Raw genomic sequence first — 55954 nt, 5'->3', positions numbered from 1 at the left:
CTCCAGTTGCCGACCGTGTTGAAACCCCAGGCTTGCAGACGATCCAGGGTATGGCTGGCCCAGCGTTGTTCATCAACCACGGCATTGCAGGGCTCAGCAGGTTTTTGCTCGACGGCTTTGGCGACAGTAGCTTCGTCTGCGCCGGTCTTGGCAGCTTCGGCGACGCCGGATTCGGCAGTCGTAGACGCGGCAGGTTGCTCGGCGGCCTTGTCGGCCGTGGCCTCGACCGCATCGGCCTTGGCCGCTTCGGCGACACCGGCCTTGGTGTCGCTGCCCAGCGCACACGGTTCGCCGTAAAGGCGCTGCAAGTTAGCGCCATAGAAATCGTACCAGCGACCGGCGTTATAGCCACGGCCCTGATCGGCGCCGTTGCCGCCACGGTTGTCGCCTTCGCCATAATGGCTGGCCAGGGGTTCTTCCGGTTTCGGCAGGGATTCAAACATCCACTCGCGGCCAGCGATGTAGGTCTGGTTGACGTCCGGGGTAACGGTGTTGACCCCGAGTGAATAGAATGGATGCCCTTCCGGGGTCACCAGGTACCAGCGACCGTCGCGCTTTTCAGTACGGAAAAAGCCGCTGGCCTTGAACGCCGGGCCTTTGTTCCAGCCGCCGAACTTGTCCAGGGACAGCTTCTCGCGCTCGGCGAGCCAGGTTTTCGTTTGTTGCTGTTCCTTGGAAGCGGCGCTTTTCAATTGCTCATCGCTGCTGACCTTTTCCGGCCATTTTGCCCGGGTCGATTGACCAAAGGCGTCCACCAGACCGCCATAAGCCGCCTTGGTCACCGCTTCACCGTCCTGCACGCCGAAGCGCTCAAGCAAGATGCTTTGGGCCGCTTTCGGCTGATCCATCGACAACGTGACCGACACCACCTGGCTGCGATCCAGCTCACCGGCGCTGCTGGCCAGCAATACCCGTTGACCGTCAAACGTCATCGGCATCGGTGGCCCGGCCTTCATGCCCTGGCTCAGCGGCGAACTCGGTTGCAGCGGCACCAGCAGGGTCTGCGCCGGTCCGGCGGGCAAATCGACACGACTGATCAACGTCTTGCCATCGTTGCTCTGGATTTTCACGTACAGGGTCACGGCCCAGTCCATCGCGCTCTGGATGCGCAAGCTCATGACACCCGACTGCGACCAGTCCCAGGCCCCGGTTTGCGGGGTCAGACGCAAGGTCGGTTGCGCCACCGGGTTGAACGTCACCCGACGCAACACTTCGCCTTCGGCCGTTTGCTCCGCATTGGATTGCGGCAGGCTGGCATCCTGAGTCGCCACCTGGACCACATCGGCGGGGCGCACAAAGTTGAACAGCGTCTGTTGGCCGGCAGGGGCTGCCAGCAAAGGGGCTGAGAAGATCAAGGCGAAAACAGCAGGCAACGAACGGCGAATCATAGGAACGTGGTTCTCCCTGACGACCCTCAACGGGCCAATGGAAAAGCGATGGCTGAACGATAGACAACGCGGCGGGCTAAAAAGCCCACCGGTGTTTCAGGAAATTTCGCGACGGAATGGCGGCAATGCGTTGAGGATCGCTTTGCCATAACGCTGGGTGACCAGACGTCGATCGAGCAGGGTGATGGTGCCGCGGTCTTCTTCGGTACGCAGCAAGCGACCGCAGGCCTGGACCAGTTTCAGCGAGGCGTCGGGCACGGAGATTTCCATGAACGGATTGCCGCCACGGGCTTCGATCCATTCGGCCAGGGCTGCTTCGACCGGGTCGTCGGGCACCGAGAACGGAATCTTCGCGATCACCACGTGCTCGCAATACGCACCGGGCAAGTCGACACCTTCGGCAAAACTCGCCAGGCCGAACAGCACGCTGGAGTCTCCGCCATCAACACGCGCCTTGTGCTTGTTCAGGGTTTCCTGTTTCGACAGGTTGCCTTGAATGAACACTTGCTTGCGCCAGTCGCGGTCCAGGCCGTCGAACACGTCCTGCATCTGCTTGCGCGAGGAGAACAACACCAGGGTACCGCGCGAACCTTCCACCAGTTGCGGCAGATCGCGGATGATCGCCGCGGTGTGGGCCGGCGCATCACGCGGATCAGCCTTCAGGTCCGGCACCCGCAGCACACCGGCGTCGGCGTGATGGAACGGGCTCGGGACCACGGCGGTCACGGCTTTTTTCGGCAGGCCGGCGCGCATGCGGAAGCGGTCGAAGGTGCCGAGCGCGGTCAGGGTGGCCGAGGTCACCAGCGCGCCATAGGCCACGTTCCACAGATTGCGACGGAGCATTTCCGCCGCCAGGATCGGGCTGGCATTGACCTCGATATCGAACAGCGAACCGCTTTCGGCCAGGGTCAGCCAACGGGCCATGGGCGGGTTGTCTTCCGGGTCTTCAGCGGTGAATGCGACCCACAACTCCCAGTTGCCCGAAGAACGCGACAACAGGCTGCCAAACAGCGGATACCACTCTTCTGCCTGGTTGCTGGCGATGCCGATGTTGACCTCGCCGTCCATGCCTTCCTTGAGCAGTTCGGTGAGCCGGGTGAACAGGTCGGTCAGACGGGCAAAGCCCTTCTTCAATTCGATGCCCATTTCACGCATGTGCTCGGGAATCACACCGCCGACGAAGCGGTGACGCGGCCGCTCGCGGCCTTCAACGTCTTCGCCGGGTTTGAAATCGGCGACCTGCTCGCACGCGGTGAACATGAACTGCTGCTGGGTCTTGATCTCGCGGGCCAGTTCCGGCACCTGCTCGATCAACTTGCCCAGGTCACCCGGCAGCGGATGCTGGGCCAGCAGTTTGGTGAGGTTCTTGGCGGTGGTTTCCAGCCAGTCGGCGGTGGAACGCAGGCGCGTGTAGTGGGCGAAATGGCCGATGGCCTTGTCCGGCAGGTGATGGCCTTCGTCGAACACGTAGATGGTGTCGCGCGGGTCCGGCAGCACGGCGCCGCCGCCCAACGCGAGGTCGGCCAGGACCATGTCGTGGTTGGTGACAATCACGTCAACCTTGCCCATGCCTTCGCGGGCCTTGTAGAAGGCGCACTGGCCGAAGTTCGGGCAATGACGGTTGGTGCACTGGCTGTGATCGGTGGTCAGGCGCGCCCAGTCGGCGTCTTCGAGGGCGGTGGACCAACTGTCGCGGTCGCCGTCCCATTTATTGCCGGCGAGTTTCTCGATCATGCTGGTAAACAGCTTCTGGCTGGCCTCATCGACCTCGATCTTGAAACCTTCTTCTTCGAACAGCTGAGCCGTGGCGGTTTGCGCGTGACCTTCCTGAAGCAACATGTCGAGCTTGGACAGGCACATGTAGCGCCCACGGCCCTTGGCCAGGGCGAAGCTGAAATTCAGCCCGCTGTTGCGCATCAGGTCAGGCAAATCCTTGTAGACGATCTGCTCTTGCAGGGCAACGGTGGCCGTGGCGATGACCAGGCGTTTGCCGGCGGCCTTGGCGGTGGGGATCGCCGCCAGGCTGTAGGCCACGGTTTTACCGGTACCGGTGCCGGCTTCCACCGCGACAATCGCGGGGTCGCCACTGCGCCGGCCTTCGTCGTCGGTGTCGATGTCACCGAGGACTTTGGCAATTTCGGCGATCATCAGGCGTTGGCCGTAGCGCGGCTTGAGGCTCTTGGCTTCAAGAAAACGCGAGTAGGCGCCCTGGATCGTGGTTTTGAGTTCGGTGCTGATCATGGATTGTCGGGCGCAAAAAACGCTGGATAAATTTTCAGTGGTTCGTATGGGCCGCTATCATACCCCGCTAATTAATCCCGCGCAGAACGGAGTACCTCAATGACACCTTTTGGCATCGTTTACACCCTGCATGTCCTGTCCGCCTTGGTGTGGGTGGGCGGCATGTTTTTCGCCTGGATGGTCTTGCGGCCCGCCGCGATGAAGGCGCTGGAGGGCCCTGCCCGTTTGAAGCTGTGGGTGGAAGTGTTTCAAGGTTTTTTCCGCTGGGTCTGGGTGGCGGTGGTGCTTTTGCCGATCAGCGGGGTGGGGATGATTCATCTGCAATACGCCGGGTTTGAGGCCGCGCCGCGGTACGTGCAGGTGATGATGGGGTTGTACGTGGTGATGACCGCGCTGTTTATCCGGATTCAGGCGTTGTTGTTGCCGGAGTTGCGCACGGCAGTGACGGCACAGGATTGGCCGACCGGGGCAACGACGCTTGGGAAGATTCGCAAATTGGTGGGGATCAATTTGATCGTCGGGCTGGTGCTGGTGGCGATTGCTGCGGCCAGACCGATGTTCTGACTCTTCACAGCTTTTGTGGCGAGGGGACTTGGCGAAACGTCGCACCGCCCCGTTCGGCTGCGGAGCAGTCGTAAACCTGTGAGTGCGGTGTATGTGGAAGAGTGCAGGGGACCGCTGCGCGGTCCAACGGGGACAAGTCCCCTCGCCACAAAGTCCCCTCAACCAAGCTCCCTCGCCACAGGGGTTCTCGGTCGTTATTACAATCGCTGTACGGTCACCGAACCCGCCGCCCCGGCTGGCCCCGGCTGGCCATCTACGCCAGGGCGCCCGCTTTTGCCGCCATCGGCCTCGTAAACGAAACAGCCCTTGGCCTTGCCGCCCGCGCCCGGCTTGCCACCAGGACCCGCGAGGCCACCGGCACCACCCGCCACCTGAACCTTGATCTGTTCAACCGGATAATCACGAGGCACTTCCAGCCTGACCAGCGCCCCCGGCGCACCCGGCTGACCATCACTGCCATTGCTGCCGTCGGCACCACGACCGGCCTGGCCCCAGGTGCAACCCGGTGCCTGACCGTTGGCCCCGTCGAGGCCCACAAAACCCGGCGCGCCCGCGCCACCGCGAGCGTCTACCGACAACTGCGGCGCATTCAGTGCCTTGATCTGCACATTCAGGTTGCGTCCCGAGCGGGCGGCCTTGAGGTAAGTCCCCGGCGCCCCCCTAGCCGTGATCTGGCTGCCTTCGGACAACTCGGCACGGCTGACTTTCAATTCCAGTGCCTGTTCACTTGGCACGATGGCGATCCGCGCCTCACGCCCTAGATGCAATTCGCCGACGATGACTTCGGTCACGTTCGAAGGAATCAACAAGGTGCCGTAATCGGCGACCTCCAGGCGTTCAAGCTGCAAGGTGCTGGCGGTGTTGGGCAGGCGCATCAACGAATTGGTTTCGACACTGACCACCTGAGCGCAGGCCAATGGGCTGATGAGTGCGGCGAGCAGACAGAGTTTACGCATGGGAAGCCTTCGATACGGTCGGAGCCGGGAGGGTTTGCAGGTGGAATACGCCGAAAAACAGGATCTTCAAGCGATCACGCCAAGGGTGGGCGCGACCCCGGAGGCTGCGGAAACAGAACACCGCCTCAAGCAGATGAAGAGACGCCAACAAGCCGCCAGCCAGATTGACCAGCAGGTGCAGCGGATTGACAAACGGCATCAGCAGATTGACCAGCACCACCAGCCAGAACAGCAGGGTCAACAACTTCCCCAGCCCCCAAAACACCTTCATACGCCCCCCCGTTGAGAATTATTCTTTGCGCGCACAGTAACGGCATCCGCGAGGGATAAGCCAGAGGGCAACGGAAAATTCTTCATGAAGGCCGCCGAATGGCCGTCGGATCAACTGCAATTGCTGCCCGACGGCTCTATTTCGCGGTTTAGCGATTGATGTGCAACTCCACGCGACGGTTTTTCGCGCGTCCTTCATCCGTTTCGTTGTCGGCCACCGGCTGGCTTTCGCCTTTGCCTTCGCTGGTGAGTTTGCTCGGCGCAATGCCCTGGCTCAACAGATAAGCCGCCACACTGCTGGCGCGACGCTCCGAAAGTGCCTGGTTGTATTCATCCGAACCGACGCTGTCGGTATGACCGATCACCTTGATGCTCACCACATCGGCGAGTTGCAGTTTGAACATCAGCGCATCCAGCTGACTCTGCGCTGCGGGACTGAGGTCAGACTTGTTGAAGGCAAACAGCACGTCGCTGGGCAGAGTGATGACTTCGGGCTCCACAACTTCGACAGGTTTCACGCTGGCCGGGTACTGCGGCAGCGGACAACCATGGTGTTCAACAGGTGTGTTGGCGGGTGTATCGGGGCAGCGATCACGCCGATCGAAAACCCCGTCGTCGTCCTCATCGCCATCCTGGGCGTAACAGATCAAGCCGCCGGTCAAAATACCGAGCGCCGCACCACCGCCTGCCCAACCGGCACTTTCAATCGCGCCCAGGCCTCCACCGACCAGTCCGCCGATGAGGCTGCAGATCGGCCATGTACGTTGATTGAGAGGGGCGGTGCCATCGCTGTGAGTGGCGCAACCGGTCAACAGGCTGCCAAGCAGCAGAACCGGCAAGACGGTCCTTGTGAGAACGCTCATTGTGAAAGCTCCTGTGTTACCGGCCCATACCGGTTACACAGGAGTAAAGACCCGCATCCGCGACTGCACAAGCCGCGGAGCGGATGGGACTTAGCGGTTGATTTTGATTTCCGTGCGACGGTTCTGTGCACGGCCGTCAGCGGTTTTGTTATCGGCCACCGGCTGGCTTTCACCGGCACCGGTCACAGACACGAAGCTGCTGCGTGGTACGCCTTGCTGGATGAGGTATTCAACCACCGAATGAGCACGCTTATCCGACAGTTTCTGGTTATAGGTATCACTGCCCACGCTGTCGGTGTGGCCGGTCACGGTCAATTGAGCGGAGGAGGCTTCCTGTTTCAGGCGCGTGGCGATTGTGTTGAGTACATCTTTATCGGAAGGCGTGAGTGTGGCTTTGTCGAACTGGAAGTGGACATCTCGGATGACAATGACTTCTTCCTTGACCACCACGACCTCTTCGACCACTGGCGCAGGCACTGGTGGAGGGCAACCGTCGGCATCGACCTTCACGCCTCGAGGCGTACCCGGGCACTTGTCGCGACTGTCCGGCACGCCGTCGCCGTCTTCGTCGCCATCACCGTGAACCCAGCAATAGGCCGCTGCCGTGCCGCCAACGAGCAGCGCGCCATAGCCCGCCCACGCCGAGCTCTCGGTCGCGCCGAGACCTGCACCGATGACACCACCGACCGCCGCACAGGTCGGCCAGTCGGTTTTCTGCAAACCTGCGCAACCAGTCAACACACTGGTTAGCAGAACCAAGGGTAATGCTGTCCGAACTATGCTCATCTAGTTTTCTCCTGAGGGATCGGCTTAGAACCGATTCAGGGAGTAAAGACCCGAGTTTTAATCTCCGCCAGCAATAGGCCATTGCTGTTTTGCCCCGTGTTCACGGCAGTTCGCCGATTTTGGCGCAAACCCGCTCTAGGCCCGGACGTTTGGGCAGGCTAGTCTTGGTGCTCTGATTGAGGAACTCTGATGATTGCAGGTATTTCTTCGCGCACGCCCCAGCAGGCGTTGGCCTCTTTGCTTGATCGATACGCCCCCGCGCGCCTGTTGTTGATCGGCGCCAGCGAGTTCCCCGCACTTGAGGCGTTCAAGCTCGCGCACCCGGACAGCTGCGTGGCGCATGCGGCACCGGGTGCGTTGCCGGCCGAACTGGCGGCGCGCCGCTTTGACCTGGCGCTGGTGGTCGATTGCCTTGAACACCTGCCAAAGCGTGACGGTCTGAATTTGTTAGGCGGGATCCGTAATCTCAACGCCAGTCGCATTGCGGTGCTGGCGGATTTGCCGGCCAGCGGCTGGCAGGAGACGGATTTCTTTTCCCTGGCCTTGCAAGCCAGTGAACGTTTCCAACGCGACGATCAAGTGCTGACGCTGTTCACCTACGATCTGCTTGACTATAAACAGGTGCCCGATTGGCTCAACTCACGGTTCTGGGCCAATCCGGAAAACTTCGGGAAATATTGGTGGTAACGCAATGAGTACATCCATTTGCCCTTGCGGCAGCGGCACCCTGCTCGACGCCTGCTGCGGCCATTACCATGCCGGGCATCCGGCGCCGTGTGCAGAAGCCTTGATGCGCTCGCGTTACAGCGCCTATGTGCTGGGGCTGATCGACTATCTGGTGGCAACCACCCTGCCCGCGCAACAGGCTGGCCTGGATCGGCAGTCCATCAGCGACTGGAGCGCAAAAAGCACCTGGCTGGGACTTGAGGTGGAAAGCTCCGAGGTATTGGGCGGTCAACCGGAACACGCATTCGTCACGTTCACCGCACGCTGGCATGACGGTGGCGGTGAACACAGCCACCGCGAGCGCTCCTCGTTCGTGCAGAACGCCGGGCACTGGTACTTCATCGACCCCACCGTGCCACTCAACGCCGGACGCAACGATGCCTGCCCCTGCGCCAGCGGGCAGAAATTCAAGAAGTGTTGCGCGGGGTATTTCGGCAGTTGAGGTGAACCCTGTTGTAGCAGTTGGCGAAGCCTGCCCGACCCGTAGGAGGGAGGCTTGCCCGCGAAGAACGATCACGCGATGCCCCTGAAGGATCGGGGGGGCCTTCTTCGCGGGCAAGCCTCGCTCCTACAAGGAGACGTCACCATGACCACCCAGCGACGCGTGTTACAGATGCTTACCCTGCTCCTGTTTCTCGGGCTCGGCGGCTGCGCGTCCTGGTTCGGTGAGGAACTGCCGGATCCGCAAGTGCATCTGGTCAAGGTCGAAGTGGTTCGGGCCAAGTTGATGGAGCAGAAATTCATCCTGCACTTTCGCGTCGACAACCCCAACGACAGCGACCTGACGGTGCGCGGCCTTGAATACCGCATTCACCTGGGCGACATGCTGCTGGCCGAAGGCGAGCATGAACACTGGTTCACCGTCGGCCCAAAGCGAAGTGCCTATTTCAAGGTGCCGATCCGTACCAATCTGTGGCCCAAGGTACGGGACTTGGTGAAAATGCTGAAAAAACCCGATCAGCCCATCCCCTATCGTCTGGAAGGTGAAATGGAAACCGGTTTATTCATCGCGCACTACGTGCACCTTGCGCGCAATGGCGTGATAATCCCCGCCGATTTAATTCCGGAGCAGAACCGATGACCCAGCAACCCCATGTCCATGGCCCTGACTGCAACCACGATCATGACCATCACGATCACCATGATCACGACCATGGCCATGTCCACGGCCCGAACTGCGGCCACGCCCACCAGGAACCGGTGCGAAACGCCCTGAAAGACGTCGGCCGCAACGACCCTTGCCCATGCGGCAACGGCAAGAAATTCAAGAAGTGCCACGGCGCTTGATGCTTCGGGCGAGTTTATTCTTCGCCAGTTGAATCGCCTTCGCGGGCAAGCCCGCTCCCACATTAGAACTGCGCCCGACACATGTTTTGTATCCGCAGCAGATTTAATGTGGGAGCGGGCTTGCTCGCGAAGGGGCCCTCAAACTCGCCGTCCATTCAAGATCTGCGCGGTACTCACAACCGTGGCATATTCCCCCTGCAAATTCCCCAGCGACATCGCATGCACCTCTTCCGCTGAATGCGCATTGCCAAAATAATCCGCCTTGTCGAACGTAAAGCACGCATCCTCCGCCACCCACGCGTCAAACCCCAGGTTCCCGGCCGTGCGCGCCGTGGATTCCACCGAGTTGTTGGTTGCAACGCCAACGATGATCAACTGCTCGATGCCTGTCTCGCGCAAACTCGCCTCCAGCCCCGTCGCACAAAACGCATCCGGTACCTGTTTCTGAATTAGTTGCTCGCCAGTCTGTGGCATGAAGCGTTCCTGAAACTCAACACCTGATTGCTGCGGCCAGAACACCGATTCCGGTGAACGGGACAGGTGCTGCACATGAATCACCGGCCGCCCGGTTCGACGCCAATAACCCAGCAAATCGAGAATCCGTTCCTCGGCCTGAGGATTATTTCGACGACCTAACTTGGGGTGCAGGATGCCTTTTTGTTGGTCGATGATGATCAGTGCTGCGTTGGTCTTAAGCTCAATGCCGACTTTTCTCACAACAGGTCATTGAATTTCACGCACTTCAACATCACCTCCTCTTACAGGCAAGCCATCAAATGCAAACAGGACGACCTGGTGCCCGCGGTCGCTGTCCGACCTATCGACGTCTCTTGATTGGAGTACTTCATGATCGACCTGTATTACTGGACCACCCCCAACGGCCACAAAATTTCGATATTCCTGGAAGAAGCCGGCCTGCCGTATAACGTGCACCCGATCAACATCAGCCAGAACGAACAGTTCCAGCCTCACTTCCTGAAAATCTCCCCGAACAACAGAATCCCGGCCATCGTCGATCACGAGCCCGTCGACGGTGGAGAACCGTTGTCGGTGTTCGAGTCGGGGGCAATTTTGTTGTACCTGGCGGAAAAAACCGGCAAGTTCCTGCCCACAGACCTGCGCGGTCGCCAACAAGCGCTGCAGTGGCTGTTCTGGCAGATGGGCGGCCTGGGGCCGATGGCGGGGCAAAATCATCACTTCAGCCAGTTTGCACCGGAGAAAATTCCTTACGCGATCAAGCGCTATATCGATGAGACCGCCCGTCTCTACGGGGTGCTCGACAAACAACTGGCCGACAAAGCGTTTGTCGCCGGTAGCGAATACAGCATTGCCGACATGGCGATCTACCCGTGGATCGTTTCCCACAAATGGCAGAGCCAGAACCTGGAAGACTTCCCTAACGTGCTGCGCTGGTTCAACCACATCCAGAACCGTCCGGCGACGGTGAAGGCCTATGCCCTGGCGGCCAAGGTCAACCCACCAAAACCCTGACCCCGACGCAGACGCAGCCCCTATGGTGATGTACTAAATGTGGCGAGGGGACTTGTCCCCGTTGGACCACGTAGCGGTCCCCTGCATTCCTCCAGATACACCGCATTCACAGGTTTACGACTGCTACGCAGCCGAACGGGGGCAAGCCCCCTCGCCACAGGTAATGCATCGCCCGGGAGATTGTGTTTATCGGACAAATCCTGAAATAACCTGAAGCCCCGCTTGCGCGCCCTCCTCCTGCTCACTAACGTAGCGCCTTTAATGACGCTACCCCCCGCAGGAGCTTTGCCATGGCCTCGCCAGCCCTTACACATTTTCTTCCCCGGTTCGGCGTTGCCGCAGCAGTGGCCGGTGTTTTGAGCCTGACCGGTTGTCAGACCTGGAACACCCAGGACACCCTCCCGCCGACCACCGGCGTGCAGCCGCTCAAGGGCCTGGCGCAGAACGTTTCGGTGCGCCGCAATGCCATGGGCATGCCGCTGATCGAAAGCAACAGCTTCCACGACGCCCTGTTCGCCCTCGGCTACGTCCACGCCAGCGACCGCATCACGCAAATGGTCACTCTGCGCCTGCTGGCCCAGGGCCGTTTGTCGGAGTTGTCCGGTTCGGACCTGCTGGACGCCGACCGCTACATGCGCGCCGTCAATCTGAAGAAAAGCGCGGGCGAGTTGTACAAGGCTTCATCGCCGCGCCTCAAACGCTTCTTCGAAGTCTATGCCCGCGGCGTCAACGCCTACCTGTTCCGCTTCCGCGACAAGTTGCCGGTCGACCTCACGGCCAGCGGTTACAAGCCTGAATACTGGCAACCGGAAGACTCCGCGCTGATTTTCTGCCTGCTGAACTTCAGTCAGTCCGCCAATCTGCCGGAAGAAATCAACGCACTGATGCTGGCCCAGACCGTCACCACGGACAAACTCGGGTGGCTGACGCCGTCCGCTCCCGACGAAAAACTGCCGCTGGGCGAAGCCGAAAAACTGCAGGGCTTTAAGCTCAATGGTGCTATCCCGGGCCTGACGGAAATCAGCAAAGCCACCGGACAACTGTCCGACCTGAATCTGCTGGGCGCCACCTCGTCGAACAACTGGGCCATCGGCCCGCAACGCAGCCGCAGTGGCAAAAGCCTGCTGGCCAGCGACAGCCACGGCCCACTGGGCGTGCCGTCGTTGTTCAGCTACGTGCAGATTCGCGCACCGAAATACCAGGCCTCTGGCGTGACGATCGCCGGTTTGCCCATGGTGCTCGGTGGTTTCAACGGCAAAGTGGCGTGGAGCATGACCTCGGTCATGGGCGACAACCAGGACCTGTTCCTGGAAAAAATCAAACGCCAGGGCAACGGCCTCACGTATGAAGTCGGCGGTAAATGGCAGCCGGCGATCGTGCGCAACGAAACCTACTTCGTCAAAGGCCAGCGGCCGATTCGCGAAGTGGTGTACGAAACCCGCCACGGTCCTTTGCTCAACAGCGCCCAAGGTACGGCGCTGGCCAACGGTTACGGCTTGGCCTTGCAGACACCAAACTTCACGGACGACAAAACCCTGGACGCGTTTTTCGACCTGTCCCGGGCGCAGAACGTCGAGAAAGCCTCGGACGCCAGCCGTGAAATCCGCGCCATCGCCTTGAACCTGGTGTTCGCCGATGCCAGCAACATCGGCTGGCAAGTCACCGGGCGTTACCCGAACCGTCGCGAAGGCGAAGGCCTGCTGCCGTCGCCGGGCTGGGAAGGTCGCTACGATTGGGACGGTTACGCCGACCCGATGCTCCATCCGTATGACCAGGACCCGGCCCAAGGCTGGCTCGGCACCGCCAACCAGCGGGTCATTCCCCATGGCTATGGCATGCAGTTGTCCAATTCCTGGTCGGCACCGGAACGTGGCGAACGCCTGGCCGAACTGGCGGGTGTGGGCAAACACGACACTCGCAGCGTGATCGCAATGCAATACGACCAGACCACGACGTTCGCCGCCAAACTGAAGAAAATGTTTGAAGCACCGGGCATGTCCCAGCCGCTCAAACAGGCCATCGAAGCCCTGCCGGTTGCCGATCGCGGCAAGGCTCGCGAGGCGTACACCCGTTTGATGGCGTTTGACGGCAAACTCAGCCCGACTTCCGCGGATGCGGCGATCTACGAGCTGTTCCTGCAGGAAAGCACCAAACAGATCTTCCTCGACGAACTGGGCCCGGAAAACAGCCCGGCGTGGAAAGCCTTTATCGCCAACGGCAAGTTGTCCTACGCAGCTCAGGCCGATCACCTGCTGGGCCGTGAAGACAGTCCGTTCTGGGATGACGCGCGCACGCCGCAGAAAGAAGACAAGCCGGCGATCCTCGCCCGCAGTCTGGCGGCGGCGATCAGCGCTGGTGACAGCCAATTGGGTAGTGATCACAAAGCCTGGCAGTGGGGCAAATTGCACCGCTATGAGTGGAAGAATGCCAGCGGCCAGACCGTGCGCGGTCCGCTCGCGGCCGGCGGCGATCACACGACGCTGAACACGGCGGCCTTCACTTGGGGCCAGGACTTCAACACCACGCTGGCGCCGGCCATGCGCTTTATCGTGGACTTCAGCCAGGCAGAACCGCTGATGGGGCAGAACAGCACCGGTCAGTCCGGCAACCCGGCGAGCCCGCACTACCTCGACAGCATTGATCCATGGCTGAAAGGGCAATACATGAGCCTGCCGATGCAACCGCAGAACTTTGACAAGGTATACGGCAAGACGCGATTGACCCTGACTCCCGGCAAATAAGGTCAAGCCGACCCAATGTGGGTTAACCAATGTGGGAGCGAGCCTGCTCGCGATAACGGTGTGTCAGTCACTAAAAGCGGTGGCTGACATGGCCTCATCGCGAGCGGGCTCGCTCCCACAGGGGAATATCTCTCTGCCATGAACATTTGATAGAACTTCTGGCTTCGCGCAAACCTCATAGCTAACAAGTCCCCCCATTTTGGTAACAACATGGATCTTGTTATCGCGCGTCCTGAAGGTCTCTACTGCCCCGCCGGCGATTTCTATATCGACCCGTGGCGGCCGGTCGAGCGTTCGGTCATCACGCACGCCCACGGCGACCATGCCCGCACCGGCAACCAGCATTACCTGGCAGCCGCGCCCGGCGAAGGGATTTTGCGTGCGCGATTGGGCCAGGACATCAACCTGCAAACGCTGCCCTACGGCGAGCGTTTGCGGCACCACGGCGTTACCCTGAGTTTTCACCCCGCCGGCCATGTCCTCGGCTCCGCGCAGGTGCGCCTGGAATACGGCGGCGAAGTCTGGGTGGCCTCGGGGGATTACAAGATCGAACCCGACGGCACCTGCGCACCCTTCGAACCAGTGCAGTGCCATACATTCATCACTGAGTCGACCTTCGGCCTGCCGATCTATCGCTGGCAACCCCAGGCGCAGGTCTTCGACGAGATCAATCAGTGGTGGCAGGCCAATGCCGCCGCCGACAAAACCAGCGTGTTGTTCTGCTATTCCTTCGGCAAGGCCCAGCGGATTCTCCATGGCATTGATGCCAGTCCAGGCCCCATTTTGGTGCATGGCGCGGTGGAACCGCTGAACCGGGTGTATCGCGAGAGCGGCGTTTATATACCGCCGACGATCTATGCCGGCGACGTGCAAAAGAGCGATCCGATGATGCGCAAGGCGCTGGTCATCGCCCCGCCATCGGCTGGCGCGAGCACCTGGATGCGCCGGTTTGGCGATTACAGCGATGGCTTTGCCAGCGGCTGGATGCGATTGCGCGGCACGCGGCGCAGACGCGGCGTGGACCGTGGCTTTGTATTGTCCGACCACGCCGACTGGCCCGGCCTGCTATGGGCCATCGAACAGAGCGGGGCCGAACGGGTCATTGTCACCCACGGTTCGGCGGGGGTGCTGGTGCGGCATCTGCGCGAACAGGGCCTTGATGCCATGGCCTTCAGCACCGAATACGGCGGCGACGATGAGGAAGAAAGCGCAGAGGTCGAGCCCGAGAGCGCCGAGGTGCCGGCATGAAAGCCTTCGCCGAGCTGTATGCCGAACTCGACGCCACCACATCAAACAATGCCAAATTGGCCGCCATGCAAACCTACTTTGCTCAGGCCGCCCCCGAAGACGCCGCGTGGGCGGTGTACTTTTTGTCCGGCGGGCGATTTCGGCAGTTGGTGCCAGTGCGCATGCTGCGTGAGCTGGCCGTCGAGTTTTCCGGCCTTGAGCCCTGGCTGTTCGAAGAAAGTTACCAGGCGGTCGGCGATCTGGCGGAAACCATTTCGCTGGTCCTGCCCGAAACCCAGCACAGCTCCACCGACGGGCTGGCGGTGTGGATTGAAGACAAACTGCTGTCACTGCGCGGTGAGTCCCCGGAAGTTCTCGCAGAGCGACTGCCCGCGCTCTGGGCGCAACTGGACCGTCACAGCCTGATGCTCTCCATCAAACTCATTACCGGCAGTTTCCGAGTCGGCGTCTCCAAGCTGCTGGTGACGCGAGCCTTGGCGGCCATGGCGGGGCTCGACAGCAAACGCGTGGCCCAGCGGTTGGTCGGGTACACCGACTTGTCCAATCGTCCGAGCGCTGCCAGTTACCTGAAATTGATCGCCGCCGAATCGTCCGACGAACATGCCCAACGCGGTGGCCAGCCCTACCCGTTTTTCCTGGCCCACGCCCTGTCACAACCGGTCGAACAGTTCGAAACCGTGCTCGGCCCGGCAAGCCAGTGGCAAGTGGAGTGGAAGTGGGACGGCATCCGCGCCCAAGTGGTCAAGCGTGAGGGGCGCCTGTGGATCTGGTCACGCGGCGAAGAACTGGTGACCGAGCGCTTTCCCGAACTCGACAGCCTGTTGCACGGACTGCCTGACGGTACGGTGATCGACGGTGAAATCGTCGCCTGGAAAGCCCCTCGACCCAACACTGACGATGCTTTCAATCCACAATCGCCATCCGCTCCTGCGGTACTGCCGTTCGCGCTGTTGCAGCAGCGAATCGGCCGCAAAACCCTGGACAAGAAAATTCTCGAAGACGTGCCGGTGGTGGTCCTCGCCTACGATTTGCTGGAATGGCAAGGCGAGGACTGGCGCCGTCAGCCTCAGGCCAAGCGCCGCACGCAATTGGATCAGCTCATCACCACCTGCAACAACCCGGTGTTACTCACCTCGCCGGTGCTTACCGGCGAAGACTGGTTCGACCTCGCCAGGCAACGCGAGGCCTCCCGCAGCCTCGGTGTCGAAGGCATGATGCTCAAGGCCCGGGATGCTTTGTATGGCGTCGGCCGGACCAAGGACATGGGCGTCTGGTGGAAATGGAAAGTCGACCCCTTCAGCGTCGATGCGGTGCTGATTTATGCGCAGCGCGGCCATGGTCGCCGGGCGAGTCTTTACAGTGACTACACCTTCGCAGTGTGGGACGGCCCGCCGGACGCCAGCGAACGCACCCTGGTGCCGTTCGCCAAAGCTTATTCAGGGTTGACCGACGAGGAAATGCGCCAGGTCGACAGCATAGTGCGCAAGACCACGGTGGAGAAATTCGGGCCGGTGAGCAGTGTGAAACCGAGCCTGGTGTTTGAGCTGGGGTTTGAGGGTATTGCCCTGTCGAAACGCCACAAGAGCGGGATTGCCGTGCGGTTTCCACGGATGTTGAGGTGGCGACAGGATAAGTCGGTTGAGGAGGCTGACAATCTCGGAACATTGCAGGATTTGCTGGGCTGAAATAAGCCTTTGTGGCGAGGGAGCTTGCTCCCGTTTCGGCTGCGAAGCAGTCGCAAATTTTCAACAGCGGGACCGCTTCGCGCTCCGGCGGGAGCAAGCTCCCTCGCCACAGGATTTGAATCCGTTTGACCTTATTTGGTGCAGCTATTTTCCGACGCCCGTTTTCGTGCACAAATCCCCTATTGCCACTTCTTGTATCACCTTTTAAAACGCTTGTTCGGGACTCTGGTTCGGAAATTGCTACTTTCAATGGGTCTTACGCTTTCCAGTAACAATAATTCTGCGCCACAAGCGCTCATATTGGTTCTTAGGGATTGAATAATGAAAAAAGCATTGCTGACCCTTTCTGCACTGGCGTTGTGCATGGCTGCTGGTTCCGCCATGGCAAAGGAATACAAAGAACTGCGTTTTGGCGTTGACCCTTCCTATGCGCCATTCGAGTCGAAAGCGGCAGACGGCAGCCTGGTGGGCTTTGACATCGATCTGGGGAACGCGATCTGCGCCGAGCTGAAGGTCAAGTGCAAATGGGTCGAAAGCGATTTCGACGGCATGATTCCGGGCCTCAAGGCCAATAAATTCGACGGTGTGATCTCTTCGATGACCGTCACCCCGGCCCGCGAAAAAGTCATCGACTTCTCTGAAGAGCTGTTCTCCGGCCCAACCGCTTATGTATTCAAGAAAGGTTCCGGCCTGAGCGAAGACGTTGCTTCCCTGAAGGGTAAGACCGTCGGCTACGAGCAAGGCACCATCCAGGAAGCCTACGCCAAGGCCGTGTTGGACAAGGCTGGCGTGAAAACCCAGGCCTATCAGAACCAGGATCAGGTGTATTCCGACCTGATGTCGGGTCGTCTCGACGCTGCGATCCAGGACATGCTGCAAGCCGAACTGGGCTTCTTGAAGTCGCCAAAGGGCGAAGGTTACGAAGTCAGCAAGCCGGTTGACAGCGAATTGCTGCCGGCCAAAACAGCTATCGGTATCTCTAAAGGTAACAAAGACCTCAAAGCACTTTTGGATAAAGGTATCAAAGCGTTACACGACGATGGCACCTACGCCACCATTCAGAAGAAACACTTTGGCGATCTGAATCTGTACAGCGGCAAATAATGCCCGGCGCCCATCTCGCGATGGGCGCTTTTTTCACCCGATCAGGTTGCTGATTTATGTTCGAAAACCTATTACAAAACCTGGGGCTCTCAGCCTTCAGCCTCAAGGGCTTCGGTCCGTTGCTGATGGAAGGCACCTGGATGACCATCAAATTATCAGCGTTGTCGCTGCTGGTGGCCGTATTGCTCGGCCTGCTCGGCGCCACTGCCAAATTGTCAAAAGTCAAACTGGTGCGGGTTCCAGCACAGATCTACACCACTCTGATTCGCGGCGTACCGGACCTGGTGCTGATGCTGCTGATTTTCTACAGCCTGCAAACCTGGTTGACGTCGTTCACCGATTTCATGGAATGGGAATACATCGAGATCAACCCGTTCAGTGCCGGGGTCATTACCCTGGGATTCATTTACGGCGCGTACTTCACCGAAACCTTTCGCGGGGCGATTCTCTCCGTGCCTCGGGGCCAGGTCGAAGCGGCTACCGCGTATGGCCTCAAACGTGGTCAGCGCTTTCGAATCGTGGTGTTCCCGCAAATGATGCGTTTCGCCCTGCCGGGTATCGGTAATAACTGGATGGTGATGCTCAAGGCCACCGCGCTGGTCTCGATCATCGGCCTCGCCGATCTGGTCAAGGCGGCACAGGATGCCGGCAAAAGCACCTATCAGCTGTTTTACTTCCTGGTGCTCGCAGCGCTGATTTACCTGGTGATCACCAGCGCCTCGAACTTTGTCCTGCGCTGGCTCGAACGCCGCTACGCCGCCGGTTCCCGGGAGGCCGTACGATGATCGAACTCTTGCAGGAGTACTGGAAACCTTTCCTTTATACCGACGGCTACAACATCACCGGCCTGGCCATGACCCTGTGGCTGCTCAGTGCCTCGATCTTCATCGGTTTCCTGGTGTCGATCCCGCTGTCCATCGCCCGGGTCTCGCCGCATTTCTACATTCGCTGGCCGGTGCAGTTCTACACGTACCTGTTCCGCGGCACACCGCTGTATATACAGTTGCTGATTTGCTACACCGGCATCTACAGCCTGGCCGCCGTGCGCGCCCAGCCGGTGCTGGATGCGTTCTTTCGCGATGCGATGAACTGCACGATCCTGGCGTTTGCCCTGAACACCTGTGCCTACACCACTGAGATTTTCGCCGGGGCGATCCGCAGCATGGCCCACGGTGAAGTCGAAGCGGCCAAGGCTTACGGCCTGACAGGCTGGAAGCTGTATGCCTACGTGATCATGCCGTCAGCCCTGCGTCGCTCGTTGCCTTATTACAGCAACGAAGTGATTCTGATGCTGCACTCGACCACCGTAGCGTTCACCGCGACCATCCCGGATGTTTTGAAAGTCGCACGGGACGCCAACTCGGCGACCTTCTTGACGTTCCAGTCGTTCGGCATCGCCGCGCTGATCTACCTGACCGTTACCTTCGTGCTGGTCGGCCTGTTCCGCCTCGCCGAACGCCGATGGCTGGCGTTCCTCGGGCCGACCCACTAGGACCCGCTTTCAGGAATAAAGAGACGAACATGCGCCACCAGATACATGACTTGCTGGCCCCACTGCCGGGGACCGCACGACAGATTCACAGCTTCCACTTCGGCCCAACGTCGGCCAAAGGCAAGATCTACATCCAGTCGTCCCTGCACGCCGATGAAATGCCCGGCATGCTGGTGGCCTGGCACCTCAAGCAGCGTCTGGCGGAGCTGGAAGCCGCCGGTCGCCTGCGCAGCGAAATCGTGCTGGTGCCGGTGGCCAACCCGGTCGGCCTGGAACAGGTGCTGATGGATGTGCCACTGGGCCGCTACGAGCTGGAAAGCGGGCAAAACTTCAATCGCTGGTTCGTCGACTTGAGCGAAGCGGTCGGCAACGAGATCGAAGGCCAGCTCGGCGAAGATCCGCAGCGCAACCTCGAGTTGATCCGCGAAAATCTACGCAACGCCCTCGCCAGGCAGACCGCTAGCACGCAACTGCAATCCCAACGCCTGACCCTGCAACGGCTGGCCTGCGATGCGGACATGGTGCTGGACCTGCATTGTGATTTCGAAGCGGTCGCCCACCTTTACACCACACCCGACGCCTGGCCCCAGGTCGAGCCGCTAGCCCGTTACATCGGTGCCGAAGCGAGCCTGCTGGCCACCGATTCCGGCGGTCAGTCGTTCGATGAATGCTTCACCCTGCTCTGGTGGCAGTTGAAAGAACGCTTCGGCGAACAGTTCAACATCCCGCTGGGCAGTTTCTCGGTCACCGTCGAGTTGCGCGGCCAGGGCGACGTCAATCATCCTCTGGCCAGTCTCGACTGCCAGGCGCTGATTGATTACCTGATTCACTTCGGCGCCATTGCCGGCGAAGCGGCGCCATTGCCCGAGCTGCCCTACCCCGCCACCCCGTTGGCCGGCGTCGAGCCGGTGTCGACACCGGTGGGTGGCCTGCTGGTGTTCACCGCGCTGCCGGGGGAATACCTCGAAGCCGGGCAACTGATCGCCGAAATCATCGACCCGATCAACGATCGCGTCACTCCCGTTCATTGCACTGCCGCCGGCCTGATGTACGCCCGCTCGCTGCGGCGCATGGCCACTGCCGGCATGGTGATCGCGCACGTCGCGGGCACCGAGGCCTATCGCAGCGGCTACCTACTTTCGCCTTGAGGATGCATGCCCCATGTACAAACTGACCATCGAAGGCCTGCATAAAAGCTATGGCGATCATCATGTGCTCAAAGGCGTTTCACTCAAGGCCAACACCGGCGACGTCATCAGCCTGATCGGCGCCAGCGGCTCGGGCAAAAGTACCTTTCTGCGCTGCATCAACTTTCTCGAACAACCGAATGACGGCGCCATGAGCCTGGATGGCCAGAACATCCGCATGATCAAGGACCGCCACGGCATGCACGTGGCCGACCCCGATGAACTGCAAAAAATCCGCACCCGCCTGGCCATGGTGTTCCAGCACTTCAACCTGTGGAGCCACATGACGGTGCTGGAAAACGTCACCATGGCGCCGCGCCGGGTGCTGGGTTGCAGCAAAGAGGAAGCCGAAGACCGCGCGCGGCGTTACCTCGACAAGGTCGGGCTGGCGGCACGGGTGGCGGATCAATACCCAGCGTTTCTTTCCGGTGGCCAGCAGCAACGCGTGGCGATTGCGCGGGCATTGGCCATGGAACCGGAAGTCATGCTGTTCGACGAACCGACCTCGGCACTCGACCCGGAGCTGGTGGGTGAGGTGCTGCGAGTGATTCAAGGCCTGGCTGAAGAAGGCCGGACCATGATCATGGTGACTCACGAAATGAGCTTCGCCCGCAAAGTGTCGAGCCAGGTGTTGTTTCTGCATCAGGGCCTGGTCGAGGAAGAAGGCGCGCCGGAAGACGTACTGGGCAATCCGAAGAGCGAGCGGCTGAAGCAGTTCCTGAGCGGCAACCTCAAGTAACACAGCAAAACCTGTAGGAGCGAAGCTTGCTCGCGAAGGCGGTGTGTCAGACAACGATGATGTCGGCTGACACACCGCCTTCACGCGAGCAAGCTTCGCTCCAACAGGGTTCAGGTGTCGATCGGCAGTACTGCGATTAAACTTGTTCACCCGCGCCGCGGTCACTGAAAGAAGACTTTCAGAGCGCACACCGCCGGCATGGGATCTTCCACCGACTACGCATCACAATGGTTCAGCGCCCGCGACTGGAAGCCATTCGCCTTTCAGAAGCAAGTGTGGACGGCCGTCAAGCGCGGTGAGTCTGGCTTACTGCACGCCAGCACCGGTGCCGGTAAAACCTATGCAGTCTGGTTTGCTGCGCTCAATCGCTACGCCACGTCCACCGCCCCTGTTGAAAACCCTCGCAAACGGAAACCGCCGGCCGAACCGCTGACGGTGCTGTGGATAACCCCCATGCGCGCCTTGGCCGCCGACACCGCTCGCGCCCTGGAAGCACCGCTACACGACCTGCAGATCCCCTGGAGCGTCGGCCTGCGCACCGGCGACACGAGCGGCAGCGAACGTGCGCGACAGAGCCGACGCCTGCCCACCACGCTGATCACCACCCCCGAAAGCCTGACCCTGATGCTCGCACGTGCCGATGCGCAAACCGCGCTAGCGACCTTGCGCATGGTGGTGGTCGACGAATGGCACGAACTGCTCGGCAACAAGCGCGGCGTGCAGCTGCAACTGGCCCTCGCCCGTTTGCGCCGGTGGAAGACGGACCTGATCGTGTGGGGCGTTTCCGCGACGCTGGGTAATCAGGCCCACGCCGAACAGGTATTGATCCCACAGGGTGACGGCATCAGCGTGCAAGGCCAGACGTCCAAGGAACTGCGGGTCGACACGCTGCTGCCGCCCGCCATCGAGCGCTTTCCTTGGGCCGGGCACATTGGCTTGAAGATGTTGCCGCAAGTCGTCGCTGAAATAGACTCCAGCCCCAGCAGCCTGGTGTTCACCAATACTCGCGCGCAATCCGAGATCTGGTATCAGGCCTTGCGGGGCGCGCGCCCCGATTGGGCCGGGCTGATCGCCTTGCACCACAGCTCACTGTCGCGCGACACCCGCGACTGGGTCGAGCGAGCGCTGAAGGAAGGCCAGCTCAAAGCGGTGGTCTGCACCTCAAGCCTCGACTTGGGAGTGGATTTCCTGCCGGTGGAACGGGTGCTGCAAATCGGCTCGGCCAAAGGCGTGGCGCGCCTGATGCAGCGGGCCGGGCGTTCCGGTCATGCGCCGGGGAGAGTGTCACGGGTGACGCTGGTGCCGACCCACAGCCTGGAGCTGATCGAAGCGGCCGCGGCTCAAGACGCCCTGGCGCAACGCCGTATCGAGCCCCGGGAGTCGCCGCACAAACCGTTGGATGTGCTGGTTCAACACCTGGTCAGCATGGCGCTGGGCGGTGGGTTTCTTCCCGATGAGTTGTATGAAGAAGTCCGTGGAGCCTGGGCCTATCGAGACCTTACCGTGGAGGATTGGACCTGGGCATTGGCTTTCGTACGCCACGGAGGTCTTTCTCTGACAGCCTATCCGGATTATCGCCGGGTCGAGCCTGACGAGCTTGGCGTCTGGCGTGTACCGGATGCTCGGCTGGCGCGGCGACATCGCATGAGCATCGGCACCATCGTCAGCGATGCGAGCATTCAGCTGAAGTTCTGGAGCAAGGGCGGCGGCGGCAAGCAGTTGGGCAGTGTCGAGGAAGGTTTTATTGCGCGACTCAAACCGGGCGACGGTTTCCTGTTCGCGGGGCGCTTGCTGGAGTTGGTACGCGTGGAAAACATGACCGCTTATGTCAAACGCAGCACCGCGAAAAAAGCCGCGGTGCCGCGCTGGAATGGCGGGCGGATGCCGCTATCCAACGAACTGGCACAGGCGGTGGTCGCGCGTTTCAGTGCGGCGGAGCAAGGCGAGTTCATCGGCCCGGAGATGCGGGCGCTACGGCAGCTGCTGGAGGTGCAGCAACGCTGGTCCGGGCTGCCGACCTCGAATTCGTTGCTGGCCGAAGCGCTGAAATCCCGCGAAGGCTGGCACCTGTTTCTATACCCCTTTGCCGGGCGCCAGGTGCATCTGGGCCTGGCGAGTTTGCTGGCGTGGCGGGTCAGCCAGCAGCAGGCGGTGACGTTTTCCATCGCGGTCAACGATTACGGGCTGGAGTTGCTCAGCGCCACCCCTGTGGATTGGTCGCAGGTGTTGAACCCTGGCCTGTTGAGCCCCGAGCACTTGTTGAACGATGTCCTCGCCAGCTTGAATGCCGGCGAACTCGCGCTCCGCCGCTTTCGGGAAATCGCGCGAATTGCCGGACTGGTGTTTGCCGGCTACCCCGGCGCACCGAAAAGTACACGGCAGGTCCAAGCCTCCAGCGGACTGTTCTTCGAGGTGTTCAAGCAGTACGACGCGGGGAATCTGTTGCTGGCGCAGGCTGGGGAAGAAGTCCTACGGGAAGAACTGGATATTGATCGTCTGGAACAGACGTTGGCGCGTATCAATCGACTGAAACTGGACCTGCATCAGATCAAACGTCCTACGCCGCTGGGGTTTCCCCTGTTAGTTGAGCGCATGCGGGAAAGCATGAGTTCGGAAAAACTCGCGGACCGTATCCGACGCATGGTCACCGACCTTGAGAAAACCGCCGAAACCGGGAAAACCTGATGAGTACGCCCTATCCCGTGCGACTGGCCGGTGAGGAACTGTGGCTGCTGCCGGAAAAAGCCATTTACTGGCCGGCACAACAAGCCCTGCTGATCGCCGATGTGCATTTTGGCAAAGCGGCGGCGTATCGCAGCCTTGGCCAGCCGGTGCCCCATGGCACCACCGCCAGCAATGTCGCGGTGCTGGACGGGTTGTTGGCCGCTTTGCCCTGCCGTCAGCTGATTTTCCTCGGGGATTTTCTGCACGGGCCTGGCTCCCATGCTTGCGGCACGTTAAGCGCCCTGGCTGAGTGGCGAGCGCGACACCCGGATCTGCCGATGACGCTGATCCGCGGCAACCACGACAAACGTGCAGGGGACCCGCCGGCGTCGTTAAACATACGCGTGGTGCCTGAGCCGTTGTTACTCGGGCCGTTCGCCTTGCAGCATGAGCCCGATCCGCATCCGCACCGGCATGTACTCGCCGGACATGTGCATCCGGTTTATCGGCTGAACGGCAGAGGTCGGCAGCGATTGCGCTTGGCATGTTTCAGATTGGGCGAGCAGATCAGCCTGCTTCCGGCTTTGGGCGCGTTTACCGGCGGGTATCAGGTTGAGCGCGACGACAGCTGCAGGATCTTTGTCATCGGCGACAACGAAATATGGCCAGTCAGCTGAAGTCTTCAAGGACTACAGCTGACTGACCATTCATTGTCGACGGCAGATCAGGCTACAGGCGCGGGAGGCGGCTCATCCGGCAGGGTGGGTTCACCGGGCTCGGTAGGCTGTTCGTTCGGGGTATCAGGATCAGGCTGGCCGGGGATGCCCCCTGCCATGCTGATGGCTGGATGTGCCAACAAGGACCAGGCCAGGACGCCAATCTGATTGGGCTCAAGCCTTGCCAGTTCGGCACTTATTCGCGGATCGATCTTCATAAAGCACTCCTGAGCGATGGCCCCGTCCGCTGTACGCGAACCGGGCAGTACACCCAATAGAGTGTCTACCCGCTCAAGAATTCCCGCGACCTGCCAGATGAATGGCTCAGGTGCGTGGCAGGGTCACGCCGCGTTGGCCCTGATACTTGCCGCCACGGTCCTTATAAGACACTTCGCACTCTTCGTCGGATTCAAGGAACAGCATCTGCGCCACGCCTTCGTTGGCATAGATTTTCGCCGGCAGGTTGGTTGTGTTCGAGAATTCCAGGGTCACATGCCCCTCCCACTCAGGCTCAAGCGGGGTGACGTTGACGATGATGCCGCAGCGGGCGTAGGTGCTTTTACCCAGGCAAATGGTCAATACGTTGCGCGGAATACGGAAGTATTCGACGGTGCTGGCCAGGGCGAAAGAGTTCGGCGGGATGATGCAGACATCGCTGTGGATATCGACGAAGCTGCCGGCATCAAAATTTTTCGGGTCGACAATGGCCGAATTAATGTTGGTGAACACCTTGAAATGACTAGTGCAACGAACGTCGTAGCCGTAACTCGACACGCCGTAGGAGATCACACGGTTATCGTCGCTGCCGCGCACCTGGCGCTCGACGAACGGCTCGATCATGCCGTGTTCCTGCGCCATGCGGCGAATCCACTTGTCCGATTTGATGCTCATGGCGGGTGTCCTGAATAGCGAGGTGGAAAAATTCTGTCCGGCATCTTACCGGGCGCGCGCTCCGGGTTCAAAGTCCGGGGGTGTAATTCTCGCCAATCCCCCGTGATATCTGGGTCTTCGCCGTAATCCGGTGCACCGTCAGTCATGAAAATAGAGAAACCTTCGCAGGAAGCATTGGCACGTTCCGGAAAAAGGGTTAAGGTGGCGCCACTGTGCTGCTTGTGTCACTGAGAATCTCTACACGATATGTTGAATTTCGATCCAACCATCTACAAGAATTTTTCCTGCTCTTTGCACTCAGTCTCGGCCAGGGTTCTTCCTGCGTCGCAGTTATCTTTGTTCAAGGAGTTACACCATGTCTAATCGCCAAACTGGTACCGTTAAGTGGTTCAACGATGAAAAAGGCTTCGGCTTCATCACTCCACAATCCGGTGACGACCTGTTCGTTCACTTCAAAGCTATCCAATCCGACGGCTTCAAAAGCCTGAAAGAAGGCCAACAGGTTTCTTTCATCGCTACCCGCGGTCAGAAAGGCATGCAAGCTGAAGAAGTTCAAGTTATCTAACTTGTACTTGCTTTAGTAAAAGGCCCCGCCCTCAAAAGCGGGGCTTTTTTGTGCCTGTGTGTTTTACAGGCACAAAAAAATCGCAGCCCATGGCTGCGATTTTTTTGCGCGCTTACCAGGCTACGCCGAATCCTGCGGTGTACCGGGTCTTGTCCAGATCGGCATCGTCTGTGCCGCTGATGATGTCTCGCTCGGCCTTAAGGTTAAGCGACGCCCAGTCGGTGACCTTGTAGCGCAAGCCCATTTCGGCATCGAGCGCGTACTCGGCAACGCCCGACAACGGCTTGCCCACTTCACCATTCGTGAAGAACTCCACCTTTTTACCAATCAGGTAACGGTTGTAGTCCCACTTCATAGCCAGGGAATAGAAGTTTTCTTTGCCGCCATCAGCGAACTCATAGTCCGTGCGGTTGACCAGCGAACCCAGCGAGAATGCGCCCAGCTCGTCGTCCCAGAACTGGTAACCAGGGCCGGTACCGACAGTGCGCTGGCGGGAGAGGTCTTCAACCTTGTCACGTTTATAGACGGCACGGCCCTGCCAGAACCATTTCTCGGTCAGGAAGCGGTCGAGCGAGTATTCGCCCCGCCAGTTATCAGTGGTGACCACGTCATCCTGGAACTCGCGGTTGTACTCGCCTTCAGCCGTGTGCCGCCATTTGCCGTGACGGGCACTGGTCTTGAAGTCGATGTCGTAGTCGTCGGTGTCTTTTTCTGCACGCTGATAATCCAGCGCCATGTCGACATTGCCCTTCCACACCAGGTCTTCGACCACCGGCTTGGGCTTGAGGATCTGCTGGATACTGGCCAACTCGACCGTCTTGGGCACCTCGCCGTTTTCCAGCGTCACCTTGCCGTCGTCTGCCGCATGCAGCGACTTGGCCTTCTCACCGGTGTAGGCATCCTGCTTGACCAGCAACTCCTGATCACTTTCCAGGGTCTTGACCTGTTTCCAGTCGATCGGGACCGCACCGGCATATTCGGTCTGGATCAGCAATTTACCGCCATCGAACAGCGTGATCTTGCCACTCAGTTTGTCACCGTTCTTCAACCAGACGGTATCAGCGAGCAACGGAGTGGAGGCACTCATGACAGCAAGGCACAGCAGGGTTCTGGACACCATAAGCAAATACAGGCTCAAGTTTGCGAAAAAAAGTCGGCATTATCCCTGAGAATAAGACCCTAGCAAGGACTGACCCGACTATTTCTATTGAGTTCATTTCTCAATTGCGCATCCAGGACTTACTCTACGGACGGTAAAGCGAAATTCTTCAGGAACCACGGACGTGACCGACCCAACCACTGAAACCGAAAGCGCAGCGCAAATCCGACGCACGGCGCTCTACTTGACCCTCGCGCAGGTGCCCAAGGGCAAAGTGGTGAGCTATGGTCAACTCGCCGAACTGGCCGGACTGGGCCGAGCCGCGCGCTGGGTGGGACGCACACTGAGCCAACTGCCCGGCGACACCAAGCTGCCATGGCACCGCGTGCTCGGTGCCGGCGGTCGGATCAGCCTCCCAGTGGGCAGCCCTTCAGGGGATGAGCAGCGCGCGCGATTGCGCTCCGAAGGCGTCAGTATCCTGAACAATCGTGTTGATATTCAGCGCCATGGCTGGCGCCCGGTAGAGCACAGCGGTTAGAGTGCGCGCTTTGTTTCCGTAATTCTTGAGGCAGACTCCAGCCCATGCCCCGTAAAACCTGGCGCGCCGCGCTCGCCGCCTATGCCAGCCCCTCGACGCTTGTGTTGTTGTTGCTTGGTTTCGCCGCCGGCCTGCCCTACATGCTGGTGTTTTCGACGCTTTCCGTCTGGCTGCGTGAGGCCGGTGTGGCCCGCGAAACCATCGGTTATGCAAGCCTGATCGGCTTGGCCTATGCCTTTAAATGGGTCTGGTCCCCGCTGCTAGACCAATGGCGCCTGCCATTTCTCGGCAAGCTCGGTCGACGACGCTCCTGGTTGGTGCTGTCCCAGGGGCTGGTGATCCTGGGCTTGATCGGGATGGGTTTCTGCGACCCGCAAAAGCATTTGTCCTGGCTTATCGCCATCGCCGTGGTCGTCGCCTTTGCCTCGGCGACGCAAGACATTGCCGTTGACGCCTATCGCCTGGAAATCGCCGACGACACTCGCCAGGCGGCGCTCGCGGCCAGCTATATGTCCGGCTATCGGATCGCCGCACTGCTGGCGACGGCCGGCGCGCTGTTCTTCGCTGAAGGCTTTGGCTCCACAGGTTTCAATTACCAGCATTCGGCCTGGGCCGGCACCTACGTGCTGTTTGGCGCCCTGATGGTCCCGGCGCTGCTGACTACGCTGTTCATGCGCGAACCACCTGTACCCCTGCGTACTCAACTTCAAGCCGGCCGCTACAGCTTTATGCATCAACTGATGTCGGTGTTCGTGCTGATCGTGCTGCTGGTGTCCGTGCCAGCCATGTTCACTCAGCTCTACAACACTGATTTCGCCAGCGTGCTGTTCGAAGGCGCGAGCCCGCTCGACCTACTGCTCGAAGACCGCGCTTTCCTGCGCGCGATCCTCTACACCACACTTACGCTAATGTGCTTGTCAGCCATGGGCCGTCGCGGCCTGGCGCCGGTGCTGACGCCGATCAACGACTTCATTCTGCGTTACCGCTGGCAAGCGTTCCTGTTGCTCGGGCTGATTGCGACTTACCGGATGTCCGACACGGTCATGGGCGTGATGGCCAACGTGTTCTACATCGACCAAGGCTTCACCAAGGACCAGATCGCCAGTGTCAGCAAGATCTTCGGCCTGATCATGACCCTGGTCGGCGCCGGCATGGGTGGCCTGCTGATCGTACGTTTCGGCATCCTGCCGATTCTGCTGATCGGCGGCATAACGTCGGCCGGCACCAACCTGCTGTTCTTGATGCTCGCCGACATGGGCGCCAACCTGAACATGCTGATCATGACCATTTCCCTGGATAACTTCAGTTCAGGGCTGGCGACGTCGGCGTTCGTGGCTTACCTGTCGAGCCTGACCAACCTGAAATTCTCCGCCACCCAGTACGCCCTGCTCAGCTCGATCATGCTCCTGCTGCCACGCCTGATCGGCGGTTATTCAGGGGTCATGGTGGAGAAATTCGGTTACCACAACTTCTTCCTGATCACGGCGTTGTTGGGTGTTCCGACCCTGCTGTTGATCGCCCTGCACTGGTTCCAGGAGAGCCGCCGCGCAGGTCCGACGCCGACACCCGAACCGGTGCCGACCCAGGTCGCGGAAGAATCGTAGGATATTTCGCAGAGGGCGCGACGATTCCCGCCCTCGTGCCACACCGCCGACCGCACGCCTGTACGCCAGCGGATCTCGCCCGTACAATGCTCCGTCATTTCTCGTCATCAGCAACCGACAACGGCCAACCATGCGCACCAGTCAATTTTTGCTCGCCACACAGAAAGAAACGCCTTCCGACGCGGTCGTCATCAGCCATCAGCTGATGCTGCGCGCCGGCATGATCCGCAAACTCGCCTCGGGCCTCTACACCTGGCTGCCGATGGGCTTGCGAGTGATGCGCAAGGTCGAAGCCGTCGTTCGTGAAGAAATGAACGCTGCAGGCTCTCTCGAAGTGTTGATGCCGAGCACCCAACCGGCTGAGCTGTGGCAGGAATCCGGGCGCTGGGAAGAATACGGCCCTGAATTGCTGCGCTTCAAGGATCGCCACGGCCGCGATTTCTGCGCCGGCCCGACCCACGAAGAAGTCATCACTGACCTGATGCGCAACGAATTGAGCAGCTACAAACAGCTGCCGATCAACCTGTACCAGATCCAGACCAAGTTCCGTGACGAAATCCGTCCACGCTTCGGTTTGATGCGCGGTCGCGAGTTCATCATGAAGGACGCTTATTCGTTCCATGCTGATCAGCCTTCGCTGCAGGTCACCTACGACCGCATGCACCAGGCGTACTGCAACGTGTTTACCCGTCTGGGTCTGAAGTTCCGCCCTGTAGAAGCCGACAACGGCTCCATCGGCGGCGCCGGCTCCCACGAATTCCACGTACTGGCCGAATCCGGCGAAGACGATATCGTCTTCAGCAACGGTTCCGACTACGCCGCGAACATCGAGAAAGCCGAAGCCGTACCGCGTGAAACTTCCCGCGCGGCGCCGGCTGAAGAGCTGCGCCTGGTCGACACACCGAACGCCAAGACCATTGCGCAACTGGTCGAAGGCTTCAACCTGCCGATCGAAAAGACCATCAAGACCCTCGTGGTTCACGCCGAAGAGCAAGGCAAGCTGATTGCCCTGATCATCCGTGGCGACCATGAGCTGAACGAAATCAAGGCCGGCAACCAGCCAGGCGTTGCCAGCCCGCTGGTCATGGCTTCCGAAGCCGAACTGCGCGACGCCATTGGCGCCGGCGCCGGTTCCCTCGGCCCGCTGAACCTGCCACTGCCGATCATCATCGACCGTTCCGTCGAGCTGATGAGCGACTTCGGCATCGGTGCGAACATCGACGACAAGCACTACTTCGGCGTGAACTGGGAGCGTGATCTGCCGGTTCCGACCGTTGCCGACCTGCGTAATGTCGTCGCCGGCGACCCAAGCCCTGATGGCAAGGGCACCCTGGAAATCAAGCGCGGCATCGAAGTCGGGCACATTTTCCAGCTGGGCAACAAGTACAGCAAGGCGATGAAGTGCGAAGTGCTGGGCGAGAACGGCAAGCCGGTGACCCTGGAAATGGGTTGCTACGGCATCGGCGTTTCCCGCGTGGTGGCTGCGGCCATCGAGCAGAACAACGACGCTAACGGGATCATCTGGAGCGACACGCTGGCTCCATTCCAGGTCGCTTTGGTGCCATTGCGCTACGAAACCGAACAGGTTCGTGAAGCCACTGACAAGCTGTATGCAGAACTGACTGCCGCCGGCTTCGAAGTACTGCTGGACGATCGTGACAAGAAAACCAGCCCGGGCATCAAGTTCGCTGACATGGAGCTGATCGGCATTCCTCACCGGATCGTGGTCAGTGACCGCGGCCTCGCCGAAGGCAATCTGGAATACAAGAGCCGTACCGAACCTGAAGCGCAAGCGCTGCCGGTCGATGACGTGCTGTCTTTCCTCCAGGCCCGTATCCGCCGCTGACACCAGATAGAGAAGTCATGTTCAAGCGAAACACCTTAGGCCTCGGTGGTGCCGCCCTGTGCGGCACCCTGCTGGTCAGCGGCTGTGCCAATCACATGTCGCAACGCAGCGAGCACGAGGAGCGTGTCGAGCGCAAATTGCTCGATCACAGCCTGCAGATCGATGTCGGCGAGCCCAAGGTGCTCGAGTTGCCGCAACGTCGGGTCAAAATCCACGAGCAAAAAACGTTCGAAGTCACCGAATTCGAAGTCACGCGTCACTACGATCGCTACACGCCTTACCAACCCTGGCGGGAGGTCTACGAGATCCCGCTGGGCGCAGTAGCGGTGGTGGGCGGTGTCGGTGCGAATGTGGTCAACGTATTCACCCTCGGCAGTCTGCCGGACAGCGTGACCAAGGATTGGCTGAGCTACGGTTTTGCCGGGCTCAACCCTCTCATGAACGTGCAGTCCAACGGTCGCGCGCAGCAAAACCTGGCAGGGATCGATGAGGTCCAGCTCGACAAGCGCACCGAATACTCGAGCCTGCCCTGGAGCGAGCGCCCGGTGGTGGTGAAAGCGGGCAAGGAAACGTTCGAGCTGAGCACCGACAAAAACGGCGTGTTGCGCCTGAACCTGCTGGACAGCCCGTTCGCCGAACATGACATCAATCATCTGAGCCGCCTGTTGATCAGCGTCGAAGACGGCCAGGACGATGTACACAGCGATTCGTCCCTGGCGGTCAGCCGTTCATTGCGCGGCAAGCTGCTCGAAGCCCATGGCCTGATTTATGACGACCTCGAAGACGACGAAGTGAGCCAGTGGGTACACCGGGTCAAACGACTGTCGGAACTGGGTCTTGAAGAAGAAGCCAGCGAGCTGGAACAAAGCCTGATCGAACTGACTCGCAATGACCCTGAGTTGCAGACCGAATTCCTCAAGTCATTGACCAAGGATGCCGGGCGACTGGTGGCGGATCCGGGACCGAATTAAAAGCAAAAGCGTCGCGGGCAAGCCTCGCTCCTACAGTATTGGGTTGAACGCGGTATCGCGCATGACACAAATCCGTAGGAGCGAGGCTTGCCCGCGAAGAGGTCTTAAGATTCAACGCAAAACTACCGCTCAAACAACTCCATCTGCTCAAACCCGCCCCGCAAATCCTCCAGCCGCACGCCAATCCCCAACAACCGCACCGGTTTCCCGCCGCGATTGAACGCCTGGGTCAGCAACAACTGATAACTGCCCAAATCCCGCCCTGCCCCGGCCTGCTCCAGCGTCGTCTGGGTAAAGTCATGGAACTTCACTTTGACGAACGGCTTGCCGGGCCGATAGCTGCTGTCGATCCGCGCCATACGGCCCGCCAGGATTTCCAGCAACTCCGGTAATTTATCCAGGCAACTGACCAGATCCGGCAGGTCCACGTCGTAAGTGTTTTCAACACTGATCGATTGCCGGCGGCTATCGTTGTGCACCAGCCGGTCATCGATCCCACGGGCCAGGCTCCACAGTCGCTCGCCGAAGCTGCCGAATTCACGCACCAGCGCCAACTTGTCCCACTCGCGTAAATGCGAGCAATCAACAATGCCGAGCCTGCCCAGCTTGTCAGCGGTCACTTTGCCAACGCCGTGCAACTTGCTGACGGGCAAACCGCTGACAAAGTCCTCGACCTGATCCGGCGTGATCACAAACAAACCGTTGGGTTTCTTCCAGTCACTGGCAATCTTGGCCAGAAACTTGTTCGGCGCCACGCCGGCCGAGACCGTGATGTGCAACTGATTGGAAACTCGACGGCGAATGTCCTGGGCGATGCGCGTGGCGCTGCCACCGAAATGTGCACAGTCCGACACGTCGAGGTAAGCCTCGTCGAGGGAAAGCGGCTCGATCAAGTCGGTGTAATCGCCAAAGATCGTATGAATTTCCTTCGACGCTTCTCTATAGGCGTCCATGCGCGGCTTGACGATGGTCAAGTCCGGACACAGCTTCAGGGCTTGCCCGGAAGACATGGCAGAGCGCACGCCGTAGGCCCGAGCCTCATAGTTGCAAGTGGCGATCACCCCGCGCCGATCCGCCGAACCACCCACCGCCAGAGGTTTACCCGCCAGGCGCGGGTCGTCACGCATCTCGATGGCAGCGTAGAAGCAGTCGCAATCGACGTGGATGATTTTTCGCTGACTCATATAAAAGCGGTGTTCATGGTGAAGAAATGGCGTATTTGCGTGTCGGATCGGCAGTATCTCACTGACACCTGTATATAGCACCAGTAGTCTGAATCTTCTTCCCCACCGGTAGGAAAAGTAACCGGTGAATTTATTTTCTCAATCGAAAAGCACCACCTGATAGAGCTGCAAGCCTTGCCACACCTGCCTCGCAGACGATAACCCTGCCCCACCTTCCCGCTAAGCGATTGAACCAGAACAGGTTTTATCCGAATTGAAGGTTGACAGCCCGGCGATCCTCTGTAGAATGCCGACACACAGACGCGGGATGGAGCAGTCTGGTAGCTCGTCGGGCTCATAACCCGAAGGTCGTCGGTTCAAATCCGGCTCCCGCAACCAAACATCAAAAAAGGCTACTCGAAAGAGTGGCCTTTTTTGTGCGCGTCTGTTTTAGGTAGGAAATGAGAAATCGTTCTGATTCCAAAACTTAAGTCTGCCCTGCGACCGTTCGCCGCTTATTCACGCTTATTTGACCCGGTTTCAGATTAACGGTTGACACACCGGCGTATCTCTATAGAATGCCGCCACACAGACGCGGGATGGAGCAGTCTGGTAGCTCGTCGGGCTCATAACCCGAAGGTCGTCGGTTCAAATCCGGCTCCCGCAACCAAACATCAAAAAAGGCTACTCGAAAGAGTGGCCTTTTTTGTATCTGTTGAAAAAGTCCTTTCGCAACAATGACCTGTCACTGTGTAGTGAAGCGTTCGGGATCACCCAGGCTGTGAGTGCAGACTATGCTGAATCGCAGACAGAACCCTCTACGACCCATGACATGCCATCGCCGCTACCCGGTGAGAGGCGTTAATATTTGTGATTATTTTTTTCTACAGGGATTGGTAACTTGGCTGGATACCCCCATCCTGTCGCGCACAATCCAAGAGGTGATTGATGCGCGCCAACTCGTCTGATCCACAAGACACTGTCACAGCGACACAACCGATCAAGGCCGAGCGTTTGCGCTTGCTGGATCTGGTCAGCAAGTACCGTCAGCCCATCGGCCTGGCGGTGACGTTGCTGTTGTTCGCTATCGCGCTGATTGCCTGTCGTCATCTGCTGAGCGAACTCGATCTGTACGCTTTGCATGACTCGATCCTGGAAGTACCGAAGCCGGCATTGCTGGGCGCATTAGGTGCGACCGTGATCGGCTTCATCATTCTGCTCGGATACGAATGGTCGGCCAGCCGCTACGCGGGCGTGACACTGGCGCCGCGCATCCTGGCGCTGGGCGGCTTCACGGCATTTGCCATCGGCAACGCCATCGGCCTTTCGATGCTCTCGGGGGGCTCGGTCCGCTACCGTTTATATGCACGTCATGGCCTAGGCGCTACGGACGTCGCTCAAATGACTCTGTTCGCCAGCCTTTCTCTTGGCTGCGCCTTGCCACCACTGGCCGCCTTGGCGACCCTCAGCAACCTGCCTGCCGCCTCGGCGGCCCTGGGATTGTCCGAGGGTTTGCTGGGGGGCGTTGCCGCGGCGGTTTTGCTGCTGTTCGGCGGATTGGCCATCGGCATCTACCGCCGTCGCCTGCCGGAACAGCCTTCCCCGGACAACCTGCGGGTCAAGGTCGGACGCCGTACCTTGCGCCTCCCCGGCCGTCGCCTGACCTTCCTGCAACTGATCATCACCGCCCTGGACGTGGCCGCCGCCGCGACCGTGCTCTATTTGTTGCTGCCAGAAGCGCCGCCCTTCGGTGCGTTCCTGCTGGTGTACCTGCTGGCCCTGGCCGCCGGCGTGCTCAGCCATGTGCCCGGCGGTGTCGGCGTATTTGAAGCCATCCTGTTGGCCGCCTTCGCCGACACACTCGGCGCCGCTCCATTGGCCGCCGCGCTGCTGCTCTATCGCCTGATCTACGTGGTGCTGCCAATGCTGGTGGCCTGCGTACTGCTTCTGATCAACGAAGGTCAGCGCCTGTTTCAGACACGTCAGTCACTGCGCGCAGCCTCCGGCCTGGCCGCGCCGATTCTGGCGGTACTGGTGTTTCTGTCCGGCGTCGTCCTGCTGTTTTCCGGCGTGACCCCGGAAATCGACACCCGCCTGGAACACATCGGCTTTCTGATTCCTCACCGACTGGTCGACGCCTCGCACTTCGGCGCCAGCCTGGTTGGCGTTCTCTGCCTGCTGCTGGCTCAAGGCCTTCGCCGTCGCCTGTCGGCGGCATGGATGCTGACTACCGTTTTGTTGCTGGTTGGCGCCCTGCTCTCGCTGCTCAAGGGTTTCGACTGGGAAGAAGCCTGCCTGCTGATTCTGACGGCAAGCCTGCTCGGGGTATTCCGGCGCTCGTTCTATCGTCCGAGCCGCCTCACCGAATTGCCATTCTCGCCGCTCTATCTGGTCTCCAGCCTGTGCGTGCTCGGCGCCTCGATCTGGTTGCTGCTGTTTGCGTACCAGGACGTTCCCTACAGCCATCAACTCTGGTGGCAGTTCACCCTCGACGCCGACGCCCCCCGCGGCTTGCGCTCATTGTTGGGCGCCGCCGTTCTGCTGGTGGTCGTGTCGCTGACCTGGCTGCTGCGCACCGCGCGCCCGGTGATCCATCTGCCAACGCCCGATGAACTGGACCGCGCGATAAAGATCCTGATGGCCTCCGCGCAACCGGACGGTGGCCTGGCCCTGACCGGTGACAAGGCGCTGCTGTTTCACCCCAACGACGAGGCGTTCCTGATGTACGCCCGCCGTGGCCGCAGCCTGGTGGCCTTGTATGACCCGATCGGCCCGACCCAGCAACGGGCGGAAATGATCTGGCAGTTCCGCGACCTCTGCGACATCCACCACGCCCGGCCCGTGTTCTATCAAGTGCGCGCCGAGAACCTGCCGTACTACATGGACATCGGCCTGACCGCGATCAAGCTCGGCGAAGAAGCCCGGGTCGATCTGAAACGCTTTGATCTCGACGCCAAGGGCAAAGAGATGAAAGACCTGCGCTACACCTGGAACCGCGGCACTCGCGATGGCCTGTCGCTGGAGATCTTTGAACCGGGCCATGCGCCGATGGACGAGCTCAAGGTGATTTCCGATGCGTGGCTGACGGGCAAGAACGTGCGCGAGAAAGGCTTCTCGCTCGGGCGTTTCAGTGATGATTACATCAAGCATTTCCGCGTCGCGGTGATCCGCTTCGAAGGACGCCCGGTGGCCTTCGCCAACCTGCTCGAGACCTACGGCCATGACCTGGCCAGCCTCGACCTGATGCGCGCGCACCCGGACGCCCCCAAGCTGACCATGGAGTTCATGATGGTCGGCCTGATTCAACATTATAAAAATCATGGATACGCGCGCTTCAGCCTGGGCATGGTGCCGCTGTCGGGGTTGCAACCCCGGCGTGGCGCGCCGCTGACCCAGCGTCTGGGCTCGATGGTTTTCCGCCGTGGTGAGCAGCTCTACAACTTCCAAGGCTTGCGCCGCTTCAAAGACAAATTCCAGCCTGACTGGGAACCCCGTTATATGGCCGTGCCCGCCGGACTCGATCCGCTGGTTGCCCTGGCCGATACTGCTGCCCTGATTGCGGGCGGCTTGACTGGATTGGTGAAACGCTGATGATTCAACGCTCCTTGCGGTACGTACTGGGCACGCTGGTCGTGTTGGCCCTGATTCTCGGTGCAGGTTTCTGGTACCTGAAACGCCCGGCCCCCGAGCCTACCCTCGAACAGCTGACACCGGCCGATGGCGCGGCGATGACCCGCGTCATCCCCGGCAACACGCCTCGCGCCCAGGTGCTGGTGGCGGTCAATGAAGACCAGAAACTCAGCGACAAACAACTGATGACCCTGAGCCGCAGCGCTTCGGCACAGATCGTTCAGGTCATTCTGCCAAAAGACTGCCTGCTGCAAAGTCGCGCCCTGCAATCAGGCCTGCGAGAACTCAAAGGCCCGGCGACTCTGGTCAGCGGTATCGGCCCCGGCGCGGTGCTGGCGTGGCGCTGGTTGTCCGAGCAAAAAGACGACAAGGCCCAGGCTATCTCCGTCGACCTGGCCCTGGAAAAACCCGGCTGCACCCACTTGCTGCCGAAAAGCGCCGCTCACGGTCACTGGCTGGTGGCCTGGAACGACAACCCGGACGACACCAGCGCCGGCTTCGTGCGCGACCAAGCCAACGCCGAAACCAGCATCAGCGACTACGACATCAACCTGCCGCAAGTCCTGAACAACGAACTGCGCAAGATCCTGGTCGGCGGCGATAAAGCGGCCGGTGGCTTGCAGATTCCGGTGGTTGAAGTCCCGGCCGGGCAAGCCAAGGACACCGTGACCCTGTTCCTGTCCGGTGACGGCGGCTGGCGTGACCTGGACCGCGACGTCGCCGGCGAGATGGCCAAGATCGGCTACCCAGTGGTCGGTATCGACACCTTGCGCTACTACTGGCAGCACAAGAGCCCGGAGCAAAGCGCCCTGGATCTGGCCGAACTGATGCAGCACTACCGGCAAAAATGGGGCACCAAGCGCTTCATCCTGACCGGCTACTCGTTCGGTGCCGACGTCCTGCCGGCGATCTACAACCGCCTGGAACCCGCAGAACAGCAACGCGTCGACGCAATCATCCTGCTCGCCTTCGCCCGCACCGGCAGCTTCGAAATAGAAGTCGAAGGCTGGCTCGGCAACGCCGGCAAAGAAGCCGCCACCGGCCCGGAAATGGCCAAGCTGCCGCCGGAGAAAGTGGTGTGCATCTACGGTGAAGAAGAAGTCGATGAGAGTGGCTGTACTGACAAGACCGCCGTGGGCGAAGCGATGAAACTGCCTGGCGGCCATCACTTCGACGAGAACTACCCGGCGCTGGCAAAGCGGTTGGTGGACATCATCGAGAAGCGCCAGGCCAAGGGTGAGACGGCTCAGGAGTGATCTGAGGTCCCGCCCACGAAAAAGCCCCCGCAGCTGTTTGGTTGCGGGGGCTTTTTTACATGCGACATGAAGCGCTTCTAGCTAGCCGGACTTTATGTCGAATTCAACTCAGATTCCATTTCCCAAATCGTTTTTCTTCTTGGGCGTGCAGGCTGGCGATCTTAAGCAAAAGCAAAACGTCTTGACTCTTCATCAAGCTAGAAACTCCAAGTGTCCACATTCCATAAAACGTGGACACTTTTTTCTTTGAAAAAATCGAGCCGTCAAGACCTTTCGATAGGTCCTGACCTCGCGACCAGCCCGGACAAAGACCAATCTGAAGAAAAACTGCCTGAAAGCAAGCAATACCGTAGTTCGCCTATAAGAGCGAGCTTGCTCGCGATAGCGGACTGATATTCGCTATTGGTGTTGCCTGACAGACCGCTATCGCGAGCAGGCTCACTCCCACGAGATGGTCAGTGGTTTCAAGTGATCGGACACAAAAAAGCCCCCGCTACCTTCACGGCAACGGGGGCTTCCTACTTATAGGCGACGCTCTGCGGCGTCATAGACCTCTTCGTCACGTCGGGCCCCGACTGCGACAATCAACACTTGAATGGCCTTACCATCGACTCGATAAACAATCCGCGTATCGCCGGTGCGAATCCGTCTGCAGCCCGCGAAGCTGGCTCTTAGGGGGTTGCCACTCTTGTCCGGCTCACCGTTGATAATCCGCTCTTCGATAACATCAAGAATGCGATTCGCCGCTACAGCTCCCAGCAGATCCAGATCCTTCTGAACCTCCGGATGATAGATAACGCCCCAAACCATCCACAGCTCCTTTAGTCTTTCCTGGCGTACCGTGCCCGCATATCGTCGTGACTAACTCCCTTGGCCTGATCAAACCCGATCAGTCGCTCCCGGACAGCAGCTTCAATGCGAAGATCCTCAAGCTCGTCGAGCATTTCCTGATACGCCTCGACATTGATAATGACCGCCGCTGGCTGATTGTCTTTGAAAATGACCAGTCGTTCGGTGGCTCGGCTGGAGATTTCCTTAAGCCTCGCGCTGAACCCCCTGACCATCGCTGTCACCGATATCGCTTGGTCAGCACGCTCTAATAATGCCGTCATACTCACCTCTCTACCTACTCGTGCAAATTTGAACACACAGTTCTACGCAGAGTATTGCGTTGAATTCGGCATACAGCAAGCTGCAATAAAACGCGAATCTGACGAGCTGCGTTTTTTCTCACTCACTGAGCATGTTTAGTTTTGTTTACTCAAGGTGTCGCATTATCGGATGACGCCCGCAGACCTTGTAGGCAAACTCCGAATCTCGCGTTTGGGCACTTTGCCGCCTTGTTGCGCTTTTCTTCGACGGGATACTCTCCGGACGTCGCTGACCTTTCAGCGATCGGGCTTGGAAACCCGACGAGCGTATAGCAACAACGTGCCCAACATGACCGCAGGCCTTTACGGCTGCAATCTAGTGTCATGGCGGTTGTGCGTGGGACGTCTTCGGACGTGCCGGTTTCCTAGGCTCCCGGTTTTCCAACCTGCGCACAGCTGCCACCCATTCGCTTGGAAACGAACGTGGCAGCTCCTCAAGCTTAGGAAATAGACATGACTAAAATTGATGCTTCCACGATTTCAGAATTAAAAACCATAGGCTACACCCCACTCATCTACTGCTCCGACCAGGCGTTGTTCAACGTCCGCGCCGGTGTCCCCATCGTTGATGCCTTGTCACAAGCCTCTGACCTGCTGTTCCTCGGCAAATCATTCGCCGAGAATGCCGCCTACGCAAGAGACACTGACCGTCATGCCTGGGCCGCACATTACCTGACGGCGATGGGCAAGGCGGTGATTGATGATGTGGTGAAGGTGCTGACGCCGCGACCGGCTCGGACGAAGACTGAATCTGAAGAAGAGCTGCCCGAAAGACAGTAACACCGCAAATCCCCTGTGGGAGCGGGCTTGCTCGCGAAAGCGGCATGTCAGTCGACATCAATGGCGCATGTGAGTCCGTCTTCGCGAGCAAGCCCGCTCCCACATTGGTTCTCCGCTGCTATCAAGTTTTGCACTCGGGCACAAAAAAGCCCCCGCTGCCGCACTGGCAACGGGGGCTTTTTGCTGTGGCTTACATCTCGACCTGTGTACCCAGCTCAATCACCCTATTCAGCGGCAAATTGAAGAAGCGCAAATTGCCGTTGGCATTCTTCAACATGAAGGCGAACAGCGCCTCGCGCCAGCGGGCCATGCCTTCGAGTTTGGAGGCGATTACCGTCTCGCGACTGAGGAAGTAGGTGGTACGCATCGGACTGAAGTCCAGGTCATCCAGATGACACAACTTCAGTGCTTGCGGTACGTCCGGCTCGTCGACGAAGCCAAAGTGCAGGATCACCCGGAAGAAACCTTCTCCGTAGGAATCGACCTCAACGCGCCGTGTCGGCGGTACCCGCGGGATGTCTTCGTACACCACCGTCAACAGCACCACTTGCTCGTGCAGCACCTGGTTATGCAACAGGTTGTGCAACAGCGCATGAGGCACGGCGTCCGGGCGCGCGGTGAGGAACACCGCGGTGCCCTGGACGCGATGCGGCGGTTGCACACGAATACTGCTGATGAAGATCGGCAGCGGCAGCCCGCCCTCGTCCATGCGCTCCACCAGCAGCTGCTTGCCGCGTTTCCAGGTGGTCATCAGCACAAACAGCACGATACCGGCGATCACCGGGAACGCCCCGCCCTGAATGATTTTCGGCACGTTGGCAGCGAAGTACAGACTGTCCACCAAGAGGAATCCAAGCAACAGCGGAACCGCGAGGACCGGAGGCCATTTCCACAGCAGCAATATCACCGCCGACACCAGGATGGTGGTCATCAGCATCGTGCCCGTCACGGCCACGCCGTAAGCCGCAGCCAGCGCGCTGGAGGACTCGAAGCCCAGCACCAACAGGATGACGCCGACCATCAGCGCCCAGTTCACCGCGCCGATGTAGATCTGGCCTTGTTCGGCACTGGAGGTGTGCTGAATGTGCATGCGCGGTATGTAACCGAGCTGAATCGCCTGACGAGTCAGGGAGAACGCACCGGAAATCACCGCCTGAGAAGCAATGACCGTGGCCAGGGTCGACAACACCACCAACGGAATCAGCGCCCAGCTCGGAGCCAATAAGTAGAACGGGTTGCGAGCGGCTTCCGGATCACCGAGCAGCAACGCGCCTTGGCCGAAGTAGTTCAGCACCAGCGCCGGCAGAACAAGGATGAACCAGGCGCGTGCGATCGGCTTGCGACCGAAGTGGCCCATGTCGGCGTACAGCGCTTCGGCACCGGTCAGCGCCAGCACCACCGCGCCAAGAATCGCCACGCCCATGCCCGGGTGAACGATGAAGAAACGCACGCCCCAGATCGGGTTCATCGCTTGCAACACTTCCGGGTGCTGCATGATGCCGTAGACACCCAGCGCCCCCAGCACGACAAACCAGGTCACCATGATCGGCCCGAACAGAATGCCGATCCGCGCGGTGCCGTGACGTTGAATCAGGAACAGCGCCACCAGCACGACCAACGACAGCGGCACCACCCAATGGTCGATGCCGTCAAACGCCAGCCCCAGCCCCTCAATCGCCGAAAGAACGGAAATCGCAGGAGTGATCATGCTGTCGCCATAGAACAGCGCCGCGCCGATCAGCCCGCAGACCACCAGCAACGTGCGCAACTTCGGATGCCCGGCCGCAGCCCGCCGAGCGAGGGCGGTCAAAGCCATGATCCCACCTTCGCCCTGGTTGTCGGCACGCAGCACGAACAGCACGTATTTGATTGAAACGACCCAAATCAGCGACCAGAAAATCAGCGCCAGAATCCCGAAGACTCCGTCATGATTGACCGGTACCCCATAGTGGCCGGAGAACACCTCTTTAAGGGTGTACAGCGGGCTCGTGCCGATATCGCCGTAAACCACCCCGACCGCCGCGACCAGCATGCCGATAGGCTTTGCCGCCGAATGCTCGGCACCCGCCGCCTGACTACTTGCCTGCCCCATCCAATACTCCTACTACCCAGACCCGGACTTCTTATAAGAAGCACTATGCTTTGCCGTGCAGCATGCGCTGTTTCACATGACGTTACAGACGTTTCATTGACTGTAAAAATTCGGTAAAGCGTAACGGCGCGAAGCATAGCGCAGCACTCGTCGTATTTCCCTGCATAAAGCTGGTCAAGTGCGCGTCTCATCGCTAGAATCGCGCACTTTTTGACCAGAGGCGCAACATAGCGCCCGTCTGTCGCCTTGCCGTCTTCGGCTGGAGGCGTCCCAAATACCGAGGTTAGACATGTCCACCACTCCTGCGCCGGCCAATCCAAAGGTTGGCTTTGTATCTCTGGGTTGCCCAAAAGCACTGGTCGACTCCGAGCGCATCCTTACCCAGCTGCGTATGGAAGGCTATGACGTCGTGTCCACTTATGAGGACGCCGACGTCGTGGTGGTCAATACCTGCGGCTTCATCGACTCGGCAAAAGCCGAATCCCTGGAAGTGATCGGCGAAGCCATCAAGGAAAACGGCAAGGTCATCGTGACCGGCTGCATGGGCGTCGAAGAAGGCAACATCCGCAAGGTGCACCCAAGTGTGCTGGCCGTGACCGGTCCGCAGCAGTACGAGCAAGTGGTCAATGCGGTGCACGACGCAGTGCCACCGCGCCAGGATCACAACCCGCTGATCGACCTGGTGCCGCCGCAAGGGATCAAGTTGACCCCGCGCCACTACGCCTACCTGAAGATTTCCGAAGGCTGCAACCACAGCTGCAGCTTCTGCATCATCCCGTCGATGCGCGGCAAACTGGTCAGCCGTCCGGTCGGTGACGTGCTCGACGAGGCCCAGCGCCTGGTCAAGGCCGGCGTCAAAGAGCTGTTGGTGATCTCGCAAGACACCAGCGCCTACGGTGTCGACGTGAAATACCGCACCGGTTTCTGGAACGGCGCGCCGGTGAAAACCCGCATGACCGAACTCTGCGAAGCCCTGAGCACCCTCGGCGTCTGGGTGCGCTTGCACTACGTTTACCCGTACCCGCACGTCGACGAGCTGATCCCGCTGATGGCCGCCGGCAAAATCCTGCCGTACCTGGACATCCCGTTCCAGCACGCCAGTCCGAAAGTCCTGAAAGCCATGAAACGCCCGGCCTTCGAAGACAAGACCCTGGCGCGGATCAAGAACTGGCGCGAAATCTGCCCAGACCTGATCATCCGTTCGACCTTCATCGTCGGCTTCCCCGGCGAAACCGAAGAAGACTTCCAGTACCTGCTGAACTGGCTGACCGAAGCGCAACTCGATCGCGTCGGCTGCTTCCAGTACTCGCCAGTCGAAGGCGCCCCGGCCAACCTGCTGGACGCGGCCATCGTGCCGGACGACGTCAAGCAAGACCGTTGGGACCGCTTCATGGCGCACCAGCAAGCTATCAGCTCGGCGCGCCTGCAAATGCGCGTTGGCCGTGAAATCGAAGTGCTGGTCGATGAAGTCGACGAGCAAGGCGCCGTAGGCCGCTGCTTCTTCGACGCCCCGGAAATCGACGGTAACGTGTTCATCGACAACGGCAGCAACCTCAAGCCGGGCGACAAAGTCTGGTGCAAAGTGACCGACGCCGACGAATACGACCTGTGGGCTGAACAGATCTAAACGCAAAAAATACGAAAAGCCCCGCTCTCTTGACGAGATGCGGGGCTTTTTTACGTCTATCGTTTTGTGGGAGAAAGGACTCGCACACTCAACGGTAAAAAGGGGCATTCGGCCATGCGCCAACATTCGGTCATCCACACGCCGAAACAGAGCGACTACGAAGAACTCACCCAAGTCTGGGAAGCCTCGGTGCGCGCCACCCATGACTTTCTGCCGGACAGCTACATTGAATTGCTGAAGAACCTGGTGCTGACCCGCTACCTCGATGCGGTGATGCTGATCTGCACCAAGGACTCGCGCCAGCGCATCACCGGGTTTGCCGGGGTGGCGGCGGGCAAGATCGAAATGCTCTTCATCGACCCCGCCCACCGAGGCCAGGGCCTGGGCAAACAGTTGCTACGCTATGCCATGGAGCACTTGAACGCGGATGAACTGGACGTCAACGAGCAGAACCCGCAAGCGCTGGGGTTTTACTTCAAGCAGGGCTTCGAGGTGATTGGTCGGTCGGAAGTCGATGGCATGGGCCAGCCTTATCCGCTGTTGCACATGCGCTTGCGCCAAAACCAGCAGCGCTCACAACATGCCTGACACACCATAGAGCCCCTGTGGGAGCTGGCCTGCCAGCGATGCAGACGCTACGGTTTGTCAGATACACCGAGGTGATGCAATCGCTGCGATGCGGCGACCCGACAGGCCCGCTCCCACAGGAAATACAACCGCATTGAAATGGAGCCGGGATTAACCAGCGCCCAGCAGGTACAATGCCCACCCCTTTTTTGTTACGGCCCCTGTCATGACTGACCCGATTCGTCTCTCCAAACGCCTCATCGAACTCGTCGGCTGTTCCCGTCGGGAGGCTGAGCTGTTCATCGAGGGCGGCTGGGTCACCGTGGACGGCCAAGTCATCGACGAGCCGCAATTCAAGGTCGACACCCAGAAAGTCGAGCTCGACCCTGAGGCCAAGGCCACTGCGCCGGAGCCGGTGACCATCCTGCTGAACGTGCCCGTGGGCATGGACGCGGAAACCGCGATGGCGACCATCAGCGCCGAGACCCTGAGCGAAGAACACCGCTTCAGCAAACGTCCGCTCAAGGGCCACTTCCTGCGCCTGACCGCCAGCACCGACTTGCAGGCCAATGCCAGCGGTCTGCTGGTGTTCACCCAGGACTGGAAGATCCTGCGCAAGCTCACCGCCGACTCCGCCAAGATCGAACAAGAATATGTCGTCGAGGTAGAAGGCGACATGGTGGCTCACGGCCTCAACCGCCTGAACCACGGCCTGACCTACAAAGGTAAGGAACTGCCGCCGGTCAAGGCCAGCTGGCAGAACGAAAACCGCCTGCGTTTTGCGATGAAGAACCCGCAACCGGGCGTGATCGCCCTGTTCTGCCAGGCCGTTGGCCTGAAGGTCGTCGCCATCCGCCGCATCCGCATTGGCGGCGTGTCCATCGGCAAAGTGCCGTTGGGGCAATGGCGTTACCTGTCCGGCAAAGAGAAGTTCTAAGACTTTTCACGCCGCCACACATTTCGGCGCCGCTGCTTATGCCGCGCCCACTGCTGAATATCAGGATTGCACACCATGATTCATAACGACGTACTGCGCAGCGTGCGCTACATGCTCGACATCAGCGACAAGAAAGTCATCGAGATCATCAAGATCGGTGGCATGGACGTGTCCCTGGAAGACCTGCTGACCTACCTCGACAAGAAAGAGGAAGACGAGGAAGGCTTCGTGCGCTGCCCGGACGAAGTCATGGCGCATTTCCTCGACGGCCTGGTGATCTTCAAGCGCGGCAAGGACGAAAGCCGTCCGCCGCAGCCGATCGAAGTGCCAGTGACCAACAACATCATCCTGAAGAAACTGCGCGTGGCCTTCGAACTGAAAGAAGACGACATGCACGCGATCCTCAAGGCATCCGAGTTCCCGGTGTCCAAGCCTGAGCTGAGCGCACTGTTCCGCAAGTTCGGCCACACCAACTATCGCCCTTGCGGCGACCAGTTGCTGCGTAACTTCCTCAAGGGCCTGACCCTGCGCGTTCGTCCGCAGTAAGCCCACGCCATGTTTGAGCCGCACGCCTGCGGCTCAAAGGGCAGGCTGTATAGACCTTCATTCCGCGCAAAAATAGTGGCTCCGCTTCCGGCGGCTGACGACTAGGGTGTATGGACCCTCAGCTCTCAGGATTCGCCATGCACCCGTACTTTTCCCTGCAAGGCCGCACCGCTCTGGTGACCGGCGGCACCCGTGGTATCGGCAAAATGATCGCCAAGGCTTTTGTCGAGGCCGGCGCCACCGTGTACGTCTGCGCCCGGGATGCCGAAGCCTGTCAGCAAACGGCTGATGAACTGAGTGCCTTCGGCGTTTGCCACGGCGTGGCCGCCAACCTGGCCAATGAAGAAGGCGTACAGCAACTGACCACGCGGCTGGGCGAGCAAATCAGTCATCTGGACATTCTGGTGAACAACGCCGGCACCACATGGGGCGCACCTCTGGAAAGCTATCCGGTCAAGGGCTGGGAGAAGGTCATGCAGCTCAACGTGACCTCGGTGTTCAACTGCATCCAGCAGTTTTTGCCACTGCTGCGCAAGGCCGGTTCAGAGGCGAATCCGGCGCGGATCATCAACATCGGTTCGGTGGCGGGGATTTCTTCCTTTGGCGAACAGGCGTATGCCTACGGGCCGAGCAAGGCCGCCCTACATCAACTGTCACGGATTCTGGCGCGGGAGCTGGTGAGCCAGCACATCAACGTCAACGTGATTGCGCCGGGGCGTTTCCCGAGCAAGATGACGCAGCACATTGGTAACGATGAGCAGGCGCTGGCGGAGGATACGGCGCTGATTCCGATGAAGCGCTGGGGGCGCGAGGAAGAGATGGCGGCGTTGGCGATCAGCCTGGCGAGTACGGCTGGGGCTTATATGACCGGGAATATTATTCCGCTGGATGGTGGGTTCAGTCTCTGATACCCGCTTTTGTGGCGAGGGAGCTTGCTCCCGCTCGGTTGCGAAGCAACCGCCTACAGCACCGAGTTTCCCCTGGAGAAACTCGGTGAAGGTGTTTGGGGGCGCTACGCACCCCAGCGGGAGCAAGCTCTCTCGCCACAGAGTGCGCATGGGCTATCATGTTCGCCCTCATTGCCGCCTCGACCCCAGACCATGACCTACAGCGTTTCCCCCATCGGCTTCGTGCGCTCCTGCTTCAAGGAGAAGTTCGCCATCCCGCGCCAGCCGCAACTGGCCCCGGCTGCTCGTGGTGTGTTGGAACTGGTGGCGCCGTTCGATCAGGGCGACGCGGTGCAAGGTCTGGAACAGGTGAGCCACGTCTGGCTGCTGTTCCTGTTTCATCAGGCCCTGGAAGAAAAGCCCCGCTTGAAAGTCCGCCCTCCTCGCCTGGGCGGCAACAAATCCATGGGCGTGTTCGCCACCCGCGCGACGCACCGGCCCAATGGCATCGGGCAATCCGTGGTGAAGCTGGACAAGGTTGAAGCCAATCGGCTGTGGATATCGGGCATCGACCTGCTCGACGGCACGCCGATTCTCGACATCAAACCCTACGTGCCTTACGCGGACATCGTCGACACGGCCTCGAACAGCATCGCCAGCGCCGCGCCACTGCTGATTCCCGTGCAGTGGACGGATTCAGCGCTGCAACAGGCTCATGACCATGCTCAGCGCCTAGAAGAGCCATTGGTGGAACTGATTGAGCAATGCCTGGCACAAGACCCACGTCCGGCGTACCAGATTCCTACGCCTGAGCGGGAATATGGCGCGCAGTTCTGGGATCTGGATGTGCGCTGGCATTATCCCGATGCGAGCGTCATCCGCGTCCTGGAAGTCATTCCCGCAAAAACCTGAACACCAGAAACCACTGTGGGAGCGAGCCTGCTCGCGATAGCGGTATGTCAGTCGACAGTAATGCTGACTGATACACCGCTATCGCGAGCAGGCTCGCTCCCACAGGGAAAGCAAAGCCGTCAGGCGTTGTGCTTATTTCTCGACGAACGCACGCTCGATCAGGTAGTCACCCGGCTCGCGCATCCGCGGCGAAACTTTCAGGCCGAAGCTGTTCAACACTTCGCTGGTCTCGTCGAGCATGCTCGGGCTGCCGCACAGCATGGCGCGGTCGTCCTGCGGGTTGATCGGTGGCAGGCCGATGTCGCTGAACAGCTTGCCGCTGCGCATCAGGTCGGTCAGGCGACCTTCGTTCTCGAACGGCTCGCGGGTCACGGTTGGGTAGTAGATCAACTTGTCGCGCAGCGCCTCGCCGAAGAACTCGTTCTGCGGCAGGTGTTCGGTGATGAACTCGCGGTAAGCGACTTCGTTGACGTAGCGGACGCCGTGGCACAGGATCACTTTTTCGAAACGCTCGTAGGTTTCCGGGTCCTGGATGACGCTCATGAACGGCGCCAGGCCGGTGCCGGTGCTGAGCAGGTACAAATGTTTGCCAGGCTTCAAGTCATCCAGCACCAGGGTGCCGGTAGGCTTCTTGCTGATGATGATCTCGTCGCCTTCCTTCAGATGCTGCAACTGGGAAGTCAGCGGGCCATCAGGCACCTTGATGCTGAAGAACTCGAGATGCTCTTCCCAGTTCGGGCTGGCAATCGAGTAAGCGCGCATGAGCGGCCGGCCGTTGGGCTGTTGCAGGCCGATCATCACGAACTGACCGTTCTCGAAGCGCAGGCCCGGATCGCGGGTGCACTTGAAGCTGAACAGAGTGTCGTTCCAGTGATGAACACTGAGGACACGCTCGTGGTTCATGTTGCTCATGTACGTGGGACTCCTGGAGATTTTGCCTGCGCCGCTGATGTGCGCAATTGCATCGCATTCTAATGGCAGCGACAATATCTGTTAAATGGATTATTAAGATAAGGGTTATCGGTTATATAGATATGCGATTTACTCTCCGTCAACTTCAAGTATTCGTCGCCGTCGCCCAGCAGGAAAGCGTATCCCGGGCTGCCCTGACGCTCAACCTCTCGCAATCGGCGGCGAGCACCTCGATCACCGAGCTAGAGCGTCAGTGCAGCTGCCAGCTGTTCGACCGCGCCGGCAAACGGTTGAGCCTCAACGCCCTCGGCAAACAGCTATTGCCGCAAGCGGTGGCGCTGCTCGACCAGGCCAAGGAAATCGAAGACTTGCTCAACGGCAAGTCCGGCTTCGGCTCCCTGGCGGTCGGTGCGACCCTGACCATCGGCAATTACCTGGCCACCTTGCTGATCGGCAGCTTCATGCAGCGCCATCCGGAAAGCCAGGTGAAACTGCACGTGCAGAACACTGCCAATATCGTGCAGCAAGTCGCGCACTATGAAATTGACCTGGGTCTAATCGAAGGCGATTGCAGTCATCCGGACATCGAGGTGCAGAGCTGGGTCGAGGATGAACTGGTGGTGTTTTGCGCACCGCAGCATCCGCTGGCCAAACGTGGCTTGGCGACCATGGAAGAACTGACCCACGAGGCCTGGATTCTGCGGGAGCAAGGTTCTGGCACGCGGCTGACCTTTGACCAAGCCATGCGTCATCACCGCAGCGCGCTGAATATCCGACTGGAACTGGAACACACCGAAGCGATCAAGCGCGCGGTGGAATCAGGCTTGGGGATTGGCTGCATTTCGCGCCTGGCGCTGCGCGATGCATTTCGCCGCGGCAGTCTGGTGCCGGTGGAGACACCGGATCTGGACCTGGCGCGGCAGTTCTATTTCATCTGGCACAAACAGAAATATCAAACGTCAGCGATGCGCGAATTCCTCGACCTGTGCCGCGCGTTCACCGCAGGGGTTCAGCGCAGCGACGAGATCGTGCTGCCCTCCATCGCTTAAATCAGAATCACCGCCCACACCAGCGCGATCATGCTCAACGCCACTAACTGCGCGGCGCTACCCATGTCCTTGGCATTTTTGGACAGCGGGTGTAACTCAAGGGAAATGCGGTCGATGGCCGCTTCCACTGCCGAATTAAGCAGCTCGACGATCAACGCCAACAGGCAGACCGCGATCAACAATGCCTGCTCGACGCGGCTGACGTTCAGAAAGAACGAAAGCGGGATCAGGATGACGTTGAGCAACACCAGCTGCCGAAAAGCCGCTTCACCGGTGAAGGCTGCGCGCAGGCCGTCCAGCGAGTAACCGGAAGCGTTAAGGATGCGTTTGAGGCCGGTTTGGCCTTTGAAAGGAGACATAGAGTAGGCAACTGACCAAAAAGGAGTGGGAAAGCTAGATCAACCAAAGTCAAAAAAGCGTGAACAGGCCAACTCTTAGTGGCTCGAAATTGACTCAAGTTGTTGCAAGAGCAACGCTGCCTGGGTGCGAGTCCGCACATTCAGCTTACGGAAAATCGCCGTGACATGAGCCTTGATCGTCGCTTCGGAAACGCTCAACTCGTAGGCAATCTGCTTATTCAGCAAGCCTTCACAGACCATGGTCAGCACCCGGAACTGCTGCGGCGTCAGGCTGGCAAGGCCTTCACTGGCCGCCTTGGCTTCAGCGGAAACACTCACGGCTTCGAAAGCCTGAGGAGGCCAGAACACATCGCCATCAAGTACCGCACGCACGGCTTTCTGGATGACGCTCAGGTCACTGGACTTGGGAATGAAGCCGCTGGCGCCGAACTCACGGGACTTCACCATGATCGAGGCCTCTTCCTGGGCCGACACCATCACCACCGGAATCTGCGGGTATTGACCGCGGAGCAGCACCAGCCCGGAGAAACCGTAGGCCCCCGGCATGTTGAGGTCCAGCAGCACCAGATCCCAGTCAGACTTTTCGTCCAGTCGGGTTTCCAGCTCGGCAATGCTTGCCACTTCCACCAGACGGACATCCGGCCCCAGGCCCAGGGTCAACGCTTGATGCAAGGCGCTACGAAAAAGAGGGTGGTCATCGGCAATCAGGATTTCGTATGTGGCCATTTTTCTAATGATCCTGTTTTTCAAACAACTCAAGGCACAGCCACGGAGCTGCACCAACAGGGCACGTTCAACCCCAATTACGTGGCTGTCACGTAAAGAATACGGCGTATCAAACTTTGGCCGCGCCCTAATCGGCGCCAAGCATGCCCAGCGTAACCGGGGTGGTCAAGGAGCATGGCCGGTACAGTTCTTTGCAGTATGGGCGACAATCAGCAAATGCCCGGGGCCGCGTTCTGCACGAAAGGCATCAGCTCGGTGTGGGCCGGCGTTGCCACGTTCATGTCCAGCTGATGTTTCGCGTCCAGGTAATGCTGGCTGAACACGTCGAAATAAGCGTCCAGCGCCGAGGCCGCCTCGGTATCGCCCGCCAGGTCCAGGCACAGTGCCGCCACTTCGGCGGTGCACAAGTGCTCACTGCGGGTGGAGCGGCGCAACCGGTACCGTGACAGTTTCTCAGGCAACAGGCTCAGGATCGGCAGTCGATCAAAATAAGGGCTCTTGCGGAAAATCTTCCGGGCTTCGGTCCAGGTCGCGTCGAGCAGAATGAACAGTGGCCGCTTGGCGCTATCGGCTACGACGGTGTTTGTCACTCGCTCAGGCTCGACGTATTCACCCGGAAAGACCAGATACGGTTGCCATTGCGGGTCGGCCAGTAATGCCAGCAACTGCGGATCTGTTTCCGTGCGTGACCAGATAAAGGCATGGTTATCGCGCACCACGTCGGCGATCAGCCAACCGGTGTTGCTCGGTTTGAACACTTCTTTGTTGGTCATGATCAGGCACACGCCGGAGCGGGCCTCGACCTGCGGGCGCCAGGCGCACAGGCAATGACTCTCGATCACGCGGCAGGCACGGCAACGTGGCGCCCTCCAGCCACGGGCCTGAATCGGCTTGATGCCCTCCTCCTCTCGTTCGTCGCGCAAGCGGGCGACGGCGTTTGCCGCAAAGGCTGGGGTGACAGGGCTCATCGCAGGCAGCACCGGAGGGGAAAGAAAATCGACACGAATAACACTCGGCAAGTCAGGAAGTGGCGGCAGTTTATCAGAGCGACCGGCGCAAGCCTGTACCGTCCAGGCCCCGTCCCCTATAATTCGCCGCCACTGAACGCACAGTCATGTGACGGGTCGAACCACCAGTCACTGAACCAGGAGAGTTTCATGCTGCGCCTTATCGTTCCCACCGCTGCCATTTTGCTGGCGTCGTCCTTCAGCGCTCAGGCTGCGTCCTTGAGTGAGCAGAATCTCAACAGAGAACTGCAAAACGTCGCCACACAAAGCAGTGTCGGTACTCCACGGGCGATCAACGAAGACATTCTTGATCAGGGCTACACCGTCGAAGGCAACACGCTGATCAACCACCTGAGCGTACAAAGCAGCCACGCCAACAAGATGCGCGCCGACCCCAAAGCCGTGTATTTCCAGTTGGGTGCCTCTGTGTGCAACAACCCATCGTTCCGCAAACTGATGGCCAAGGGCGCGGTGATGCGTTACGACTTTACTGAAGTGAAGACCAACCGTTCCGTCGGCTCCGCCAGCTATCAGGACTCGGATTGCCCGAAAGCGGCCCCGGCCAAGAAGAAATAATCATCGGGATTTGGCGCGCCGCTGTTCCTCCTCGGCGCGCAGTTCTGCTACCAACGCCTGCAAATAACGCGAACGCTGCTCAGCGCCTTCCAGACGCCGGCAGCACTCCTCTTCAAGACTCAAATGATGGGTCTCGGCGGATGACTTCAGTAATCGATACAGATGCGTATCGATTTCCAGAACGACTCTGGCCATGGTTTCCAGCCTCCCTGCACCTCGCCCTGTTTGAGCGAAAAATCCTTGAAACGCTTGAACGGTGCGTCCCGCCTTTGACGCAAAGTTGTCGTGTCACGCCTGTAACTTAGTAAATCAGAGCGCCGGGCCTGCGGCTTGCGTTCAGACGAACGGTGAATGCACCTTGCAAATCGTCAATAAGCGGTTGCCAGGAAAGACTTTGCGGCGCAATGATCAACTCAGCGAGAATCTCTGCAAGGGTCTAGATTCAGAGTATTCACGATCACTTTTCAGGGCAGGAAAGGGGCTGCCCGTCGCTTGTCTTGTTGTGCGAACGTTTCTTTCATCCAAGGGAAAAACAGAGCCTGTATGGACGACTCGAACCGAGTCGAGTGGAGCGCCCAGGCATGGGCTTGGGCAGACAGCGACACATGAAGTGTCGCGGCGCTGACGACTGCTTTGTCGGTGCCAAGGGTTCTGTGCAGAAGGAGAAGTTGAATGCCTTACCAACCGAATGACCTCCTGAGCCGTCATTTCGAAGAAAGCGGCCACGACCTCATCAGCAAGGTCGAAGAGCAACTCAACCTGGTTTCACCCAACAGCCCCAATATCCCGATTTACCGCGACATGATCCTGACCGTGCTGCGCATGGCCCAGGAAGATCACAACCGCTGGAATGCCAAGATCACCCTTCAAGCCCTGCGTGAACTGGAACATGCCTTTCGCGTGCTCGAGCAGTTCAGGGGGCGACGCAAGGTCACGGTTTTCGGCTCGGCGCGCACACCGATCGAACACCCGCTGTATGGCCTGGCCCGGGAACTCGGCGCCGCACTGGCGCGCTCGGACCTGATGGTCATCACCGGAGCCGGTGGCGGGATCATGGCGGCGGCCCATGAAGGTGCCGGCCTGGAACACAGTCTGGGGTTCAATATCACCCTGCCCTTCGAGCAACACGCCAATCCCACCGTTCAAGGCACGGCCAACCTGCTGCCCTTCCACTTCTTTTTTACCCGCAAGCTGTTCTTCGTCAAAGAGGCTGATGCGCTGGTCCTGTGTCCAGGTGGTTTCGGCACCCTGGATGAAGCGCTCGAAGTGTTGACGTTGATTCAGACCGGCAAAAGCCCACTGGTGCCGGTGGTGCTGCTGGATGCGCCGGGCGGCAAGTTCTGGCAAGGCGCGCTGGACTTCATTCACCATCAACTGGAGGAAAATCGCTACATCCTGCCCACCGACATGAAGCTCGTGAGCTTGGTCTACAGCGCCGAAGAAGCGGTAGAGCAGATCAATCAGTTCTACGGCAACTTCCACTCCAGCCGCTGGCTCAAGCATCAGTTCGTGATCCGCATGAACCACAAGCTCAGCGACCCAGCGCTCGAAGACATGCAGGAAGCGTTCGCCGACCTGTGCCTGAGCGATCACTTTCATCAGCACGCCTATAGCGGCGAGGAGCACGATGACGCGCAGTTCAGTCATCTGGCGCGGCTAGCCTTCAACTTCAACGCCAGGGATCATGGCCGCCTGCGGGAGCTGGTGGACTACATTAACCTGCCGGAAAACTGGGCCCATTCCACACCCCAGGCGCAACAGCGCACGCGAGAGCCGTCCAAGGTGACGTAAAGCAAAAAAAAGGCCCGCTATCGAAATAGCGGGCCGTTTTTATTCAATCATCCATTCCCCGACCGCTGAACAAGCGGCCGATCATTTCCATGGAGTATCCCCGATAACTCAGGAAGCGCCCTTGCTTGGCGCGCTCCCGAGCGTCTATCGGCAGATGCCCGGCAAATTTGCGTCGCCAGGTCTCCTCCAGTTGCTCCTGCCAATTGAGACCGCTCTCGCGCAAAGCGAGTTCGATGTCGTTACGTTGCAGGCCGCGCTGGCTCAGTTCTTCACGAATACGCAAAGGGCCGTAGCCGGAACGGGCACGGTAGGAAACGAAGCTTTCGAGGTAACGGGATTCGGACAGCAGACCCTCTTCCGTCAAACGGTCGAGTGCTGTGTCGATCATTTCAGGGGGAGCGCCGCGCTGACGCAGTTTACGGGTCAGCTCGACTCGACCGTGCTCGCGTCGTGCGAGCAGGTCCATGGCGGTTCGCCGCACCGCGACGAGTGTATCGAGTACGGCGGTCATCGGATCAATCAGATATCAGCGTCAGCCAGGTCATCAGCCGTCGCTTTGACTGGCGATGCTTTGACGTCTGGTGCAGGGGTCAGCAACTTGTCACGCAGTTGCTTCTCGAGCTTGGCGGCGATTTCCGGATTGTCTGCCAGGAACTTGGCCGAGTTGGCCTTGCCCTGACCAATCTTGGTGCCTTCATAGGCATACCAGGCGCCGGACTTCTCAACAAAACCGTGCAGAACACCCAGGTCGATCATCTCGCCGTTGAGATAAATGCCCTTGCCGTAAAGAATCTGGAACTCAGCCTGACGGAACGGCGAAGCCACCTTGTTCTTCACAACCTTGACGCGGGTTTCGCTGCCGACGACTTCATCGCCTTCTTTCACCGCGCCAGTACGACGGATGTCCAGACGAACCGAGGCGTAGAACTTCAACGCGTTACCACCGGTGGTGGTTTCCGGGCTGCCGAACATCACGCCGATTTTCATACGGATCTGGTTGATGAAGATCACCAGGCAATTGGCGTTCTTGATGTTACCGGTGATTTTACGCAGCGCCTGGGACATCAGACGGGCTTGCAGGCCCACGTGCATGTCACCCATTTCGCCTTCGATTTCAGCCTTCGGAACCAGCGCGGCCACGGAGTCGACGATGATCACGTCAACCGCGTTGGAGCGCACCAGCATGTCGGTGATTTCCAGGGCTTGCTCGCCGGTGTCCGGCTGGGAAACCAGCAGGTCGTCGACGTTGACGCCCAATTTGCCGGCGTATTCAGGGTCGAGGGCGTGTTCGGCGTCGACGAATGCGCAGGTCGCGCCGGCTTTTTGAGCCTGGGCGATCACGGACAATGTCAGTGTGGTTTTACCGGAAGATTCAGGACCGTAGATTTCAACGATACGGCCTTTTGGTAGACCGCCAATGCCGAGCGCGATGTCCAGACCCAGAGAGCCAGTGGAAATAGCCGGGATCGCCTGACGGTCCTGATCGCCCATACGCATTACGGCACCCTTGCCGAATTGACGTTCGATCTGACCCAGGGCCGCAGCCAAGGCTTTCTTCTTGTTGTCGTCCATTAAAGTCCTCACGTAATCAATAAGGCCTGACGGCCAACACCTGTATAAGTAGCCAGTATTATTCCACAGCGTTTCAGGATCGCCTACCCCTGATTTGAGATTTCTCCAGCGGCATGGCGCAGCAGCCCCTCTAGCGCGGCCTTAACCGTTTGTCGGCGGACCTCGTCGCGGTTGCCGGGGAAGTGCTGGACCTCGCTGATCACCTGCTCACCGACGCCCCAGGCCAGCCAGACCGTGCCGACCGGTTTGTTCGGCGAACCGCCATCGGGTCCGGCCACACCGCTGACCGCCACGGCAAAATGAGCCCGGCTTTTTTTCTGCGCACCGCGGACCATCGCTTCGACCACCTCGCGACTGACCGCCCCCACCGTAGGGAACAATTCAGAAGGAACGTTGAGTTGCTCGGTTTTCTGCCGGTTGGAATACGTCACATAGCCGGCCTCGAACCACGCCGAACTCCCCGGAATGCGAGTGATCGCCTCTGAGATCCCACCGCCGGTACAGGACTCGGCGGCGGTGACGTGGGCATTCAGAACCTGCAAGCGCCTGCCAAGTTCTGCGGCCAGTTGAGTGATTTCTTTCACGGTCATCTCCTGAGCGAGCGGAATGAGAACTACCGTACACGAGCAGATCGCGCTTGCAAGGCACAGGATCGATCAAAATGTTAGCGAACGATGGCTCTGACATAGGCCTGACAGGCCTGCAAAGCAATCAGTGCGCTGTCGCCGGCGTCGGTGATGGCGATAATTCGT

General features: G+C 59.6%; 56 protein-coding genes and 2 tRNA genes (2 of these 58 running past the window's edge). 35 read left to right on the top strand and 23 right to left on the bottom strand.

Annotated elements, in window-relative coordinates:
* Both ACA051_RS06820 and dinG read right to left on the bottom strand, forming a co-directional pair.
* Window positions 1-1388, bottom strand: partial view of a beta-galactosidase gene (locus tag ACA051_RS06820; RefSeq protein WP_497374071.1) — the 5' portion only. Its footprint begins 1123 nt before the window's first position; only the first 1388 of its 2511 coding nucleotides appear in the window; the start codon lies at window positions 1386-1388; its stop codon lies beyond the left edge, outside the window.
* Window positions 1389-1484: 96 nt separating this feature from the next.
* Window positions 1485-3629 carry an ATP-dependent DNA helicase DinG gene (dinG, locus tag ACA051_RS06815; protein ID WP_497297719.1) on the bottom strand — a complete coding sequence of 715 codons (2145 nt, stop codon included), beginning with the start codon at window positions 3627-3629 and terminating at the stop codon, window positions 1485-1487.
* 99 nt (window positions 3630-3728) lie between these two features.
* Between dinG and ACA051_RS06810 the strand changes: the two genes are divergently transcribed.
* Window positions 3729-4193, top strand: coding sequence for a CopD family protein (locus ACA051_RS06810; protein WP_497308733.1), 465 nt, complete (start codon window positions 3729-3731; stop codon window positions 4191-4193).
* Window positions 4194-4390: 197 nt separating this feature from the next.
* On the opposite strand, the gene ACA051_RS06805 is transcribed toward ACA051_RS06810, so the two are convergent.
* From ACA051_RS06805 to ACA051_RS06790, 4 genes are all read right to left on the bottom strand, one after another.
* A complete protein-coding gene (locus tag ACA051_RS06805) occupies window positions 4391-5149 on the bottom strand; it encodes a collagen-like triple helix repeat-containing protein (protein WP_497308731.1) in 759 nt (252 codons plus the stop codon).
* Complete coding sequence (locus ACA051_RS06800) at window positions 5142-5420, bottom strand: DUF1145 domain-containing protein (RefSeq protein WP_497308729.1); 279 nt, start codon at window positions 5418-5420, stop codon at window positions 5142-5144. The genes ACA051_RS06805 and ACA051_RS06800 overlap by 8 nt, the downstream gene beginning before the upstream one ends.
* A 148-nt stretch (window positions 5421-5568) precedes the next feature.
* On the bottom strand, window positions 5569-6282 hold the full coding sequence (locus ACA051_RS06795; RefSeq protein WP_497308727.1) for a PA1041 family peptidoglycan-binding anchor lipoprotein: 714 nt from the start codon (window positions 6280-6282) through the stop codon (window positions 5569-5571).
* 90 nt (window positions 6283-6372) lie between these two features.
* Window positions 6373-7068 (bottom strand): PA1041 family peptidoglycan-binding anchor lipoprotein, encoded by a 696-nt coding sequence (locus tag ACA051_RS06790; protein ID WP_497374069.1) that lies wholly within the window; start codon window positions 7066-7068, stop codon window positions 6373-6375.
* Window positions 7069-7257: 189 nt separating this feature from the next.
* Here ACA051_RS06790 and ACA051_RS06785 point away from each other — a divergent pair, with 189 nt between their 5' ends.
* The 4 genes from ACA051_RS06785 (at window position 7258) to ACA051_RS06770 (ending at window position 9081) form a co-directional block, all read left to right on the top strand.
* Complete coding sequence (locus ACA051_RS06785) at window positions 7258-7755, top strand: DUF6231 family protein (protein ID WP_497374067.1); 498 nt, start codon at window positions 7258-7260, stop codon at window positions 7753-7755.
* Between the two features lie 4 nt (window positions 7756-7759).
* The gene (locus ACA051_RS06780) at window positions 7760-8236 is read left to right on the top strand and encodes a YchJ family protein (protein ID WP_497308723.1); all 477 of its coding nucleotides are present in this window, start codon (window positions 7760-7762) and stop codon (window positions 8234-8236) included.
* Between the two features lie 144 nt (window positions 8237-8380).
* Window positions 8381-8875: an LEA/WHy family protein gene (locus ACA051_RS06775; protein ID WP_497308721.1), complete on the top strand. Its 495-nt coding sequence runs from the start codon at window positions 8381-8383 to the stop codon at window positions 8873-8875.
* A complete protein-coding gene (locus ACA051_RS06770) occupies window positions 8872-9081 on the top strand; it encodes an SEC-C metal-binding domain-containing protein (protein ID WP_007906737.1) in 210 nt (69 codons plus the stop codon). The genes ACA051_RS06775 and ACA051_RS06770 overlap by 4 nt, the downstream gene beginning before the upstream one ends.
* Before the next feature lie 138 nt (window positions 9082-9219).
* Here the strand turns inward: ACA051_RS06770 and ACA051_RS06765 are convergent, their stop codons facing one another.
* Complete coding sequence (locus tag ACA051_RS06765; RefSeq protein WP_497375521.1) at window positions 9220-9783, bottom strand: cysteine hydrolase family protein; 564 nt, start codon at window positions 9781-9783, stop codon at window positions 9220-9222.
* A gap of 144 nt (window positions 9784-9927) precedes the next feature.
* Here ACA051_RS06765 and ACA051_RS06760 point away from each other — a divergent pair, with 144 nt between their 5' ends.
* The 11 genes from ACA051_RS06760 (at window position 9928) to pdeM (ending at window position 24109) form a co-directional block, all read left to right on the top strand.
* Window positions 9928-10572 carry a glutathione binding-like protein gene (locus tag ACA051_RS06760; RefSeq protein ID WP_497308715.1) on the top strand — a complete coding sequence of 215 codons (645 nt, stop codon included), beginning with the start codon at window positions 9928-9930 and terminating at the stop codon, window positions 10570-10572.
* Window positions 10573-10862: 290 nt separating this feature from the next.
* A complete protein-coding gene (locus tag ACA051_RS06755) occupies window positions 10863-13313 on the top strand; it encodes a penicillin acylase family protein (RefSeq protein ID WP_497308713.1) in 2451 nt (816 codons plus the stop codon).
* A gap of 210 nt (window positions 13314-13523) precedes the next feature.
* Complete coding sequence (locus ACA051_RS06750; protein ID WP_497374065.1) at window positions 13524-14561, top strand: ligase-associated DNA damage response exonuclease; 1038 nt, start codon at window positions 13524-13526, stop codon at window positions 14559-14561.
* On the top strand, window positions 14558-16246 hold the full coding sequence (locus tag ACA051_RS06745) for an ATP-dependent DNA ligase (RefSeq protein WP_497374063.1): 1689 nt from the start codon (window positions 14558-14560) through the stop codon (window positions 16244-16246). The genes ACA051_RS06750 and ACA051_RS06745 overlap by 4 nt, the downstream gene beginning before the upstream one ends.
* 321 nt (window positions 16247-16567) lie before the next feature.
* Window positions 16568-17350: a transporter substrate-binding domain-containing protein gene (locus ACA051_RS06740; RefSeq protein ID WP_497308707.1), complete on the top strand. Its 783-nt coding sequence runs from the start codon at window positions 16568-16570 to the stop codon at window positions 17348-17350.
* 56 nt (window positions 17351-17406) lie between these two features.
* Window positions 17407-18135, top strand: coding sequence for an ABC transporter permease (locus ACA051_RS06735; protein WP_403098650.1), 729 nt, complete (start codon window positions 17407-17409; stop codon window positions 18133-18135).
* Window positions 18132-18842 carry an ABC transporter permease gene (locus ACA051_RS06730; protein ID WP_497308705.1) on the top strand — a complete coding sequence of 237 codons (711 nt, stop codon included), beginning with the start codon at window positions 18132-18134 and terminating at the stop codon, window positions 18840-18842. Before ACA051_RS06735 ends, ACA051_RS06730 begins: the two co-directional genes overlap by 4 nt.
* 29 nt (window positions 18843-18871) lie before the next feature.
* On the top strand, window positions 18872-19990 hold the full coding sequence (locus ACA051_RS06725) for a succinylglutamate desuccinylase/aspartoacylase family protein (RefSeq protein ID WP_497308703.1): 1119 nt from the start codon (window positions 18872-18874) through the stop codon (window positions 19988-19990).
* Between the two features lie 13 nt (window positions 19991-20003).
* Window positions 20004-20768: an ABC transporter ATP-binding protein gene (locus tag ACA051_RS06720; protein WP_497308701.1), complete on the top strand. Its 765-nt coding sequence runs from the start codon at window positions 20004-20006 to the stop codon at window positions 20766-20768.
* Between the two features lie 198 nt (window positions 20769-20966).
* Window positions 20967-23453 (top strand): ligase-associated DNA damage response DEXH box helicase, encoded by a 2487-nt coding sequence (locus tag ACA051_RS06715; RefSeq protein ID WP_497374061.1) that lies wholly within the window; start codon window positions 20967-20969, stop codon window positions 23451-23453.
* Window positions 23453-24109, top strand: a complete 657-nt coding sequence (gene pdeM, locus ACA051_RS06710; protein ID WP_497374059.1) for a ligase-associated DNA damage response endonuclease PdeM — start codon at window positions 23453-23455, stop codon at window positions 24107-24109. Before ACA051_RS06715 ends, pdeM begins: the two co-directional genes overlap by 1 nt.
* Before the next feature lie 47 nt (window positions 24110-24156).
* Here pdeM and ACA051_RS06705 read toward each other — a convergent pair whose 3' ends face one another.
* Together ACA051_RS06705 and dcd are read right to left on the bottom strand one after the other, a co-directional pair.
* The gene (locus tag ACA051_RS06705; RefSeq protein WP_010462659.1) at window positions 24157-24366 is read right to left on the bottom strand and encodes a hypothetical protein; all 210 of its coding nucleotides are present in this window, start codon (window positions 24364-24366) and stop codon (window positions 24157-24159) included.
* A gap of 106 nt (window positions 24367-24472) precedes the next feature.
* Complete coding sequence (dcd, locus tag ACA051_RS06700; protein WP_010462661.1) at window positions 24473-25039, bottom strand: dCTP deaminase; 567 nt, start codon at window positions 25037-25039, stop codon at window positions 24473-24475.
* A gap of 355 nt (window positions 25040-25394) precedes the next feature.
* On the opposite strand from dcd, the gene ACA051_RS06695 reads away from it, so the two are divergent.
* Entirely contained in the window at window positions 25395-25604 is a 210-nt protein-coding gene (locus ACA051_RS06695; protein WP_002554837.1) for a cold-shock protein, read from the top strand.
* Between the two features lie 112 nt (window positions 25605-25716).
* Here the strand turns inward: ACA051_RS06695 and ACA051_RS06690 are convergent, their stop codons facing one another.
* Complete coding sequence (locus tag ACA051_RS06690) at window positions 25717-26724, bottom strand: DUF481 domain-containing protein (protein WP_497308695.1); 1008 nt, start codon at window positions 26722-26724, stop codon at window positions 25717-25719.
* A gap of 163 nt (window positions 26725-26887) precedes the next feature.
* Between ACA051_RS06690 and ACA051_RS06685 the strand changes: the two genes are divergently transcribed.
* From ACA051_RS06685 to ACA051_RS06670, 4 genes are all read left to right on the top strand, one after another.
* Window positions 26888-27241 carry an MGMT family protein gene (locus ACA051_RS06685; RefSeq protein WP_497308693.1) on the top strand — a complete coding sequence of 118 codons (354 nt, stop codon included), beginning with the start codon at window positions 26888-26890 and terminating at the stop codon, window positions 27239-27241.
* Between the two features lie 44 nt (window positions 27242-27285).
* Window positions 27286-28845, top strand: a complete 1560-nt coding sequence (locus ACA051_RS06680) for an AmpG family muropeptide MFS transporter (RefSeq protein WP_497308691.1) — start codon at window positions 27286-27288, stop codon at window positions 28843-28845.
* Between the two features lie 130 nt (window positions 28846-28975).
* Entirely contained in the window at window positions 28976-30691 is a 1716-nt protein-coding gene (locus ACA051_RS06675; protein ID WP_497308689.1) for a proline--tRNA ligase, read from the top strand.
* Between the two features lie 17 nt (window positions 30692-30708).
* A complete protein-coding gene (locus ACA051_RS06670; protein ID WP_497308687.1) occupies window positions 30709-31662 on the top strand; it encodes a hypothetical protein in 954 nt (317 codons plus the stop codon).
* A 122-nt stretch (window positions 31663-31784) separates the two neighbouring features.
* Here ACA051_RS06670 and dinB read toward each other — a convergent pair whose 3' ends face one another.
* On the bottom strand, window positions 31785-32846 hold the full coding sequence (gene dinB / locus ACA051_RS06665) for a DNA polymerase IV (protein WP_497374057.1): 1062 nt from the start codon (window positions 32844-32846) through the stop codon (window positions 31785-31787).
* 301 nt (window positions 32847-33147) lie between these two features.
* Here dinB and ACA051_RS06660 point away from each other — a divergent pair.
* The 4 genes from ACA051_RS06660 (at window position 33148) to ACA051_RS06645 (ending at window position 37711) form a co-directional block, all read left to right on the top strand.
* Window positions 33148-33224 (top strand) — tRNA-Met (locus ACA051_RS06660).
* Between the two features lie 194 nt (window positions 33225-33418).
* A tRNA-Met gene (locus tag ACA051_RS06655) sits at window positions 33419-33495 on the top strand.
* 278 nt (window positions 33496-33773) lie between these two features.
* Complete coding sequence (mprF, locus tag ACA051_RS06650) at window positions 33774-36416, top strand: bifunctional lysylphosphatidylglycerol flippase/synthetase MprF (RefSeq protein WP_497308683.1); 2643 nt, start codon at window positions 33774-33776, stop codon at window positions 36414-36416.
* Window positions 36416-37711 (top strand): virulence factor family protein, encoded by a 1296-nt coding sequence (locus tag ACA051_RS06645; protein WP_497374055.1) that lies wholly within the window; start codon window positions 36416-36418, stop codon window positions 37709-37711. The genes mprF and ACA051_RS06645 overlap by 1 nt, the downstream gene beginning before the upstream one ends.
* Window positions 37712-38233: 522 nt before the next feature.
* Here the strand turns inward: ACA051_RS06645 and ACA051_RS06640 are convergent.
* Both ACA051_RS06640 and ACA051_RS06635 read right to left on the bottom strand, forming a co-directional pair.
* Window positions 38234-38521 (bottom strand): type II toxin-antitoxin system RelE family toxin, encoded by a 288-nt coding sequence (locus tag ACA051_RS06640; RefSeq protein ID WP_497308679.1) that lies wholly within the window; start codon window positions 38519-38521, stop codon window positions 38234-38236.
* A gap of 11 nt (window positions 38522-38532) precedes the next feature.
* A complete protein-coding gene (locus ACA051_RS06635; RefSeq protein ID WP_497308677.1) occupies window positions 38533-38823 on the bottom strand; it encodes a type II toxin-antitoxin system Phd/YefM family antitoxin in 291 nt (96 codons plus the stop codon).
* A gap of 492 nt (window positions 38824-39315) precedes the next feature.
* On the opposite strand from ACA051_RS06635, the gene ACA051_RS06630 reads away from it, so the two are divergent.
* The gene (locus tag ACA051_RS06630; RefSeq protein WP_497374053.1) at window positions 39316-39642 is read left to right on the top strand and encodes a DUF3077 domain-containing protein; all 327 of its coding nucleotides are present in this window, start codon (window positions 39316-39318) and stop codon (window positions 39640-39642) included.
* Between the two features lie 190 nt (window positions 39643-39832).
* On the opposite strand, the gene ACA051_RS06625 is transcribed toward ACA051_RS06630, so the two are convergent.
* Complete coding sequence (locus ACA051_RS06625; protein ID WP_497308676.1) at window positions 39833-41734, bottom strand: potassium transporter Kup; 1902 nt, start codon at window positions 41732-41734, stop codon at window positions 39833-39835.
* Between the two features lie 289 nt (window positions 41735-42023).
* Between ACA051_RS06625 and rimO the strand changes: the two genes are divergently transcribed.
* The 6 genes from rimO (at window position 42024) to tsaA (ending at window position 47210) form a co-directional block, all read left to right on the top strand.
* Window positions 42024-43361: a 30S ribosomal protein S12 methylthiotransferase RimO gene (gene rimO, locus ACA051_RS06620; protein ID WP_010462684.1), complete on the top strand. Its 1338-nt coding sequence runs from the start codon at window positions 42024-42026 to the stop codon at window positions 43359-43361.
* A 114-nt stretch (window positions 43362-43475) separates the two neighbouring features.
* Window positions 43476-43949: an acetyltransferase gene (locus ACA051_RS06615; protein ID WP_497308603.1), complete on the top strand. Its 474-nt coding sequence runs from the start codon at window positions 43476-43478 to the stop codon at window positions 43947-43949.
* Window positions 43950-44154: 205 nt separating this feature from the next.
* Window positions 44155-44865 (top strand): rRNA pseudouridine synthase, encoded by a 711-nt coding sequence (locus tag ACA051_RS06610; RefSeq protein ID WP_497374051.1) that lies wholly within the window; start codon window positions 44155-44157, stop codon window positions 44863-44865.
* 75 nt (window positions 44866-44940) lie between these two features.
* Window positions 44941-45411 carry a YehS family protein gene (locus ACA051_RS06605; RefSeq protein ID WP_083374900.1) on the top strand — a complete coding sequence of 157 codons (471 nt, stop codon included), beginning with the start codon at window positions 44941-44943 and terminating at the stop codon, window positions 45409-45411.
* A gap of 137 nt (window positions 45412-45548) precedes the next feature.
* Window positions 45549-46319: an SDR family oxidoreductase gene (locus tag ACA051_RS06600; protein WP_497308601.1), complete on the top strand. Its 771-nt coding sequence runs from the start codon at window positions 45549-45551 to the stop codon at window positions 46317-46319.
* 192 nt (window positions 46320-46511) lie between these two features.
* Window positions 46512-47210, top strand: a complete 699-nt coding sequence (tsaA, locus tag ACA051_RS06595) for a tRNA (N6-threonylcarbamoyladenosine(37)-N6)-methyltransferase TrmO (RefSeq protein WP_497374049.1) — start codon at window positions 46512-46514, stop codon at window positions 47208-47210.
* A 132-nt stretch (window positions 47211-47342) separates the two neighbouring features.
* Here tsaA and fpr read toward each other — a convergent pair whose 3' ends face one another.
* Window positions 47343-48122 (bottom strand): ferredoxin-NADP reductase, encoded by a 780-nt coding sequence (fpr, locus tag ACA051_RS06590; RefSeq protein WP_003443014.1) that lies wholly within the window; start codon window positions 48120-48122, stop codon window positions 47343-47345.
* Window positions 48123-48244: 122 nt separating this feature from the next.
* Between fpr and ACA051_RS06585 the strand changes: the two genes are divergently transcribed.
* On the top strand, window positions 48245-49171 hold the full coding sequence (locus ACA051_RS06585) for a LysR family transcriptional regulator (RefSeq protein WP_497308599.1): 927 nt from the start codon (window positions 48245-48247) through the stop codon (window positions 49169-49171).
* Here ACA051_RS06585 and ACA051_RS06580 read toward each other — a convergent pair.
* From ACA051_RS06580 to ACA051_RS06570, 3 genes are all read right to left on the bottom strand, one after another.
* Window positions 49168-49530 (bottom strand): diacylglycerol kinase, encoded by a 363-nt coding sequence (locus ACA051_RS06580; protein ID WP_497308597.1) that lies wholly within the window; start codon window positions 49528-49530, stop codon window positions 49168-49170. The two genes, ACA051_RS06585 and ACA051_RS06580, sit on opposite strands and share 4 nt — an antisense overlap.
* Before the next feature lie 75 nt (window positions 49531-49605).
* Window positions 49606-50256 (bottom strand): response regulator transcription factor ErdR, encoded by a 651-nt coding sequence (erdR, locus tag ACA051_RS06575; RefSeq protein ID WP_010462704.1) that lies wholly within the window; start codon window positions 50254-50256, stop codon window positions 49606-49608.
* A gap of 209 nt (window positions 50257-50465) precedes the next feature.
* The gene (locus ACA051_RS06570; RefSeq protein ID WP_497374047.1) at window positions 50466-51224 is read right to left on the bottom strand and encodes a tRNA-uridine aminocarboxypropyltransferase; all 759 of its coding nucleotides are present in this window, start codon (window positions 51222-51224) and stop codon (window positions 50466-50468) included.
* Window positions 51225-51413: 189 nt separating this feature from the next.
* Here ACA051_RS06570 and ACA051_RS06565 point away from each other — a divergent pair, with 189 nt between their 5' ends.
* Entirely contained in the window at window positions 51414-51839 is a 426-nt protein-coding gene (locus ACA051_RS06565; protein WP_497308594.1) for a PA3611 family quorum-sensing-regulated virulence factor, read from the top strand.
* Here ACA051_RS06565 and ACA051_RS06560 read toward each other — a convergent pair whose 3' ends face one another.
* Window positions 51840-52034: a hypothetical protein gene (locus tag ACA051_RS06560; RefSeq protein ID WP_497308592.1), complete on the bottom strand. Its 195-nt coding sequence runs from the start codon at window positions 52032-52034 to the stop codon at window positions 51840-51842.
* 477 nt (window positions 52035-52511) lie between these two features.
* Between ACA051_RS06560 and ACA051_RS06555 the strand changes: the two genes are divergently transcribed.
* Window positions 52512-53630 carry an LOG family protein gene (locus ACA051_RS06555; RefSeq protein ID WP_497374045.1) on the top strand — a complete coding sequence of 373 codons (1119 nt, stop codon included), beginning with the start codon at window positions 52512-52514 and terminating at the stop codon, window positions 53628-53630.
* 43 nt (window positions 53631-53673) lie between these two features.
* Here the strand turns inward: ACA051_RS06555 and recX are convergent, their stop codons facing one another.
* From recX to ACA051_RS06535, 4 genes are all read right to left on the bottom strand, one after another.
* Window positions 53674-54141, bottom strand: a complete 468-nt coding sequence (gene recX, locus ACA051_RS06550) for a recombination regulator RecX (RefSeq protein WP_497308589.1) — start codon at window positions 54139-54141, stop codon at window positions 53674-53676.
* 8 nt (window positions 54142-54149) lie between these two features.
* Window positions 54150-55202 (bottom strand): recombinase RecA, encoded by a 1053-nt coding sequence (gene recA, locus ACA051_RS06545; RefSeq protein ID WP_403106900.1) that lies wholly within the window; start codon window positions 55200-55202, stop codon window positions 54150-54152.
* Between the two features lie 83 nt (window positions 55203-55285).
* Window positions 55286-55786 (bottom strand): CinA family protein, encoded by a 501-nt coding sequence (locus ACA051_RS06540; RefSeq protein WP_497374043.1) that lies wholly within the window; start codon window positions 55784-55786, stop codon window positions 55286-55288.
* A gap of 80 nt (window positions 55787-55866) precedes the next feature.
* Window positions 55867-55954 carry the end of a lysis system spanin subunit gene (locus tag ACA051_RS06535; RefSeq protein WP_497374041.1) on the bottom strand. 449 nt of this gene lie beyond the right edge of the window, so 88 of the gene's 537 nt are visible here — the last part of the coding sequence; the start codon falls outside the window, past its right edge; it ends in the stop codon at window positions 55867-55869.

It is taken from the genome of Pseudomonas sp. LBUM1669, assembly GCF_059695705.1.
This window is presented reverse-complemented; position numbering and strand designations above follow the sequence as displayed.

Coding starts and splice junctions, on each gene's coding strand:
- ACA051_RS06705 (WP_010462659.1), bottom strand. CDS start 24,366: ATGAAGATCGATCCGCGAATAAGTGCCGAACTGGCAAGGCTTGAGCCC.
- ACA051_RS06680 (WP_497308691.1), top strand. CDS start 27,286: ATGCCCCGTAAAACCTGGCGCGCCGCGCTCGCCGCCTATGCCAGCCCC.
- dcd (WP_010462661.1), bottom strand. CDS start 25,039: ATGAGCATCAAATCGGACAAGTGGATTCGCCGCATGGCGCAGGAACAC.
- erdR (WP_010462704.1), bottom strand. CDS start 50,256: ATGGCCACATACGAAATCCTGATTGCCGATGACCACCCTCTTTTTCGT.
- dinB (WP_497374057.1), bottom strand. CDS start 32,846: ATGAGTCAGCGAAAAATCATCCACGTCGATTGCGACTGCTTCTACGCT.
- ACA051_RS06780 (WP_497308723.1), top strand. CDS start 7,760: ATGAGTACATCCATTTGCCCTTGCGGCAGCGGCACCCTGCTCGACGCC.
- ACA051_RS06625 (WP_497308676.1), bottom strand. CDS start 41,734: ATGGGGCAGGCAAGTAGTCAGGCGGCGGGTGCCGAGCATTCGGCGGCA.
- mprF (WP_497308683.1), top strand. CDS start 33,774: ATGCGCGCCAACTCGTCTGATCCACAAGACACTGTCACAGCGACACAA.
- ACA051_RS06725 (WP_497308703.1), top strand. CDS start 18,872: ATGCGCCACCAGATACATGACTTGCTGGCCCCACTGCCGGGGACCGCA.
- ACA051_RS06580 (WP_497308597.1), bottom strand. CDS start 49,530: ATGTCTCCTTTCAAAGGCCAAACCGGCCTCAAACGCATCCTTAACGCT.
- ACA051_RS06790 (WP_497374069.1), bottom strand. CDS start 7,068: ATGAGCATAGTTCGGACAGCATTACCCTTGGTTCTGCTAACCAGTGTG.
- recA (WP_403106900.1), bottom strand. CDS start 55,202: ATGGACGACAACAAGAAGAAAGCCTTGGCTGCGGCCCTGGGTCAGATC.
- tsaA (WP_497374049.1), top strand. CDS start 46,512: ATGACCTACAGCGTTTCCCCCATCGGCTTCGTGCGCTCCTGCTTCAAG.
- dinG (WP_497297719.1), bottom strand. CDS start 3,629: ATGATCAGCACCGAACTCAAAACCACGATCCAGGGCGCCTACTCGCGT.
- ACA051_RS06570 (WP_497374047.1), bottom strand. CDS start 51,224: ATGAGCCCTGTCACCCCAGCCTTTGCGGCAAACGCCGTCGCCCGCTTG.
- ACA051_RS06565 (WP_497308594.1), top strand. CDS start 51,414: ATGCTGCGCCTTATCGTTCCCACCGCTGCCATTTTGCTGGCGTCGTCC.
- ACA051_RS06560 (WP_497308592.1), bottom strand. CDS start 52,034: ATGGCCAGAGTCGTTCTGGAAATCGATACGCATCTGTATCGATTACTG.
- ACA051_RS06785 (WP_497374067.1), top strand. CDS start 7,258: ATGATTGCAGGTATTTCTTCGCGCACGCCCCAGCAGGCGTTGGCCTCT.
- recX (WP_497308589.1), bottom strand. CDS start 54,141: ATGACCGCCGTACTCGATACACTCGTCGCGGTGCGGCGAACCGCCATG.
- ACA051_RS06745 (WP_497374063.1), top strand. CDS start 14,558: ATGAAAGCCTTCGCCGAGCTGTATGCCGAACTCGACGCCACCACATCA.
- ACA051_RS06600 (WP_497308601.1), top strand. CDS start 45,549: ATGCACCCGTACTTTTCCCTGCAAGGCCGCACCGCTCTGGTGACCGGC.
- ACA051_RS06740 (WP_497308707.1), top strand. CDS start 16,568: ATGAAAAAAGCATTGCTGACCCTTTCTGCACTGGCGTTGTGCATGGCT.
- ACA051_RS06670 (WP_497308687.1), top strand. CDS start 30,709: ATGTTCAAGCGAAACACCTTAGGCCTCGGTGGTGCCGCCCTGTGCGGC.
- ACA051_RS06635 (WP_497308677.1), bottom strand. CDS start 38,823: ATGACGGCATTATTAGAGCGTGCTGACCAAGCGATATCGGTGACAGCG.
- ACA051_RS06585 (WP_497308599.1), top strand. CDS start 48,245: ATGCGATTTACTCTCCGTCAACTTCAAGTATTCGTCGCCGTCGCCCAG.
- ACA051_RS06715 (WP_497374061.1), top strand. CDS start 20,967: ATGGGATCTTCCACCGACTACGCATCACAATGGTTCAGCGCCCGCGAC.
- fpr (WP_003443014.1), bottom strand. CDS start 48,122: ATGAGCAACATGAACCACGAGCGTGTCCTCAGTGTTCATCACTGGAAC.
- ACA051_RS06810 (WP_497308733.1), top strand. CDS start 3,729: ATGACACCTTTTGGCATCGTTTACACCCTGCATGTCCTGTCCGCCTTG.
- ACA051_RS06645 (WP_497374055.1), top strand. CDS start 36,416: ATGATTCAACGCTCCTTGCGGTACGTACTGGGCACGCTGGTCGTGTTG.
- ACA051_RS06615 (WP_497308603.1), top strand. CDS start 43,476: ATGCGCCAACATTCGGTCATCCACACGCCGAAACAGAGCGACTACGAA.
- ACA051_RS06730 (WP_497308705.1), top strand. CDS start 18,132: ATGATCGAACTCTTGCAGGAGTACTGGAAACCTTTCCTTTATACCGAC.
- ACA051_RS06760 (WP_497308715.1), top strand. CDS start 9,928: ATGATCGACCTGTATTACTGGACCACCCCCAACGGCCACAAAATTTCG.
- ACA051_RS06605 (WP_083374900.1), top strand. CDS start 44,941: ATGATTCATAACGACGTACTGCGCAGCGTGCGCTACATGCTCGACATC.
- rimO (WP_010462684.1), top strand. CDS start 42,024: ATGTCCACCACTCCTGCGCCGGCCAATCCAAAGGTTGGCTTTGTATCT.
- ACA051_RS06630 (WP_497374053.1), top strand. CDS start 39,316: ATGACTAAAATTGATGCTTCCACGATTTCAGAATTAAAAACCATAGGC.
- ACA051_RS06805 (WP_497308731.1), bottom strand. CDS start 5,149: ATGCGTAAACTCTGTCTGCTCGCCGCACTCATCAGCCCATTGGCCTGC.
- pdeM (WP_497374059.1), top strand. CDS start 23,453: ATGAGTACGCCCTATCCCGTGCGACTGGCCGGTGAGGAACTGTGGCTG.
- ACA051_RS06800 (WP_497308729.1), bottom strand. CDS start 5,420: ATGAAGGTGTTTTGGGGGCTGGGGAAGTTGTTGACCCTGCTGTTCTGG.
- ACA051_RS06770 (WP_007906737.1), top strand. CDS start 8,872: ATGACCCAGCAACCCCATGTCCATGGCCCTGACTGCAACCACGATCAT.
- ACA051_RS06775 (WP_497308721.1), top strand. CDS start 8,381: ATGACCACCCAGCGACGCGTGTTACAGATGCTTACCCTGCTCCTGTTT.
- ACA051_RS06555 (WP_497374045.1), top strand. CDS start 52,512: ATGCCTTACCAACCGAATGACCTCCTGAGCCGTCATTTCGAAGAAAGC.
- ACA051_RS06755 (WP_497308713.1), top strand. CDS start 10,863: ATGGCCTCGCCAGCCCTTACACATTTTCTTCCCCGGTTCGGCGTTGCC.
- ACA051_RS06735 (WP_403098650.1), top strand. CDS start 17,407: ATGTTCGAAAACCTATTACAAAACCTGGGGCTCTCAGCCTTCAGCCTC.
- ACA051_RS06675 (WP_497308689.1), top strand. CDS start 28,976: ATGCGCACCAGTCAATTTTTGCTCGCCACACAGAAAGAAACGCCTTCC.
- ACA051_RS06610 (WP_497374051.1), top strand. CDS start 44,155: ATGACTGACCCGATTCGTCTCTCCAAACGCCTCATCGAACTCGTCGGC.
- ACA051_RS06750 (WP_497374065.1), top strand. CDS start 13,524: ATGGATCTTGTTATCGCGCGTCCTGAAGGTCTCTACTGCCCCGCCGGC.
- ACA051_RS06690 (WP_497308695.1), bottom strand. CDS start 26,724: ATGGTGTCCAGAACCCTGCTGTGCCTTGCTGTCATGAGTGCCTCCACT.
- ACA051_RS06720 (WP_497308701.1), top strand. CDS start 20,004: ATGTACAAACTGACCATCGAAGGCCTGCATAAAAGCTATGGCGATCAT.
- ACA051_RS06795 (WP_497308727.1), bottom strand. CDS start 6,282: ATGAGCGTTCTCACAAGGACCGTCTTGCCGGTTCTGCTGCTTGGCAGC.
- ACA051_RS06695 (WP_002554837.1), top strand. CDS start 25,395: ATGTCTAATCGCCAAACTGGTACCGTTAAGTGGTTCAACGATGAAAAA.
- ACA051_RS06640 (WP_497308679.1), bottom strand. CDS start 38,521: ATGGTTTGGGGCGTTATCTATCATCCGGAGGTTCAGAAGGATCTGGAT.